Here is a 57,671-nt window from a genome sequence, read left to right as displayed (position 1 = left end):
GGTTATCTGCAGAATGATTAAAATGGCCGGGCATCAGTCCGGCCGTTTTGCCATCCAGACCTGATTGGCGGCATATTTCGGTGAATTTCCGGCAAAGTCTGAAAATTCCGATATCGAAACAAACCCGCAAACCTCAAACATCAACCGCATTTCGCTACGATATACCCACCGCATATGATGCCAGCAATCTTCGCACCGGATCACCGAACCGGCCGGATTGAGTTCCTCGAACCGCCAATGTTCGTCAAACCGCTGGGTTAACGGATCGCTGGTGCGTTCCATCGCGGTAATGCGCAAACGGCTTTGTGGCTCCCCAATCCCGTCAGGCATCGGAAACAGGGGTAATTCAACAATTTCAGGATCGCCTTCCGGCAGGCAATACCGCAAATCGGGATCAATCAGGTCTAGCACCAGCATCCCGCCCGGCTCAAGATGGGTAAAAGCCGCCGCAAGACACCGCCGCTGATCATTGCCGTCTGTAATTTCCTGAAACCCGCGAAACGGAATGATGATCAGGGGGAATTGCCGCCCCAAATCAAAATCGCACATATCGCCTTTGTGCCAGACCATTTTTGGGTATTTTGCCCGCGCCTGATCCAACATCGCCTCGGAAAGATCAAGCCCCTCGATCCTAACACCGGCATCGCGAATGGCCGCCGCAATCCGGCCCGTTCCACAACCAAGTTCAAGAACGGGACCACCGGATTTAACTGCAAGATTGCGATAAAACGGGATCGGGTCTTCGAAAAGTTTACGATCGAGTTCGGCACGAAGGTCATAGCTGGCAGCGTTCAGGCCACCTTTGGGATAGAAGCTATCGACCTTCGACGAACCACTCATTCAAAATCCAGATCGGCATAATGCGGGGATGGCGGGAAGCTTGCCTGACGATCGGCCAGAACATCGCGCATCGCAGGACGGCTTTTGATCCGCATATACCAATCCTTGGCACGCGGATGTTTCGACCAATTGATATCACCCATGTAATCGATAACCGAAATCTGTGCTGCGGCGGCAACATCGGCCATGGTCAGGTGATCCCCCGCCAACCAATTGCGCCGCTCAAACAACCAGCCGATATATTCCAGGTGATAGGCCGCATTGGTTCGCCCAGCGCGCAAAATTTTGGTATCGGGGGTGCCGGTTCCAAAGAACCGTTTCATAAGCTTCTCACCTAAAAGGTGGTCGGTAACCTCGCGATTGAACTTGCCGTCAAACCACGCCACAAGGCGGCGGATTTCGGCCCGTTCCTTGGCATTCGATCCCAAAAGCGGCGTCTCGGTATAAACTTCGTCCAGATATTCGCAAATCACCGCGGAATCACACAGAACAGTGCCATCTTCTTCTTCAAGAACCGGAACTTCGCCTGCGGGATTAAGCGATAAAAACGCGTCACGGCGCTCCCAGACGGGTTCCGCCTTAAGTTCGAATTCAAGCTTCTTTTCGGCCAGAACCAAACGCACTTTGCGCGAAAATGGTGATAGCCAGAAATGGTACAATTGACGCATGGAATTGAAGATACCCAACCAAGGATGAAAGTTTTACAAACCAGCCCGTTTTGGCAATTACTTACCATATGGCATCTGCGTGCCATTCATTACAGGACCGGAATTTTAAATTCTCTCAAACCACGCAAATGTGCCGATGTAAAGGCTTTGTCGTGCCAATTCACACCATTCATGCGCTTTTTATCATCCTGTCACGCCACTGTTAAACGGTCCTGCTTATGAACGGCTTTGTGCCAATGCCCAAAGGCCATCCAGATCAAGGCAGTTTTCAACGTGATCCGCCAATTCATCAAGTGCGGCATCGATACCCGCCTCAAAATCAGCACCACCATCACGCGCCTGTCCCCTAAGTTCCGCCAGATAGGCCGCACGAAATGCATCGCTGCCAAACAGGCCATGTAAATAACACCCCATCACCCGGCCATCGATACTTTGTGCCCCATCCACGATCCCCTGGCCCAGCACAAGCCAACTGCGTTGACGATCCGGGCCCGTCGTTTCGCCCATATGAATTTCGTAACCGTTTACCGCAATATCGACCCCCATCGCACCAACAGATGTGGTTGCCGATCCGGTGGTTTGGCGCAATGTTTTATCCCCGCCCATGGTAGTTTCAACATCGAGCAACGCCAACCCCGGTTCCGATCCAGCGGCGCCTTCGACCCCGTTCGGGTCATGCACCGCCCGACCCAGCATCTGATATCCACCGCATATCCCGATCACATGGCCCCCACGCCGGTGATGGGCCAAAATATCAATGTCCCACCCCTGTTCTTTCAAGAACCGAAGATCGGCCAGCGTTGATTTACTGCCGGGCAACAACACCAGATCAATATCAGCCGGAAAAATTTCACCCGGTTTGATAATCAGCAATTCAACATCCGGCTCGGCAGCCAGCGGATCCAAATCATCAAAATTGGCGATACGCGGCAAATGCGGCACGGCAATTCGGATCGGATCTTCGACCGTATCAGCCCGCACATAGCGCCCGGCTTTTTCAAGCGCAACACCGTCTTCGGCTGGCAGTCGATGGGCACAGGGCCAATAAGTTACGATACCGTAACTTTCAAGCCCGGTATGATCCCGAATGATCTGCAAGGCAGGCTCAAACAACGATACATCACCGCGAAACTTGTTGATGATATAACCGCGTAACCAGTTTCGATCAGATTCCGATAACAAGACATGCGTTCCGACAATCGATGCAATCACCCCGCCACGATCAATATCACCGACCAAGATGACCGGTATTTCGGCGGCTTCGGCAAACCCCATATTGGCAATATCCGCCGCACGCAAATTAACCTCGGCTGGGGAACCGGCACCCTCAACCAGTACCAGATCGGCATCCGCCGCAATCTGATCAAAACTTTCAATCACACGCGGCAAAAGATCCCGTTTCAACCGATAATAATCCCGCGCCATGGCACTGGTCAGGACCTTGCCCTGAACCACCACCTGCGCCCCGATATCGCTTTGGGGTTTTAGTAAAACCGGGTTCATATGCACCGATGTCGGAACCCCACAGGCCCGTGCCTGCAACGCCTGTGCGCGGCCAATTTCGCCGCCATCATCGGTTACAGCGGCATTATTAGACATATTTTGCGGTTTGAACGGCCGAACACGCAACCCGCGCCGGGCAAAAGCACGGCACAATCCCGCCACCAACAAGGATTTTCCAACATCCGATCCGGTGCCTTGCACCATCAGGGCAGGGGTTGCGCGCGAACTCATTCCGGTTTCAAAACCTTCTTTAAAACAGCGGGATCAATGATCGATAATGACCGGCCTGATAACCCGTCATTAGAACCATTTTTCGACGAAAATCACCGGACGAGATTAAAACTCAACGCCGATTTGCGCCTTGATGCCCTGTTCACGGAACGGATGTTTAATCATCGTCATTTCGGTCACCAGATCGGCGGCTTCGATCAGGGTGTCGGGCGCGTTACGACCAGTCAACACGACATGCTGATCCGGCAGTTTATCGGCCAATGCCGAAAGAACATCATCAAGCGGCAGGAAGTCATAGCGCAGCACAATATTGATCTCGTCAAGGATCACCATGGCAAAGCTTGGATCGCGCATCATCTCAAGCGCCTTGTTCCAGGCTTCACGGGCCAGCTCAATATCCTTGGCCCGGTTCTGGGTTTCCCAGGTAAAGCCCGCCCCCATGGCGTGAAATTCGCAAAGATCCGGGAATTTCTTCAAAAGCTTGGCCTCGCCGGTTTCCCAGCCACCTTTGATAAACTGCACCACGCCGACCTTCATATCGTGGCCAACACAGCGCATCGCCATGCCAAATGCCGATGACGACTTGCCTTTACCCTTGCCGGTATGAACGATGATCAGACCTTTTTTGTCGATCTTTTGCGCCATCATCTTGTCGCGCGCGGCCTTGATTTTCTTCATTTTTCCATCATGGCGCGCATTCTGTTCGGCATCGTCTGTCATCTTGTCGGTCATGGTTTCATCCCTTTGCATTTCTGCCCGAACAATGCGGCGAAGAAGCCTTCGGATCAAGGGCAGTTTTCGGGTTTTCCATCCAGCTCCAAACCCGCAACGACACCCTGAAAACCATATTCCCCGGCTTTGGGGCAGAACTGCTTGGGATCGGCACCTTCTTCGATGTATTCAACCGCGAAAACCGGCTTCTTTACGTCGCGATAGGGTGAAAATTCATCCATAAAGCCCAAATGATACGCGGATTCAAGCAAGGCAAAATCCATCCGGCCGACCAGTTCCGGCACAAGTTCAGCAGCATTCTTTTGCCCGATGGCAAGACCACGGGCATGTGCCTGATCGATCAGCCAGCTGACATAGCGAATTTGGTCTTCGCGTGTCAGATTAAACCCGGTTTCCTTGTTCGAATAATCGGCTTCATAGGCATCTATATTATCTGGCTCAATCCCAAGGAAACCCTTATCCCGGCACAGATCGAACCGGGCCAAAATGACATCGGAAAACCGTTCAAACCGGCCGATATCAAGCCAGTTTTCACCGTCCCATCCCCAATAGGGATTCCCGATCACCTCCGACGGGAATTGCGCATAATCTTCGCGCCAGTCTTCGACAGCACCGACATTGATATAACAAATCGGGAAAATGCCCGCATCGCGCCATTCACGCACCTGTCTCGCAGGTGTTTCAAACAGGTCACTATCCACGACCCGAATTTTGGCACCAACATCTATGTCGCCCTGCAATTGCCAATGCAATGGCGCGTTCGGGACTTTTGGCCAGACGGATATATCCGATGCCATCGCACGACTACTGCCGACCACGGCAAGGCACAAAACAAAACCGGCGAATAACAAAAAAACACGCATGAACCCACCCCGAAATATCGCTTGCGCGACTTTGCCTTTCATCATTGCAATAGGCAACTCTGCAAAAGAAAACGCGGCCGTTTCCAGCCGCGCTCTTGCACCTCTATGGGTACGATCCTCCGAAACCCGCCGGGATCGGTCAATCAATCTGTATTTCCCGATGCTTAACCCGATGACAATCCAAGATCACCGGTCACCAGATCGGCCCATTTATCGGGTTCACGCATATCAGTATTGCGAAGTTCCGGGCGGCGCATCCGCGCCTTATTAAACAACTGCAACCGATCACCCGGCGACATATGCCGCAAACGAAGAAGCGCCTTGCGAACCGCATCATTTGGCGTATATGCCGGTTTCTGGAAACTTGTTTCGATCACTTCCAAACGGCGTTCAAGCCAGTTGCGCGTTGAAACCACACTGGCAATCAGCGATTTCAATTCGCGAACCACCGGGAAATGATCAAGGGCGACATGGGCACTGGAAATCGTCGCCCGCCAAATCTGGCGTTCGACACCTTGCAAATAGCGCCAATAAATCCGAACCTTTGCATCGATATCGATGGGACTTTGGTCCGGCCCGGGCAGATGGCGCGCCAATTCGATCAGGCCATTGCGGAATTCTTCGATACTGACCGGTAAATGAATCCCGTTAAACCGTTCACGTAAATCAAGAACGGAACGGATTGCACCGCGTGCAGGGCGATATTGCCTCTGGCCATGCAAATCAGCACGCAACCAATCGGGAATATCGGCATCAATCAATAGAAAATCGACAATTTCTGCATGTCCGGTATGGACCGGCAAAGGGGTCTGCAAATAGTCAGGCAAGCGAACGTGTTTCGTTCTGTCCATAATAGTGGCCTCCTAACTCAACGACCGATCCGTCTTATGCGGTTTCAGCCCGATAGGTTTGCCCCGTCCCTTAACCAACTTATTAACGGTTGGTTAAACAAGATATGGTACGAAAACGAAACGTTTCAACTCTCCGGTTTATTCCAGCGATAAAATTCTTGTGATTCAAAGGTGATACGCAGGTTATCACCCTTGGGGATTTGCCGCCAAATCGACCGAAACAGAGTTGCGGCGCGGCTGCCATAATCCCCGATCAATTGCCTCTCGCAGTCGATTTTTGATATCGTTCAAGGCGTCAGGATTATGGTTGTTGATAAAGTCCCGCACCTCGGCATCGCCCAGATAGGCATCATAGACCAGATCAAAATGATGATCGGCAACGCACCGCGCCGTCGCAGCAAAGGCAAACAGATAATCAACCGTTGCCGCCATTTCAAACGCCCCCTTATAGCCATGGCGCATCACACCCGCGATCCATTTTGGATTGACGACACGCGCACGTACCACACGGGCAATTTCTTCTTCCAATGTGCGGATTCTGGGGCTTTCCGGGCGGGAATGATCGCTGTGATAAACCGTGGGCTGTTTGCCTGACAAATGCCGGACGGCCGATGTCATTCCACCTTCGAACTGATAATAATCATCGGAATCCAGCAAATCATGTTCCCGGTTATCCTGATTATGGACAATCGCATCAACCCGCGAAAGTCGGGTTTCAAACAGATCGCGCGCGGCCTCGCCTTCGGCACCATTGCCATAGGCATAACTGCCCCACGCAAGATAGGCATCCGCCAGATCGGCTTCGTCTTCCCACAATTCTTCATCAATCATCGCCTGTAAACCGGCACCATAGGCACCGGGTTTGGCACCAAACACGCGAAATGCCGCTTGTCGCTTTGCTTGATCGGGCGTCGCCCCGGCATCGCACAGTTTTACAGTTTCAGCCGCGACCCGAACCGCAATCGGGTTCATATCTGCGGGTTCGTCGGTTTGTTCGGCAACCGCGCGCACCGCACTGTCAAACATATCGATCAAACCAGGAAACGCATCACGGAAGAAACCTGAAATCCGCAATGTCACATCGACACGCGGCCGCCCCAGCACGGATACTGGCATGATTTCAAACCCGGTTACCCGGCGCGATGCGCTATCCCATGTCGGGCGCACCCCCATAAGCGCAAGTGCCTGGGCAATATCATCGCCGCCCGTCCGCATATTGCTTGTCCCCCAAGCCGAAAGACCAAGGGCGGCGGGCCATTCACCATGATCCTGAACGTGGCGTTCCAACAGCAATTCGGCCGATTTCCAGCCCAACTGCCACGCCGCCGGCGTCGGGATTGTGCGGGTATCCACCGAATAAAAATTCCGCCCGGTCGGCAAAACATCCGGTCGGCCCCGTGTGGGTGCCCCGGATGGTCCCGGCTCAACAAACTTGCCCGAAAGACCGCGCAAAAGCCCTGAAATCTCGGCCGTACCACACGCCGTAACCGCCGGGCGAATTGATGTTTCGATGTCGGAAAGAACATCACAAACCCGGCGCCATGCCGGATCGGGCAGGGCATCCCCCCGCACCAAATCGCGCGCCAAAAGTTCGATCCGTTCAACCGTATCGCCCGTCGTGCGCCACGGGCCAGCGTCATAATTGGCAAGGCTTTTCGGCTTTACCCCGGGCCAAAATTCGGCAAAGGCACAATCAAGCGGATCAAAATCGGGATCATCAAGGATATCGGTCGCAATTGCGCGATGAAGCGATGCTTTGGGTCCATCGGCGGAACCCCGTGGTAACCGCACCAAGGCCACCAAAAGGTCGGTCAAAAGATCCCCTTCGGGGGATTTGCCAAAAATATGCAGCCCATCGCGAATTTGAAGTTCTTTTAATTCACACAGATAGTTATCCAGCTTGGCAAGCGCGCTTTCCTCGGCCTCGTCCGGTTCAATCCCGCAATCGCGATCTAGACCAATCCGAATGGCCAGCTCCAAAATATCGCGTTTCAAAATCACCAACCGCCGTGGATCGACTGCCGCCGCATCATAATATTCATCGACCAGCGCCTCCATATCCCGAAGCGGGCCATAGCTTTCCGCCCGCGTCAAAGGCGGCGTCAAATGGTCAAGGATCACCGCCTGCGCACGGCGTTTCGCCTGCGTGCCTTCGCCCGGATCATTGACGATAAAGGGATAAAAATGCGGTGTCGGGCCAAATACGGCTTCGGGAAAGCAATCCTCAGACAGGGCAAGCGATTTTCCCGGCAACCATTCCATATTGCCATGCTTGCCAAAATGAATGATCGCATGAACCCCAAAATGACGGCGCAACCAGATATAGAACGCGAAATAATTGTGCGGCGGCACCAGATCCGGCGAATGATAGCTTTCAAGCGGATCAATATTATATCCCCGCGCCGGCTGCAGCCCGACCACCACATTTCCCATCGGCAGGATCGCAAGGGCAATTGCGCCCTGATCGGCCAGATAAAACGGATCGCTTTCCGGCGCCCCCCAAGCATCCGTCACCTGTGTTTGAATGGTGGCGGGCAAGTCTTCAAATGCATTGCGATAATCCGCAATCGGAATCGTCACCCGAATAGTCCGCGCCGCAAGCGATTTGAAATCATTGGTCGGTCCGTCCTTAACCGCTGCAATCAGGGCATCACCATTTTCTGGCACTTCGTCAATGACGTAACCCGCATCTTTCATCGCCCGCAGGGTTTCAATCATCCCGGCCGGCGTATCAAGCCCAACCCCATTGCCAAGTCGGGCGTCCTTATTGGGATAATTAGCCATGACCATCGCAATTTTGCGCATTGAAACATCTGTCTTGCGCAATTTCACCCAATTGGCTGCCAAATCCGCGACGAAAGAAACACGATCCCGCACCGGGATATATTTGACCAAATCAATCTGGGTCAGGGCGTCCTTACCGGCCGATCCTTTGAACGAAATCGCACGTGAAATGATACGGCCATCGACCTCGGGCAAAGCGACATTCATTGCAATATCGCGCGCGGCAAGCCCGTTAACACCTTCGCGCCAGCCAACTTCCCCGCCACCGGATAAAACCACCTGAAAGACCGGTGCATCCACCACATCAAACGGCCCGTTCTGACGATCTCCGCCAGGAACAGACAATGCAAAACCGGTCGTATTCAGGATCAAATCAGCATTGGTTGCACCAAGCCAATCCTCGACAAGTGCTGCCGCGACAGGGTCCTTAAGGCTGGCAACAAAAATCGGCAATGGGTTAAGGTGCTTGGCGCATAATTCCTCAACCATCACATCAATAACATCAAGATTACCGGCCTGCATTAACGCGCGGTAGAAGACTATTGGCACAACAGGCTGATTTTGTTTCCATACCCCCCCGATTTCATCAAGGTCGATACTGGCTTTTCCCGGCCAATACAGGCCTGCCTTGACCAACGGAGCCGCCGGTTTCCAGTTCCAGCTAACAGATGGATTTAACTTTTCGTATATAAGGCGAAGTAAATGTTCTGAATTTTCCGGGCCACCTTCGATCAAATACCGCCAGATTTGCTGATAAATTCCCCCCTTGATGGTCGAAAGGGACAGCAATTCGGCATCGGGCTGATCATCGCCAGGCAATAGAACAAGGGGAACATCATTTCGGCGCGCCAGATCGACCAATTGTTCGATCCCGTAATCCCAATATCCCCGCCCGCCAAGAATGCGCACTATGATGAATTTTGCATCCGTCAAAACGCCATCGACATAAAGATCGACCGACATGTTGTGGCCCAATTGCAGAAGGCTTGCCAATCGCAGGGACGGCACATCGTCACCATAGGCCGCATTAAGGCGCGCTTGCGCCCCGGCCAGACAGGCCAGTTCCGACTCTGCGGCTGACAGAATGATGACATCACCCGGACTTTGGCCCAGATCGACGGCCTCGCTTCCATCGGTAACAAGCCCCGGCTGGGCAGCAAGCAAATGCATCGGGAATTTCCGTCTTTTCTATGGGTATCAGGGACTTTGGATCACCCGATCAGCAAAACTGCGACCGGATGATCCCTGTTTTAATTCACTGCTTTGGCTTCAACCATCGCCTTGCGACAACAACGCCGGAGCAATGTTTCACGTGACCCGAAACATGAACAAATGATCTTACGATACCTTGATCGCAGCCTCGATCGCAGCGCGATCCAAACCATGCAAGCCAATCACCACCAATTCCGACCGGCGGGTTTCAGTTTCAGCCCAAGGACGATCGAAATAGCATTGGAACCGTTCACCAACACCTTGCACAACCTGGCGCATCGGTTTGCCCGGAACATCCAGAAACCCTTTGATACGCAGGACGTCAAACTGACGCACCACATCAATCAGGCGCTTTTCAAGTGCCGCCGCATCGGAAATGGCATCCAGCGACACCACAAAGCTTTCAAAATCATCATGATCATGTGCATGACCGTCATCATGATGCGACGGACGGCTGTCAAGATCATCCTCGGCGGCGGCACCAAGGCCGAGCAACACGGCATTTTCAACTTTTGAATGCGCGGTCGCGATAATTTTGACGGACGGGCGTTTAAGTTCGGCCCGAATATCGGCTTCGACCTTGGCACGTTCTGCCTCACTCAAAAGGTCGATCTTGTTTAAAACAACCATATCTGCACAATGAAGCTGTTCTTCAAACAGCTCTTCAAGCGGGCTTTCATGATCCAGATTTTCATCGGCTTCGCGCTGGGCCTGAACCGCATGATGGTCATGGGCAAACAATCCATCGCGCAACGCCGCACCATCGAGAACCGCAACCACGCCATCGACCGTGACACGTGATCTGATTTCCGGCCAGTTAAATGCCTTTACCAATGGTTTTGGCAGCGCAAGACCCGATGTTTCGATAACGATATGGTCCGGGGGCGTGTCGCGATCAATCAAGCCTTGAATGGTCGGCAGAAAATCATCCGCCACCGTGCAACAAATGCAGCCATTCGACAGTTCAACCACATCATCCTCTGCACAGCCGGAAATGCCGCAGCCATTGATGACTTCACGGTCGACACCCAGATCACCAAACTCGTTGATGATAAGGGCGATACGCTTGCCACCGGCATTTTCTAGCATGTTGCGGATCATCGTGGTTTTGCCTGCACCGAGAAATCCGGTGATCACTGTTGCCGGAATTTTTCCGATCTGCGCCATATTCAATTATCCTTAAAACGATGAATTTTAATCTATTTTACCGACATCGGTATCCCGGCAACCACAAGCGTTACCTGATCGGCAAGCGCAGCAATCCGTTGGTGCAATCGTCCGGCATGATCGCGAAAGACACGCGCCATGGCATTTTCCGGAACAATCCCAAAACCAACCTCGTTGGATACCAGCAAAACCGGCACATCCAATGCGGGCAGAAAATCGCACAACCGACCAAATTCGGCATCAATATCCCGATCTTCAAGCATCAGGTTTGTCAGCCAAAGCGTCAAACAATCAACCATAATCGGCTTTGCCCCATCACGGTTGTTGCAGGACGATAATGCCGCACAAAGATCAAGCGGTTCCTCGATCGTTTGCCATATCTTGCCACGTGTTGATTTGTGAAGTTCGATACGGTTTGCCATTTCCGTGTCCCATGCACGGCCGGTCGCGATATAGGTTCCGCCACCTGCATGGTTAATGCGATCTTCGGCAAACCTGCTTTTGCCTGATCTGGCACCACCAAGGATCAAATGGATCCCGGTAAGCTGGCCATTTTGGGCCGTATTCTGGGTCATACCCGCTTTCCTCGCCTTGGCCTCCCACCGAGGCCCGATTGCGTTATCCATATTCCTTGCGAATAGGATGCCGGTGGCTGGTTTCCTGGCTTCGGGCATGAAAGCAATCCGCCTTCCCGGTTTGTCTGCTGTCGACATTTCCGGTGGCTGGCAAGGTCAATTCACCTAGATCACCCAACCCGTTACAGTTGCGGGGGCAGCATCGGCATCACACCGATTTCCCATCACCAAACGGCAAAACCGAACCTATCAGTTTTGCCTGCATGACCAAAGCCTAAACTCCAGCCTAACCATAAGGTCAGTATTTGTAAGAATTGACTGCTTGTGAGTAGCTATTGTTTAGGTGAACATAATCTAATCGCGTTGAAATTAGAGCATCAAAGCCATACAGCGCTATCTTCGGGCAATTCAAAACAAACAAAGTCCGGATGCCGAGACCGCAATAGGTGTCGGAACAACTCTTGGGGTAACTGGGAATTTGCTAACAAATGGCAATTCATGAACAAATTCAACGAATTCAGAACATGAAATCCTTGGCCTGGCAAACGGCTTCACGCGAAGATATGTGGCGCGGTCTGCTGGCTCGATTAAATTTCGACGATCAATCGTTTCCTGAATTCCTGGAACAACATTCCGTAAACGGCGAGATTTCGCTGGCACGGCATGATGTTCGAAACATATATGCTGAACGACCAACCTGTGGTGTTGTTGCGACCATTATCTGGTCGCATGCGCGTGGCATTCGCGTTAATGCGCTGTCTCTTCTGGTTCGCGACCTGCCGAACCTTGTTAATCTGTTTGATCATGACGATCTGGACGAGAGCCAGTTGTCGCAACTGCTTAGTCAGCCCGGTATTTCCATCCCGACAGCAAGCAAAATGCTGTCTGGCTGCGGCAAGAAATATCGTGGCAAACCCGCAGCAATCATCGACGACACCATCATCCAGACAATTGAAAGCCCGCAATTCCACGCAGACTTCCCTGCGATACTTAATCTTCGTGGAAAATCGCGTAGCCGACCTATGCCTTATTACGAAGCCTATCTCGAAGATGTTACCGCAATCTGTGCAAAACACGATGTTACTGCCGACATGATAGATCGGTATTTATCGGAATATGCATTGGTCAGCGAACTTGAAACCGAACAACGAAAATCAGCCTGACGGCTTGTACCCTGCGTGATGTTTTCATGCAGGGTACAAGCCGTATTTTTGCCCCCGGCAACCGACCAAAGAAATCCGTTTTTAAAATCGTAAGTTCACACCGGTTACCCGCCATCCCGGTTGATCAACACCGCTAATATGCTCAATCCTGGTCAATCCAAGGGTATCGACGTGAAAGGCAAGTGCGGCTTCCAACGACAGGCCAAGCGCATTGGCCAATGTCGCCCTTACCGTTCCGCCATGAATAACAGCAACAATATCCCGACCGGCCCAGTACCGCGTCAAACGGTCAAATATCGGTCCAACGCGCTCAACCACATCCCCAAAACTTTCACCATTGGGCGGTTGCTGGCGGGCGAAATCCGTCCAAAAGCGCGTGGTCTCGCCTTTGGGTAAATCATTCCAGTGCTTTTTTTCCCATGCCCCGAAATGCTGTTCGGCAAAACCTGTTTCACGCGTTGGCAAAACATTTTCATCCATCAGCTCAAGAAGTTTAAGCGCCGTCTCAAGTGTGCGGGACAGATGGCTTGTCACCCAAACAGCTTCGCGTGGCAATTGGCGCGACAATGCACGCAGTGCCTTTTCATCAGACAAATCAACAGGCATATCGCTACGCCCATAGACAAGCCGTTCCGGATTAGTCACTGGTGCATGGCGGACAAGCCACCACCGCGTTGTCACTGCTTTGTTCATTCTTCCCCCAAGGAAAAATGCGACCCTTGATTTGCCGCTTTGTTTGAACGGTCATTATTTATGACCTTATCATCAAGTACCCTGAATTACCGCGACAAATGCAATGCCAACAAACAGTTCCGACGCAATCTGCGTCATCCCAAGCACATCACCGGTATGGCCACCGATTTGGCTTTTTGCAATCCATCCAACCAACACTACCGCCACCATCATGGCCATTACAGACGTGATAACGGCCATGGGTCCGGCAACAACAAGAACAAGCAACAATGCAACCCCGATCCCGCCCACCACCATCAGCAATTCAGGGCGCCCGGCACCTTTGCCAAGTCCGTCCATCCGCGCCGGATCAAGAAAATGCATGACAACGGGTATTGCTGCACGCGACGTCACCGCCATCACAATCAAGATTGCGGCCATGCTGCCACTATCACTTGCCAAACTTAGTAAAACAATGCGCAAGGCAAGACACAGAACCAGCGCAATAACGCCGTAAGTCCCAATCCGGCTGTCGCGCATGATTTCAAGCTTGCGCTGCCGATCCTGCCCGCCGCCAAACCCGTCTGCACAATCGGCAATCCCATCCTCATGCATTGCACCGGTCAGAAGAACCAAAACAAGCGTTGCCATGATTGCCGTGACCGCACTATTCCCGATCAGGATGTCGGTTAAAAAGGCCGGGATAATCGCAACCCCCGCAATGAAAAGGCCAACGAAGGGCCAACACCAAACGGATCGGGCAATCGCCTCGGGGCGGAAATCACATCGCATGGATACCGGAATTCGGCTCAGCAGCGCCAAGGCCCGCCAAAAATCATCCAGCAATCCATTGACTGGAATTTTACCATCATCAATCGGTGGCCTTTGATCACAGGCAGAAGCATCAGGGCTTTGTGATTTCGTTGCGGATTGTTTATGATTATTGTTCACGGGCAATATCCGATATTCGAACTGGCATTATGGCCGCAATCAGATTAATCATGACCGCGACAGAAGCCAAGCAGAAGCCGCTATGCATCCGCGTCCGCCAGCCGGAGAATTTCCATGTTCGACCCCAAACACCCCCCCCAAAGCCTTGATGAAATCCGCGCTCTTATGGCCAAAATGCCCGCGGTTGATCACGATGCCCAAGCCGCGGTTACTGCCCGCGAGCCCCAGCTGACCAAACCGGCAGGCGCCCTTGGCCGTATGGAAGAAATCAGCCTTTGGCTGGCAGGATGGCAAGGAAGTTCGCGGCCGCGCATGTCGCGGCCACGCGTCACCGTCTTTGCCGGAAGCCACGGCGTCTGCGCACAGGGCGTTTCGGCCTTCCCGGCCGAGGTCAACCAGCAAATGGTGGAAAACTTCATCAATGGTGGTGCGGCCATCAATCAGATTTGCAAAACCGTCGATGCTGAATTGCGCGTGATGGAAGTTGCGCTGGAAATCCCGACCAATGATTTCTCGCAAGAGCCCGCCATGGACGACGAAGGCTGTGCCGAGGCCATGGCCTTTGGCATGAGCGCCATCGAAAAAGGCCTTGATCTGTTTGTGCCCGGTGAAATGGGCATCGGAAACACGACAGCGGCGGCCGCAATTGCCTATGGTTTGTTCGGCGGTGAAGCTTCCGATTGGACCGGGCGCGGGACGGGTATCGACGATGAAACCCTGATGCGCAAAACACGTGTCGTCAGTGATGCCATCATTTTGCATAAAAACCAGATGCATGACGCCTTTGATGTTCTGCGTTGCGTTGGGGGCCGTGAAATTGCGGCAATGGCAGGTGCCATTGTTGCCGCCCGTTTCCAGCGCGTACCAGTTCTTCTGGATGGATATGTATCCTGTGCCGCGGCAGCGGTTCTTGCTGCCATTCATCCCAGCACCCTGGATCATTGCCTGGTCGGGCATGTATCGGCCGAGCCGGGGCATAAACGATTGATCGAAAAGCTTGGCAAACAGGCCTTGATCGATTTTGGCATGCGTCTTGGCGAAGGGTCCGGTGCGGCGCTTGCCATTCCACTTTTGCGCGCTTCTGCGGAATGCCACAATGGCATGGCAACCTTTGCCAAAGCAGGCGTCGCCACTTGCGATGAATAATCTTCGCTGATCGGAAAATCAGAAATAACGCCGCGAAAATAACGGCGTTATTTTTTGGTGCGTTCGCTTAAAAGATGCTCGACATGTCGGCCCTGGAACATCGTGATATTGACCGAATGACCGAAATTGATGGCGCGTTCATCATCGCAACGGCACATGATGACACGCGTCTCGCCCGATAGGGCCACGGCATCGCGAATGGCAGTGCTATGTTCTTCGTCGAGATTTTCCATTTCCGGGTCCCAGATCATCTTGATCATATCAACGCCAAGCTTATTGCGGTTGATATAGGGCAGCGAAAGATGGCTGATGCCATCAATGCAAATCCGGTAACCGCGGTCCCGGCAAAAATCACGGGCAAAGAAGAAAGCCCCAAGATCGGCAAAAATATCGATTTTTTGCAGTTCCAAAACAATGGTTCCGCGCTGCCCGGCTTTCACATTGCTGTCAAAAGTCAGGAAATCAGGCGACAGCAAGGTTGAAACATTCAAATTGATACTGACTGAACCGGTAACCGATGCATCATTGCTGCGTGTCAGCAACGACAGCATGCGCCGATCCAGAATCTCGGTCAGATGCTGAAACAGCCAGCGATTGGACAGGACATTGACATCCGGCATCAACGTTTGTTGCAAATCTTTAATTGAAATAAACAACTCGTGAAAGACCGGGGTCGGATTGGCATCACCGATCACCGCACAAATCGCCTGACGTCGCATCAGGTTTGAAAGATCTGCCCGGCGCAGGGATTCATCAATACGGCCCAAAATCTTTGGTGTCAGTGGCGCCCGGCCATCCTCCAGATCAGGACTGTCATTGTGACGTTCGGCGGCCTTGCTGACCTGTTTCGGGCGATTGGCGTTCGAGCGTACAAGCGTCTGCGTCAGATGCAGGAAGTCCTTGTATTGCTGCGCAACGTCGAAATAATCGGTAAATGTCGCGGGTGCGCCACTTTCATCCTTGCTTTCACCGATCAACGGATCATCGTTGAACAGGAATTTCAACCGGAAAATAACCGCGTTGACCTCGTCAACCTCGGCCGCATCGAAAATAAAAATCATATCCTGATTGGACAGAGTAAAAATACGCCCGGTGACATCAGGAACAATTTCTTCGAATGCGGCAATTGCCGTGCGGATATGATGATCGCGGCGGTTAAACGCCTGCAACTTGGAAAAATGCACATGGATCGCCCCCACGCCATCCTTGCGACGTTCAAGACGACGCACATAATCAACCAAAAAGGCTTCGGGTGAGGGTAAACTGTTTTCAGACATACAAGGTGACCAGATTTTCCAACATGCAGCGTTCGATAAAAGTCCCGATTGAAATACAATAGTTCGCAGGCCGTTAACAGCTTATGTATTAGCATTATGACAAATTGAAACCAAACGCGAAAATCGGATATTTCCTGACCTTCGCAAATTCCCTTCCGCCATCTGTTGCATTCCGATAAGTCATGGCATTACATCATCCAAGCTGCTAGTTTCAGCCCGATTTCATCCGCCTAGAACATTCCAGAGATCAAAAAATGGATATCAACGCCTTCTTCGATGCCGAGTTTGACGAACATCTTGATCTGGTCAACAAAACCCGCGAAGCAACACGTGCGCCTTTTGCCGAATTGGTTGCCATCTGCACCAATGCGTTTAACGCAGGCAACAAGTTGCTGTTCTTTGGCAATGGCGGATCAGCGGCCGATGCACAGCATATCGCGACCGAATTCACCGTCCGTTACATCAATGACCGTCGCGCATTGCCAGCCATCGCATTGACCACCGACAGTTCAGCCCTGACCGCGATTGGCAACGATTTCGGTTTTGATTACCTGTTTTCACGTCAGATCGAGGCGCTTGGCCGACCGGGCGATATTGCGATTGGCATTTCGACGTCCGGCAACAGCAAGAATGTCAACCTTGGTCTTGAAAAAGCCCGTGAGATGGGGCTGATTGCCACAGGCTGGACCGGAAAAACCGGTGGCGCCATGGCCAGTCTTTGCGATCCATTGATGATTGTGCCAAGCAATACCACCGCCCGTATTCAGGAAATGCATATCCAGATCGGTCAGATGTTGGTCGGCGCGTTGGAACAAACGCTTGGCCTGACCAAATCCTGATCGATTGAAATCCTGCAAACCATCCCGCTTTCACGAAAAAAAGACGATACGAACATGACCGATCTAAGCCATCTGGCCAACCTGGTTGAACAGCTTCCCGACGCAAAAGTTCTGTGTATTGGGGATGTGATGCTGGATCGGTTTGTCTATGGATCAGTCACCCGCATATCGCCCGAGGCCCCGATCCCGATCATCCGTGTCGAACGTGAAAGTGCAATGCTGGGCGGGGCGGGGAACGTTACGCGCAATGCCACAGCGCTTGGCGCAGCGGTTCGTTTTCTGTCGCTGGTCGGTGATGATCTTCCGGGCCGCGAGGTCATGGAATATGTCGCCGGTGACAAGGGTGTTGAGCCTTATATCCAGATCGAGCGCAATCGCCCGACCACGATCAAAACCCGCTATATCGCTGGCGGACAGCAATTATTACGGTCTGACAACGAAACTACCGCCCCGCTTGCCAAGGCCACAATCAGCAACCTTTCGGCACTGGCCGGGCAATTGGCCCCCGATGTCAACGCGATTATCCTGTCCGATTACGGCAAAGGCGTTTTGCATAGCGACGTCGTCATCGCCACAATCACCGCGGCGCGCAAGGCTGGAAAACCGGTCATCGTCGACCCCAAGGGTACTGATTACAGTATCTATCGCGGTGCAACGGTTGTTACCCCGAACCGTGCCGAAGCGCAGGCTGCCACCGGCATCACCATTCATAGCGACGAAGACGCGATTGCGGCGGCGACCAAAATCATCACCGAATGCGGTATTGAAAACGTCCTTCTGACCCGAAGCCAGGACGGTATGACCCTTGTCACCAATAAGGGCGAAGCCATTCACCTGCCAACCGAAGCCCGCGAAGTTTTTGACGTTTCAGGTGCGGGTGACACGGTTGTGGCCTGTCTTGCATCGGCGATTGCGGCGGGTGCAGCGCTTTCCGATGCGGCACGCATTGCCAATGTTGCCGCCGGTATTGTGGTTGGCAAAATTGGCACCGCTGTTGTTTATCCGGACGAACTGATATCCGCCCTGCATCATCATGATCTGATGATCGGCGAAGCCAAATTGATGCCCCTTGACCGGATGGTCGATCGTGTCGAACGTTGGCGCCGCAAGGGATACAAGGTCGGCTTTACCAATGGCTGTTTCGATCTTTTGCATCCAGGCCATCTTAGCCTGCTGCAACAGGCGCGTTCGAACTGTGATCGCCTGATTGTTGGCTTAAATTCAGATGCCTCTGTCAAACGACTTAAGGGCGAAACCCGCCCGGTTCAATCCGAAGCCGCCCGTGCCGCTGTTCTTGGGTCCCTTGAAACTGTCAGCGGTGTCGTTATTTTTGGCGACGATACCCCGATCAACCTGATCAAGGCCCTGAAACCGGAAATCCTCGTCAAAGGGGCCGATTACACCATCGACAAAGTAGTTGGTGCCGATATCGTTCAGGGGTATGGCGGCAAGATCGTTCTGGCCAATCTGGCAGACGGGTTTTCAACCACATCGACCATCGCCCGTATCAATCTTGGCAAAGACTAAACACCCCAGGATCAGACCTAGATCAGCCCGATCCACAAGACCTTCAGGACGATCGGCCATGCCGCGTTAAGGATGCAGGACGTTGTGTAAAGCGTAAGTGCCCGATCAATATCGCTGGCATTTGCATCGCGCCTCCCATCACCGATATAGGGATCATCCACCAGTTCAGCACCATAGCAGCGCGGCCCGGCAAGTGACAGGCCAAGCGCACCGGCAAAGGCGGCTTCCTGCCACCCGGCATTTGGCGATTTATGTTTTACGCCATCGCGCAACATAACCGTCCAGGCGCGTTCGCCGGAACTTTTACGCCCGATCACCGCGGCAAGGCAAATTACAGCACCTGCAATCCGCGCTGGAACAAAATTAACCACATCGTCAAGACGCGCGGCAAACCGCCCGAAATAAAGATATCGGGCGCTGCGATGACCAATCATCGAATCAAGGGTATTGATCGCCTTATAAGCACAAAGCCCGATTGGCCCGCCCAGCACATACCAAAACAGCGGCGCAACCACCCCATCGGAAAAGTTTTCAGCACAGCTTTCAATTGCCGCCCGGCTAACCCCGGCCGTGTCCAATGTGTTTGGGTCGCGTCCGACAATCATCGATACCGCAATCCGCCCGCCCGAAAGCCCGTCTCGTTTCAGGGCAACCGATACCGCCCTGACGTGCTGATAAAGCCCTTTTTGGGCGATCAACACCGCAAGAAGCAAGATATCGGCGATGACAAAAATACCGCCAAACGAGGATATAAGCTGAACCAAACCGCCAAAACCCGCAGCACAACCGATAACCGCAACACTGGTTAGCAAGCCGCGCATCAAAAGATCACGATTACCATAACGCGGTTTATTTAATCGCCGTTCAAACCAGCCAATCAGATTGCCAACCCAAACCACCGGATGCGGCATGCGGCGAAATAACCACGGAAAATCACCGCACAGGGCATCAAGCACCAGTGCCAGTACCAGCACAGTGAAAAGCGGCCCCATAAAGCCCGCCTGCGGGATCAGAAATTCGGTGATCACGGTTTCCATCGTGGCAATGTGCGGCGGGGAACCATGCACGTCAACAATCATGGGGGCCCTGCTAACAAATGAATGAAATATCATGACGATTTGCCAATTTGATCCGGCTTTGATAAAACGACTTCATACTTTTTATATTTTCTTCATACCTCCCTTTGACGTACCCAAAAACAAGGAGGCGATCATAACGCCCGAACTTTTCGCAACTTCCAACGCCCCACGGCATCCCCACAACATCTGCAAATATCCATAGAACAAACCACAACAACTGGTATTTTCATATCCGCACCCCTTAGCGACCAATGTTCAATCAGCTGCAGCTTGCATTCCGCAAGCCAATCGGTGAAAACGGGGGTGGCAACGGGTACCGTAGCGGTCAACAACCGCCGCGCATAAAAACACGAGAGAGACAAAGGAGCAGCCTTTTATGTCCCCCAAAGGCGCCGTAATGATATGCGGACACGGTTCGCGTGATGAGCGCGCTGTTTCACAGTTCAACGCCATGGTTGAAACGATGAAACAGACCCATCTGGCAGATTATGATGTCGAAAGCGGCTTTCTCGAATTTGCCCAACCGATTCTACGCGATGGCTTTGAAAAGCTTAAAGCCATGGGCCACAAAAAGATCTATGCCCTTCCGGGTATGCTGTTTGCCGCGGGTCACGTCAAAAATGACCTGCCGAGCGAAGTAAACAATTTCGCCCATACAAACCCTGATATCGATGTCAAATTCGGGCGTGACCTTGCCATCGATCCCAAGCTTCTGCGGGCAAGTGCTGATCGCATCGAAGAAGCCCTTGCAAAGGTCGATGACAGCGTCCCCCTTAAAGAAACTCTTCTGATGGTTGTCGGGCGCGGCACCAATGACCCGGACGCCAATTCGAATGTCTACAAGGTTGCACGCATGCTGCAAGAAGGCCTTGGCTTTGGCCGGACCGAAATCAGCTATTCCGGGGTTGCCCATCCACGGGTCAATGCGGGCTTGCGCGAAGCCATGAAGCTTGGTTACAAACGGGTTGTCGTGTTTCCCTATTTCCTGTTTGCCGGCATTCTGATCGACCGAATTTATAGCCATACCGACGAAGTTGCCGCAGAATTCCCCGATATCGAATTTATCAAAGCCGAATATCTGCGCGACCATCCGCTGGTGCTTGAAAGCTTTGCCGAACGTCTGGCGGAAATCGATACCGGCGACAACAATATGAACTGCCAGCTGTGCAAATACCGCGAACAGATCATCGGATTTGAAGGCGATGTGGGCACCCCGCAGGTCGGTCATCATCATCATGTGATGGGGATTGGCACGGATGGGCATAACCATGGACATGACCACGGTCACCACCATCATGACCATTCACATGATCACGGGCATTCGCACAGCCATGCCCCCGATACCAAAGCTGACTCCAAGAAAGCGACCGGTTCATAACCGGTCGTCCTTCGTTACCTGCAAAAGGTGCCGCGATGTTCGACTATCTGCAAAACCCGCAGGAAATCTATCGACAAAGCTTTGCAACCATCGAAGCCGAAGCCGATCTTGACCGCTTTCCCGAAGCCTTGCGGCCCGTTGCCGTGCGGATCATTCATGCCTGTGGCATGATCGAGATTGCCGACAAAATTGCATATGGCAGTGACGTCACAAACGCCGCCATCAAAGCCCTGCAAAACGGTAAACCGATCCTGTGTGACGCAGAAATGGTCCGTCACGGCATCATTTCGCGCCTTTTGCCTGCCAATAATCCGATCCTTTGCACCCTGAATGCGAATGGTAACGCCACACGTGCCAGCCACCTTGGCACCACGCGATCCGCCGCGGCAATCGACGATTGGGACAATCATATCGAAGGCGCAATAATTGCCATCGGCAATGCGCCAACCGCTCTTTTTCATTTGCTGGAAGCCCTTTCGGTAAACCGATTGGCCAAACCGGCCCTGATCATCGGCATGCCGGTTGGTTTTGTTGGCGCGCTTGAAAGCAAGGAAGCCCTGATCACACATGCCGGGGATATTCCCTATATCACCCTGCGCGGCCGGTTTGGTGGCAGCGCTGTGACGGCGGCAACCGTTAATGCACTGGCACGGCTTGCCCATCCGGGGCAAACACCCGATGGCACCATTGACCAATCCCGGCCCCCGGCAAAGGGGATGCAAAATGAATGAACAATCGCCCATAAATGGCAAGATCACAGTGATTGGCATTGGCGAGGATGGCTATGACGGGCTGGGGAACATTGCCCGGCAAATCCTTGAATCCGCCAGCATTATTTTTGGCGGAAAACGCCATATCGCCATGTTACCCGGATCAAACATTGCCACACAAAATAGCTGGATCACACCGTTCGACGCCAATATGCCCCTGATCGAAGAATGTCTGGATCAAAACCCGGTCATTCTGGCCAGCGGTGATCCGATGTTTTTTGGCATCGGCAATACGCTGGTCAATTATTTTGGCGCCAAATCAATCACCGTCATCCCGCACCCATCAAGCATAAGTCTGGCGGCGGCACGGTTGGGATGGGCATTGGCCGATTGTGATATCATTACATTGCATGGCCGTGCTCCTGAAATCCTGCGATCGCACTTGCGCCCGCGCGGCAAGCTGATTGCGCTAAGTTCTGATGCCAGTACCCCCGCATTGGTCGCGGTCATGTTATGCGAAGCCGGTTTTGATCAAAGCCGCATGACGATTTGCGAACGGTTGGGCGGCACACAGGAACGCATCACGACCCAAACGGCAAAAACCTGGCAAGGTACCGCAACCTCGATGCCAGACGTGAAACCCATTGATCCCTTAAACCTGATCATGATCGATCTGATCGCAGGCCCCAAAGCCACGATTTTGGGTAATGGGCCTGGATTGCCCGATAATGCATTTATCCATGACGGCATGATTACCAAATCGGAAATCCGCGCCCAAACCATTGCGTCACTTACGCCTTGGCGCGATGCGATGCTTTGGGATCTGGGTGCTGGTTGCGGATCGATTTCGATTGAATGGATGCGGGCCGGTGGCCGGGCCATTGCCATTGAACGCGACGTAAAACGCTGCGATATAATCCGAAAAAATGCCATTCGTCTTGGCACCCCCGATCTGATCATTCGCCATCAGGGGATCGAAGATATCCTTGCCGAAACCCTGCCTACCGCCACATCAGAACAAGACCCCGACGCGATTTTTATCGGCGGCGGCATTACCACGCCCGGCCTTCTGGATCACTGTTGGGTGCTGCTACCACCCCATGGGCGTTTGGTAGCCAATACCGTGACGCTTGAGGGTGAAGAAGAATTATTACGGTTTTACAATAAAAACGGTGGCACGCTGTCGCGCCTGTCGGTTTCCCGGCTGGTGCCGCGCGGTAATTTTAAGGGCTGGAGCAACCTTGCCCCCGTCACCCACTATGTCGGAGTGAAAGTATGAGCAACACGGCCAATATCCCTGCCCCCGCCCTTCCGGGCCAATTGCCTGTGGCAGGAACGGCCTATGGCCTTGGCATCGGCCCGGGCGAACCCGATCTTATTACCCTAAAAGCCTATAACATATTGCAAAAGGCCGATGTTATTGCCTATCCAGCACTTGAAGACGGTGCCAGTCTGGCGCGCCAGATCATTGCCCCGCATCTTGCCGGAAACAGCCAGAACGACCGTATCGAGATCGCCATTCGCATCACCATGGGTGAACCGGCCGATCCGATTTACGACCAAGCCGCCCTTGAAATCGGTGAACATCTAAAAGCCGGCAAAAGCGTTGCCGTGCTGTGCGAAGGCGATCCGTTCTTCTATGGCAGCTTTATGTATCTGTTTGGCCGCCTTGCCGAGGCCGGGCACCCGGTACAAACCGTTCCGGGGGTTAGTTCAATGATGGCCTGTGCCGCCCAGCTTGGCGCACCGCTTGCCGCCAAAAACGACGTCTTGCAGGTTATTCCCGGCCCGCTTTCCGAAGATCGTCTGAGGGCACAGCTTGGCAACACCGACGCCGCCGCCATCATCAAGCTTGGCCGCCATTTTCCCAAGGTCCGCAAGGTGATCGAAGAACTTGGCCTGACCGACCGGGCGCGCTACATCGAACGCGCGACGCTTGAAACCCAGAAAATGATCCCGCTGGGGGATCTGCCGATTGATGCCACGGCCCCTTATTTTTCGATGATCCTGATCCACCGTCGCGGAGACGCATGGCGATGACCACCCAAGATATTCCTGCTTCCGAAAACACCAACCCGATCCTGCCAACCGGCCCGATTGCCCCGATTGCGGTCATCTGCCTGACCCAACGCGCCCTTCCAACCGCCAAACGCATTGCCGCAAGCCTGCAAGGTGCATCCGTTCATGGATTGCGTACACGCGTTTCCACAAGCGATGTCGATGTGGCCTTCGACAACACCATTACGCATTTGCAACAAACATTTTCCGCCGATCATGTGATTATCGGCGTTTGTGCATCGGGCATTTTAATCCGGGCGCTTGCCCCGCTTTTGGCCGGAAAATGGCAAGACGCGGCTGTGATCGCCGTGGACGAAGCAGGCAGCATGTTTATCCCGCTTTTGGGCGGCCATCATGGTGGCAACCGATTGGTCCGTGATTTGGCCGAACGGCTGGGCGGGCAGGCCGCAATCACCACGCCGGGCGATGCCATGCTGGGTCTGGCGTTTGATGAACCGCCAGTCGGCTGGCATCTTGCCAATCCGGATGCGGTCAAACCGGCCACCGCCGCCCTTTTGGCCGGTGAAATCGCAAGATTTGAAATCGAGGCCGGATCAGCCGCCTGGTTGACCAACAGCAATATCGAGCGCAGTGACAATGGCAAGGTGCGCATATGCGCAACGCCAAAAGCAATTGTCAAAAATACCGCCGAAACCGGCATCCCTGAAATTATCTATCATCCGCCGGTCATCAGCCTTGGCGTCGGATGCGAACGCCATTGCGAACCCGACGAATTGATCAAACTGGCAACCGATACCCTTGCGGCAAATGATCTAAGCCCGCACAGCGTTTCCTGTGTAGTGTCGATTGACCTTAAATCCGACGAGGCCGCCGTTCATGCCTTGGCAAGCCACCTTGGCGTTCCGGCCCGGTTTTATGACGCCGCAACGCTGGAGGCCGAGGCACCTCGTCTTGCCAATCCGTCCGATATTGTGTTTGCCGAAACCGGCTGTCACGGCGTCGCAGAAGGTGCGGCATTGGCTGCGGCGGGCCCGAATGGCACCTTGGTCGTTTCGAAAAAGAAATCAAAACGGGCGACTTGCGCCATCGGGCTTTCAACGGACGATATTAAACCATCCAATATCGGCTGTTCCCAAGGGCGTCTGTCGATTGTCGGTATTGGCCCGGGTCAGCCCGGCTGGCGCAGCCCCGAGGCCAGCAGCCTGATTTCGCGCGCGACCGATATTGTCGGCTATCAAATGTATCTGGATCTTCTCGGCCCGCTGATCGATGGCAAATCTTGCCATCATTCTGATCTTGGTGCCGAGGAAGCCCGCGCGCGACACGCGCTGGAACTTGCCGCAACCGGCAAGGATGTCGCCCTGATCGGATCGGGTGATGCCGGAATTTATGCCTTGGCAACTTTGGTCTTTGAATTGCTGGACCGCGAAGATCGTTCGGATTGGAACCGGGTTGCCATTCAGGTATCACCGGGCATTTCAGCGCTTCAGGCAGCGGCATCGCGGATTGGCGCGCCATTGGGCCATGATTTTTGTGCGATTTCACTATCTGATCTTTTGACCCCGCGCGACGATATCCTGCGTCGCCTGAAAGCCGCGGCTGAAGGCGATTTTGTCATTGCTTTCTATAATCCGGTTTCCAAACGCCGCCGCGACCTTTTGGCGCAAGCCCGCGACATATTGCTTGATCATCGCGGACCGGAAACGCCCGTGGTGCTTGGCCGTCAACTTGGCCGCCCGGACGAGAAAATAACAATCGTTCCGCTTTCGAAACTTGAAGTTGATATGGTCGACATGCTGACCACTGTTCTGGTCGGATCAAGCAATAGCCGCCATATCACACGCGGCGAAAACAATTGGGTTTATACCCCGCGCGGCTATGAAAAAAAGGGCCCGGATGCGGCCAATGCACCGGTCCACAGCAGTGGATCTGATGCAAATGCATCCTATGCCCCCAAAAACGATAAGGCAAACTGATGACCGTTCATTTTATTGGTGCCGGTCCCGGCGCCCCGGACCTGATTACCGTTCGTGGCCTTAAACTGATCGAAAAATGCCCGGTCTGCCTGTATGCCGGGTCACTGGTACCCGAAGAAATCGTCAAATCCGCGCCAAAAGATGCGCGTGTTATCGACACTGCATCAATGAATTTGGATGAAATCCTGGCCGAGATCGAAACCGCGCACGCCAAGGGCCAAGACGTTGCACGCGTTCATTCCGGTGATCCGTCGATTTATGGCGCAATCGCCGAACAAATCCGCCGACTGGATGATCTTGGCATCCCCTTCAATATCACGCCGGGTGTTTCGGCCTATGCCGCCACTGCGGCAGAACTGGGTGCGGAACTGACGCTGCCCGATATTTCCCAAACCGTGATCCTGACCCGGACGACCATGCGATCATCCGCCATGCCCGACGGCGAAAGTCTGGCCGAACTTGGCCGGGCGCGTGCAACCCTTGCTGTGCATCTGTCGGTGAATAATCTGGTTAATGTGGTTCGTGATCTTGTGCCCCATTACGGCGAAGATTGCCCGGTTGTCGTCGCCTATCGCGTGACCTGGCCCGACCAGCAATTCATTCATGGGACCCTTGGGGATATCCGCGCCAAGGTAAAAGGCAGCGGCATTACCCGTACCGCCCTGATCATGGTCGGCGAGGTCTTTGGACGTAAGGATTTCACCGATTCCCGGCTTTATGCCGCCGATCATCACCATGTTTTGCGGCCCAAGAAGCCCGCCGAATTGTAAAACGCCCGTTTTTTGCACAATCGGCCAAACAGCCAAGTTCATTTTTTCGGCAAAGGTCAATTTTGCCGAAAAAAGAACCATTTCAACCGTGAACACCCTTGACCGCACCCCTGACACTCGCCTTAATCAAAGGACAAACAAGGGGAGTGTGCATGTTCAACGAAATGATGATGAACGATGAAGTACGCGAACCTTATCGCGCATTGGTTGATTGGATGGAGGCCAGCGGGCCGGAAGTCCTTCAGCAAAAGCGACTGGAAGCAGAAACACTCTTTCGCAAAATCGGTATCACCTTCTCGGTCTATGGCGAAGGTGGCGATCCAGAGCGACTGATCCCGTTCGACCTTATTCCACGTATTTTCACAGCCAACGAATGGCGAAAGATAGAGCGCGGCGTCAAACAACGCGCCCGTGCGCTAAATACGTTCCTGTACGACGTCTATCACAATGCAGAAATCATCAAGGCCGGGATCGTTCCAGCCGATCTGGTGTTCAGGAATGCCGCCTTTGAACCGGCCATGATTGGCATTGACCCACCGCGCAAGGTTTATAGCCATATCGTTGGTGTTGATGTCGTGCGCGTTGGTCCCGATGATTTCTATGTCCTGGAAGACAACTGCCGCACGCCATCGGGGGTTTCCTATATGCTGGAAAACCGCGAAATCATGATGCGGATGTTCCCGGAACTGTTTTCGAAATTACGGATCGAACCGGTCGAAAGCTATCCGGATATGCTGCACAAGACGCTTAAAAGCATCGCACCCCGAAAATGCGACCGCGAACCTAATATCGTGGTTCTGACACCCGGTGCGATGAACAGTGCCTATTACGAACATTCCTTCCTTGCCGACCAGATGGGTGTCGAACTTGTCGAAGGTCAGGATCTGTTTGTATCCGAAGGCCGCGTCTTTATGCGCACAACACAGGGCCCGGCACGGGTTGATGTGATTTATCGCCGCATCGATGATGCCTATATTGATCCGCTATGTTTCCGACCAGACTCGGTTTTGGGCGTTCCCGGCCTGATGAATGTCTATCGTTCTGGCGGGGTTGCGATCTGTTCGGCACCGGGTGCCGGGGTTGCCGATGACAAGGCGATCTACACCTATGTGCCTGACATGATCCGGTTCTATCTGGGTCAGGAACCGATCCTGAACAATGTGCCAACCTGGAAATGCGCCAACCCGGATGACCTGAAATATGTTCTGGAAAACCTTGGTGATCTTGTAGTCAAGGAAGTCCACGGTTCGGGTGGCTATGGCATGTTGGTCGGCCCGGCATCAACCAAGGAAGAACAGGCAACCTATGCCGAACGCATCAAGGCCGATCCGAATGATTTTATTGCCCAGCCAACGCTGGCACTTTCGGCCTGCCCGACCTTTGTCGAAAGCGGCGTTGCCCCGCGTCATGTCGATTTCAGGCCATTCTGCCTTGTCGGCGACGATATTCGCCTGACACCCGGTGGCCTAACCCGCGTTGCGATGCGCGAAGGGTCGCTGGTTGTGAACTCGTCGCAGGGCGGCGGAGTCAAGGATACCTGGATCATGGCGGATTAGGAAAAGGGAGGTCACAACATGCTTAGTCGTACCGCTGACAACCTTTTCTGGTTGTCCCGTTATGTAGAACGGGCCGAAAACATGGCCCGATTGATGGAAATGGGCTATCGCATGGCCCTGATGCCGTCCGCCGGTGATGGTAACCGGTCAGAATGGGCGTCTGTATTATCGGCTTCTGGCTGTGCACAAGGGTATGATCCCGAAATGCCCCTGCGTCAGGCCGAAGTGACGGATTACCTGATATTTAACCGCGACAATTCGTCATCAATTCTGAATTGCTTTGAAAACGCGCGCGCAAATGCGCGTGCAATGCGTACCGCCATCACCGCTGAGATGTGGGAAGCATTGAACAATGCACTGATGGAACTGCGTCGTACCCCGATGCATAATCTGGCGAAAACCGATTTGCCGGAATTCATTGATTGGGTCAAACGTCAGGGTGCCTTGTTCCGCGGGGCAACCGATTCAACAATCCTGCGCGATGACGGATATGATTTCATTCGTCTGGGCACCTTTATCGAACGCGCTGATAATACGGCCCGTCTGCTGGATGTGAAATATTACGTCCTTTTGCCGGAAACCAGCATGGTTGGCGATGGGGTCGATAACTATCAATGGACAACCGTGTTGCGCGCCGCATCTTCGCTGCGGGCCTTTCATTGGGTCTATCGCGATGATTATTCCCCCTATCGCATCGCACATTTCCTGATCCTGAACCCCTTCAGTCCACGATCATTGGCCCATTGCGTCGAACAGATCACTAATCATCTGGAACACTTAGCCCGTCATTATGGCAAACGCGGAGCAGTGCACAGTCAGGCGGTTGAAATCTATTCGCTTCTGACGCAAAGCCAGATGGAGGAAATCTTTGCTCAAGGGTTGCATGAATTCCTGTCCGACTTCCTGATGCGAAGTCAGAGCCTGTCATCGGCAATTGCCGAAACCTATTATTTCGGGGGACAATAATATGCGCCTTGTTGTCGAACACCGAACTCATTATCGCTTTGCGCCCGCTGCACGCTATATCGTGCAAAGCCTGAAACTGACCCCGTCGCAATTTGACGGCCAAAAAGTCATCAACTGGTCGATCACGGCCGAGGGCTGTGTGATCAATTCCGAATTTATCGATGGCAATGGCGACACCATCAGCACATTAACCGCCACAGGCCCGGTTGATTCCGTTGATGTTGTCGTAACCGGCGAGATCGAAACCAGCGATACCACTGGCGTTTTGCGCGGGCACAAAGAACGGGCGTTTCCGGCTGTTTTCCTGCGATCCACACCGGTCACAAAATCAAGTGCCGCCATTCGCAAACTCGCCGCCAAGATCGAAAAGAAAACCAGCCCGGATAACCTTTTGGAACGGGCGCATGAAATTTCAACTGCCGTTTCAAAGGCCATTGAATACGCACCCGGTGCCACGCATGTCCACACCACGGCTGCCGATGCGCTGGCCGATGGCAAGGGTGTCTGTCAGGACCATACGCATGTGATGCTTTCGATCGCACGCCATCTGGGCATTCCGGCACGTTATGTTTCCGGTTATCTATTTGCCGATTCAGATGGCCTGGCACACGAGGCATCCCACGCTTGGGCCGAGCTTTATTTGCCCGAACTTGGCTGGGTCGGCTTTGATCCGGCAAACAATTGTTGCCCGACAGAATATTATATCCGGCTGGGGTCTGGACTTGACGCCCAGATCGCCACACCTATACGGGGCGTACATACTGGTGGTGCAAACGAAGATTTGAATGTAACAGTCATCGTTGCGCAATCCCAACAATAGCCGGATTCGAGAATCGAAGATGACATACTGCGTAGGCTTAATGCTTGATGAAGGGATGGTATTCCTTTCAGACACCCGAACCAATGCCGGGCTCGATAACATTTCGCGCTATCGCAAGATGTTTACCTGGGACGTCCCCGGGGAACGCGCCATTGTCGCTTTGAGCGCAGGGAACCTTGCCATCACCCAGGCCGTGATGAGCACCCTGCAAGAAGCGATTGACGACCCGGAAACAAAGCCGGGCGACTGTGTGCTTAGCGCACCAAGCATGTTCCGTGTTGCGGAACTGATGGGCGAAGCCATGCAAAGAGTGCAGCACAAATATCATGACACGCTTGAACAGCGCAAAGAAAGCAGCTCAGCGTCAATCATGGTCGGCGGGCAACGCAAGGGCGGGGCACAGCGCCTGTTTTTAATTTATGCGGCGGGCAACTTTATAGAAGCGACCGAAGACACGCCTTATTTGCAGATCGGCGAACACAAATACGGAAAACCGATCCTCGATCGTGTGATCACGCCAGAAACCCCGATTGCCGATGGCGTAAAGGCAGCCTTGCTATCGATGGATTCGACCCTGCGTTCGAACCTGTCAGTGGGCATGCCACTTGATCTTGCGGTTCTGCCCGAAGGATCATGCAACTTTTCCGAACATCGCCGGATTGAAGCCGAAGATCCCGCTTTTCGCGCACTTTCAGAAGCCTGGTCACAGGCACTGCGCGAAGCATTCGCCGACATGCCCGACGAAAAGAACGCTTAGAGTCAGAACCTAAGACCAACCAAGACACAAACCCTAAGATGACAAGAACGGGGCAGCATCACATGCTGCCCCGTTTCATTGTTATTTCCGCAACCGGTTCCCGCGAAGCCGACGGCGATGCAACCATCCCTCGACACGGGCCAGATGCCCGGCCTGCGTGGGATGATCATGGGTCAAAAGCCTGTAAACCCAGACCTTGATGCACCCCGCAACAAAGAACCACCCCAACGCATAACCCCACACAATCAATGCATGGTACCAGCCAATTGGTGGCACAAACCAACCATAAACGGCCGCAAGCGTCCCGATCACCTGTGTTGTCTCTGTCGCGACAAACAGCTTCCAGCTTGGATAGGGTTTCTGCCAGAAATATCCTTTGTGACGGGTCAGATAAATCGTCAGATGCCCGGCCACCAAAAGCTTAAGAAACACCAACGCCTGAACTTCATGAGGCGGCAAATGCAGCCAGACATCAGCCACCCATAACACACCAAAAGACGACACCACCCCGATACCACCCAGCAAGCAGGCCATCGTCAGGGTATTGGCCATATTCCAGCGCACCGGGCGCGGCGCAACATCGGCATTATCATAGGCGATCATCATGATCGGAAAATCATTCAGCAACGCCAGCAACACGATCATCACCGCCGTCACGGGATAGAAATTGAACACCAGGATCGAGATCGTCATAAACAGCAAAACCCGGATCGTTTCCGAAATACGGAACGTCGCATAGCTGTTCATGCGCCCGAAAATACGCCGCGATTCTTCGATGGCCGACGTAATCACCGAAATACCGGGTGCTGTCAGGACAAGATCCGCTGCTGCACGTGCAGCATCCGTCGCATTCGACACGGCGATACCGATATCAGCCTGCTTTAACGCCGGGGCATCGTTCACACCATCACCGGTCATGCCAACGATATGGCCACGGTCCTGTAATTCACGCACAATCGCATATTTATGCTGGGGAAAAACGCGGGCAAACCCATCAGCCTGCTCAATCGCCTGCGAATTGCGCGGACGATCATCTTCATCGAAAACCTCGTCAGCGGGTAAAATATTTTGACCCAAGCCAAGCTGCCCGGCGATTTCACGGCCAATGGCCTCGTGATCCCCGGTAATCATGCGGACATCGACACCTTTGGCGCGCAATTCGGCAATTGTCGCGGCTGCGTCCTCGCGCGGGGGGTCAAACAAGGACAGCAAACCAATGAATTGCCATTTACCTGCTTGATCTGTTTGCGCAACAGCAAGCGCGCGAAAGCCACGCTTTGCCATTTCGTCAATTGCCTTCATCACCGATGCATATTCGGTCAGGCTGGTAATGTCCTTGCCTTCGCCGTTTAGCAGCAATGAAAGGATCGCCTGCGGCGCGCCCTTGGCCACCTGAAACTTTAATCCGTCATGAGCAATGATTGCCTCTGCCCGTTTACGAACCGGGTCAAATTGCCGAAATGAAACAACGTCATACCCCACAAGGGCATCCGTGTTGCCAAGGGATGCATAAATCGCTAAATCAATAGGGTCATGGCTGTCGGCTTCGGAAGCCAGTGCTGCCATCCGCAAAATATCGTCTTGCGAGGCCCCGCCGATAAGAACAGGTGCCCCCACGGTCAAACGATTTTGGGTCAGCGTTCCGGTCTTGTCCGAACACAGAATGTCCATACCGGCCATTTCTTCGATCGAGACAAGGCGCGATACGATTGCCTTCATTTTGGCCAGTTTTTCGGCGCCCACGGCCATCGTCACCGACAAAACCGTTGGCAGCGCAACCGGAATGGCCGCGACCGCAAGAATCAATGCAAAAAGAAGCGATTCCGTGATCGGATCACCACGATACAGTGCAACCGTCATGATCAGTGCGATCAATCCAATCGTCACCAAAATCAGGAAATTACCAATGCGCAGCACGGCACGCTGGAAATGCGATGCCTTGCCCGCCGTCTGCACCAAGCGCGCTGTCTTGCCAAGATAGGTCGCCATACCGGTTGCGGTCACGATCGCATCCATCTGCCCCTGACGGGCAATTGAACCGGAATAGGCAATGTCTCCGACCTTTTTATCAAGCGCAAGCGACTCGCCTGTCAGGGCAGATTGATCAACACGCAAATATTCCCCGGAAATCAGCCGCACATCCGCAGGAATAATATCGCCAAGTTTCAAACGGATAATATCCCCCGGCACCAGACCGGATGCCGGAATATCCCCCCATGTGGCATCACGGCGAACACGTGCTTCGGGTGCCAACCGCTGTCTTAGCGCTGCAATCGCATTGCCGGCCTTGTATTCCTGCCAAAATCCAACCGCGACATTCAAAAACAACATGACCAAAATGATCGCAAAATCCGACCAATGCTGCACCGCAGCGGATAATATGGCCGCAATCTCGATCATCCAGGGGATCGGCCCCCAGAAAAAACCCGCAAGTTTCCGCCATACGCTGGTTTCATTTTCCGGCAATCGGTTTTCGCCAAATTCAACAATCCGCTTTTCGGCTTCTTGTGCTGACAAACCTTGCTGCGGATCTGTTTGCAAACGATCTGGATTAACCGGCACGTCATCCACAGCAGTCTTTTGATCAAACATTGGCGTCGCTCACTTTGGGAAGGATAAAAAAGTTCTAATACCTACCGCACTGCACAACATTGAGACGCATCAATGTTTATCGACAATTCCGCGTTTGCTAATTATCTATAAAATCATGAAAACCGGCAAAGGCAACGGTCACCGCCAAGGCCAATTCGTACTTTACGGGGAAAAGTGCCTGACCACGCCAAACCCCGAACAAGATAGCGACACAACCCTGTTCGCAGCACTTGGCCCCATCACGGCCACCTGACAAAATCTTTGGAAATCTAGTGCTGCCAAATAGTGCGTTTTGTCTGCATAGACAAATTGACGAAGGCCGCCAACTTGCGTGCCTTCACCAGGTTTTCATGGAAACAATATCGGGAAATTCAGTTGGCTTCGGCCGTTTCGCGGGGCTGATAGATAAAGCCATGCGCAGGGTAAACCCGGCCAAACGTCCCAATGGTGTTCATCATCCGGACTTGGGACCAGTCATTGTTTGGCGATACATCGACAACTGGCTGGCGGTAATGCACCTTACCACGTGTCCGTGAATTGCTGCCCCAATTGGCATGATTGACCATGATCCGGCGACTGTCGAGGATGGCCGATACCACGGCGACATGGCCATATTTCAAACGCGATGTTTTCTTAAGCGTCAAAACCGCCCCAACTTCTGGCTGCTTGCCACGTTGATAAGCGTTTTTCGCCTGCCCCCACCATGTCCATGCATCACCATAAATCGCGATCCCGGAAACGGCACGGGCATAAGGGACACATTGCAGAAATTCGTCTGTCGGGGCGAAGGGAATTAACCGCGATGATGGCAGGCTAATATTCGTAACCGTCGAAACTTGATCATTTCCAAGGCTGGCATTGGGTTTTGGGGTACTTGCCGATGCAAAACATCCAGACAAAAGCACACAAAGTCCGATGACGAAAGCCAACCGCATGCGAAGTTCCCCCAAAAGGCATGATCAGGCACCCTAACCCGACGAGTTTTAAACAAGCGTTTACAAAGCGCCCTGAAAAACACGATCAATTAGACGTTTCTGTGGCAGGCTTCACATCCATTGCACCAATTCGACGTAATCGCCAAAGTCCGGTAATCGCCGCACACAGGATCAAAACCCCCGATCCACATGCGGTATATTGAATTTTCCCGACCTCGGATATTGCGCCCAACATGGTCCCGCCCAATGCAATTCCGCCAAAGGTTGTCGCACTCCAAAAACTCATGACGCGCCCGCGCAACTTATTATCCACAGTCAATTGCAAGGCCGTCTGCGACCCGACCCCGACTGCGGTCAGGCCAAAACCCGTCACCGCAACCAGAACCACCGCCAGTTCGTACCAAGGGGCAAAGCCAAGCCCCACCATGCCACATCCCGCAGCAAAGGCGCCGATGATCGATATCCGTTGAAAATGGGCCGGATCGGATTTGACACGCGATAACATAAAGGCCGAGGCCACCGCACCAACACCACTTGCCGATGCCAACATGCCAAGCCCGGTGACACCGCGATCATAGACCGCCTCGGCAAACACCGGCAGCAGTTCGACCATGCCCGTACCGACCAATGCCACAAAACATGACAGAGCCAGAACCGAGCGGATCACCCGATGGTGAATGGCATAATTTGCACCATCGACAAGAGCTGCGAAAACCCGCCTGCTTTTGGCATCTGGTGCCCGTTCAACATGAATGCGCACCGTCGCCAAGACAAAAATCATCGGAATATAGGTTAGCGCATTGATCATAAAAGCCGCACCCGTGCCCCATGTGGCAATGACAACACTGCCCACCGCCGGGCCGACCAAACGGGAAATATTGAAATTCATCGCGGCATAGGTCAATGCGCGGCTCATGAATTCGCGCGGGACAATAACCGGCACCAGCGAAAGCCGTATTGGCGTCATCGCACTGCCCAGTACCCCATTGACCCCGGCCAGAACCAACATCCAAAACAAATTGATTTGCCCGGCAATCGACAACCCCATCAACAAGAACGCTGTTGCTGTCATCATCAGGTTAAGCACCACCGCCGTTCGACGCAGATCAACCCGATCCGCCATAACACCAAATATCGGCCCCAATAAAAAAGCAGGGGCAAAATTAAGGGCTGCAATCAACCCGGTCCAAAATGCCGACCCGGTCAATGTCCACGCCAACCAGGACATCGCAATTTTTTGAATCCACAGCCCTTGGGTGGTGATGCATTGCCCAATCAGAAACAGAACAAAATTGCGATCCCGAAAAATGGATTTGGATATATCGGACGTATCCGGCATTGCAGATGGCGTACTTTCAGGCGAGTTATTACGGTCTTCTGGCGTTTCGGGGACCGGTGGGCACACAGGATTTCCAATTCTCATGATGGGGCGGGATCATGTTGTTCCGGGGGGCCATGCATGGGCGGATGGACCACTGATTTGCAAACAGCCGTAATTTGAAAGGCACAGCCGATTATAGAGATACACAAAAAGACGTGCCACAGATTGTTCGCCACAAACGTGCAACCGGCCTTCCAAAATCCAGTCTAGCACCACATATTTATCAACAACGAAACAACCGCATTCAATCATAACGCCAACTAATACGGCACATATGCCTTTGAGGCACCGTCACCCATGCATCAGAATTTTCGAGAAATCGAACGCGAAAAATTTGCGATCCGAACTCAGACCTGCGAATGGACGATAAGGGCCATGAGCGCATTACGCGCCAAAGTCCATATCAACATCAAGATGCATGGCGACCGTGATCATCTGTCCCAGGGCGACATTTTCATGTTCAACCATTTCGCCCGGTTTGAAACCTTTATTCCGCAATATCTGATTGCGCTTGAAACCGGGGTGTTTTGCCGGTCCATCGCGTCGGGCGAATTCTTTGCCGAGGACAGCACCTTTTCGCGCTATCTTCGTGCGCTTGGCGGTGTGCCCAACGATTATGAACGCCTGTTGCCATTTCTGGCCGAGGAAATTTTACGGGGCGGCAAAGTCGTCGTTTTCCCCGAAGGCGGCATGGTCAAAGACCGTCGCGTTCTTGAAGCCGAACGTCCCCATCCCAAACGCCCCGATTACAGTATCTATTCCCGAAGTGCGGATCAACGTCGCGCCCATCACACCGGTGCCGCCCTGTTGGGGTTATGCATTGACGGCTTTAAGGTTGGGCTTTCGATGTTGCTTGATAAAGGCCACCACGACGAACTTGATCGTTGGGCCACGGCCATCGATACCACACCTGAAAAACTCAAGATCGCCATTGCAAAACCAACCCTGATGTTCCCGGCCAATATTACCTTCCACCCCTTACGCGTTGATCAAAACCTTTTGGCACGCGGGGCGGATCTGTTTGCCGGCGGGCTTAGCCCCAAGGTTGCCGAAGAACTGATTGTTGAAAGCAATTTGCTGTTTCGTCAGACCGATATGGATATCCGCCTTGGCAAGCCGGTTGACCCACGCCGACAATATAACTGGATTGATCGGCGCATGCTGGCCCATCGCATACAAACGGCGACCTGTATCGATGACCTGTTCCGTCCGACCAAAACACTGAAAAGAATTCCAGATCGCATCACACAATATGCCATCAACCGTCATATTCGTCCGCTTCGTGATCATTGCATGTCGGTGATGTATTCCAATCTGACCCTAAACGTCAGCCATTTGGCATCCAGACTGATCATGATGTGGCTTGCCGATGGTGTCACCGAAGTCGACATCGCCCATTTTGACCGGACCCTTTATCTGGCCATCAAAAACGTCCAGCAGGCCGAAGAAATCCATCTACATCGTGGCATGCGTAACCCGGCCGATTACGTCGGCATCTTTGATCTGAAATGCCCGCAAATTCGCGAATATATTGATGCTGCGGTACGGCTTGGACTGATTGCGCGGTCCGAAGGCAAATATTGTTTCCTGCCAAAACTGCAACAAGAAGCCACCTTTGACCAAATTCGCATGGATAACCCGATCATGGTCTATGCCAATGAAATGGCTCCGATCCATACGGCATGGACCGCATTGGAAAAGGCGCGTGGCGACATCGATCACCTGACCCCGCGCGATTTCGCCAAACGCCGGTTTGACGATGAAATCCGGGCATGGCAATGGAACCGCGCGAAATATCAAAAACCGAAATATGCCGCGATCAACCAACAAGAAACCGCCACCGCCGACAGCCGCCCTTATTTGCTGCTGCCCAATGGAAGCGACCATTTCACCACTGGTGTTCTCGTCGTTCATGGTTTCTTGGCATCCCCGGCTGAACTTCGCACCCTTGGTGATCGTCTTGCCGCAAAAAATTACGCCGTTCTGGGGGTTCGCCTTGCCGGGCATGGTACATCCCCCCATGAATTACAAAAGCGCCCATGGACAGACTGGCTTGCATCGGTACGACACAGTTATGAAATCCTGTCGGCGTTTTGCGACAATGTCATTATTGTCGGCTTTTCAACCGGCGGGGCGTTATCGGCCATTCTGGCCGCCGATCAGCCCGAAAAGCTTGCCGGGCTTGTGATGGCATCGACGCCGCTTAAATTCCGCAACCGCAACCTTATGTTTGTGCCGTTGCTTTATGGCGCCAACAAATTGATGGGGTGGGTGCCCTCGGCACAGGAACGGCTTAGCTTCCGGCTAAATGAATCGGAACATCCCGAAATCAATTACCGCAACATTCCAATTGGCGGTCTTCATAACCTGCGTCAGGCGGTTTCCGAAATGCGCGACCGCCTGCCTGATATTGCCTGTCCAACCCTGATCTTGCAGGGTGATAACGATCAGGTTGTCGACCCGGCCAGCGCCACCCTGATCAAACGCCATGCCACCAATTGCAGCGATATCGACATCCAAATCCTGAATTCTGATCGCCACGGCATATTAAACGAAGATATCGATGGTGCCATTGACCGGGTGATCGATTTTGTTATCAAAACCGCCCCCACCAATGCCGCCCTGATACAGACCATTCCCGCCGAATAAACGAAACAAACCAGCCAAGATCAAACCCGATACCTGCCATCACCAGCCCCCCAAAACTTGGCCATAGAAGGTCATCGGTATGAACACACATCATGGATGCCCCCAAAACCAATCCTGAACCAATACAGAACGAAACCATATCGCCGCGTTGTCACACCCTGTCTTTGCTTGACTCCTAGCTGCTTTTTCCTAACTTTGGATCCATGGATACAAATAAAATTACTAAAATCCTTCAGGATGAAATCGAAACTGGCATCCTTGGCCCCGGCATAGTCCTTAAACAGGAAATGCTGGCCGAACGATTTGGTGTTAGCCGCCAACCCATACGCCAGGTATTGGAACGACTTCTGACCCATGGACTTCTGACCAAACGATCTGATCGCAGTTTGGCGGTTAATGGCCTAAGTGCCAAGGAAGTCCGAAATTTATCGCAGATTCGGATCTCGCTAGAAGCAATGGCGCTTAGCCTTGCGATCCCGCATTTGGTCCCGCGCGATTTGCGCAAGGCGCGCCGCCTGAACGAAGACCTGCAAGAAGAAGATAGCCCGTCAACCATCGAAGAACTTGATATTGCGTTTCACCAAACCCTGTATGCGCCGTGCAACAATCCCCGTCTGGTGCAGATGATTATGGATTTGCGCCGCGAAGCCCGGCGGTCCTACTACCGTCAGCCCAAAGGTTCCTGGTCGCGCGCCGCATTTTACAAAGAACACGAAGCCCTTTTGAACGCCTGTGCCGATGGTAATGTCGAACACGCAGTTTCGATCCTTATGACCCATATCGGAATCACATCAGGCAACCTTGTCCAAGCCAACGACATGGGAGAACCGTAATGAGCCGTTTTAGCGCAGAAGTCACATGGAAGCGCGACGGTGCCACCTTTACCGATCGCCGTTACAGCCGCGGTCACATCTGGCGTTTTGATGGTGGTGCCGAAGTCCCCGCCTCCGCATCGCCCCATGTCGTACCGCTGCCCTATTCGATTGAAGAAAATGTCGATCCTGAAGAAGCCTATGTCGCCGCACTTTCAAGCTGCCATATGCTGTTCTTTCTTGATTTTGCATCCCGCAAGAAATTTGTCGTCGACAGCTATGTTGATAGCGCAAATGGTGTGATGGAAAAGCAAGATGGCAAAACCCTCGTCACCCGGGTCGAACTATGCCCAAAGGTCACATATACCGGCACAGCGCCTTCGCCCAAGGTCGAAGCCGAGTTACACCACGCAGCACATGACGCCTGCTTTCTTGCCAATTCGGTCAAAACCGACATCAGTATCAAGCTCGCCCAGATATAAATAAATGGCCGATCACGATACCGGTCTTCAGATCCCGTTGATTTGGTGATTTACCGCCAGTTTATGGCTTGATCGCACAGATGGCATAACGATGCTGTGCCCCGCGTTCCAACCCCTTGGCAAGGCCAAGATGCTTTGACTGGGCACGATGAATTTGCCGCATGTTAAAATCAGTCGTTACCGGATCAAACCCGGCGGATTTCAACATTTCACAAACCGCATCGGCCCGGGCACCCTGGGAAAAATGCACGCGCGCCAGAATATCCCGATGGGTTTTAATCTGCGGCGTTTCATCAATCACACGCTTTAATCCGATGGCGTGTAAAAGGTTGGCCATCGTCTTGTTCAGCGTACTCATCCAGGTCGGTGAAACGAAATCCCCATCAACAATCAAAAGCTTGCCACCGGGTTTTAGAACCCGCAACCATTCGGCAAAGGCCATGGCGGGATCAACCAGCGTCCAAACCAGATGGCGGGTCACAATCACGTCGTAACTATCATCATCTTCAAACGTATTTTCGGCATCCCCTAAAAGAAACCGAATATTTGACTGGCGTAATTTCGACTTGTCCCGCGCCTTGGCCAGCATCGCTTCCGACCAATCAAGGCCGGTTACGTCAAAGCCCAGATCATGCAGCAAATGGCTGATAACGCCGGTTCCGCTGGCAAGATCAAGCGCGCGTCTAACCGTTCCATCACCAAGCACCCCATCGCCCAGATGACGGCGAAACAAATCGTGCCAAGCCAAACGTTCCTGATCGGAAAAAATTTCGTGCCCTGGTTGATCATCAAAGGTCACGGCCCGCATCGACCAATATTCCCTGATCTCGTCGCGCAGATTGAAATTGCCTGATTGCGTCATTTTGGTCCAGTCACCCCTGATATCCCGACACGGTCACTATGAATTACATATTAAGGTGCAAACCCGCCCAACCCAACCGATACCGGCACGGATATCCATCAACCTGAAAATTATGCAATAAATGCAAAAAAGATTGATTTGCATTCTCAATAAATGATAATGCCGCCGTCAGGCAATCCTAAAAAAGGTACGGGGATGAAAATTTTTGGCGCTATTGCTGCCGTTGCATTCATGGTCGCGGGGACCGTTCATGCCGCAGAAACCATCAAAATCACGGATGTTACGGGCCGTCAGATCAACGTCAAAGTTCCAGCTGAAAAACTTATCCTTGGCGAAGGCCGCCTGATTTATGGTCTTGCGACGCTTGATAGCGCAGATCCGTTCAAACGAGTCGTTGGTTGGCGCGATGACCTGAAAAAGGCCGACCCACAGGGTTATGGCCTTTACGCCGCCAAATATCCGGCGATTGACAGCCTGCCGACCTTTGGCGGTATCAAGGACGGCACATTTGATATCGAACAGGCAATATCGCTTAACCCCGATGTCGTTGTGATGAACCTTGAATCCAAGGGTGCTACCGAAGACGCCAGCCTTGATAAAAAACTCGCCGCGGTTGGCATTCCGCTGATCTATATCGACTTCCGCGAATCACCGATGAAGAATACCGAAACCAGCATGCGTATTCTGGGTCAGTTAACCGGTCTGCAAGCACGCGCCGAAGAATTCATCAAATTCCGTGCCGACCATATCAAGCTGATTACCGATCGCCTGGCCAAGGCAGACCCGAAAAAACCTGATGTCTTTATCGAACGTGCTGCGGGTTATTCCGATGAATGCTGCATGTCGTTTGGCAACGAAAATTTCGGGAAAATGGTTGAATTTGCCGGTGGCAAAAACATTGCCGCCGATATCATTCCGGGCACCTTTGGCACAATCAATCCGGAACAGGTTGTTGCAAGCGATCCAGACCAGTTTGTTGGCACCGGCGGTGATTGGGAAGCATATGCACCCGGTATGGGCTGGGTGCCTGTTGGCCCGGGTGCCGATATGAAAGAAGCCAAACGCAAATTGATCGGCCTAACGGAACGCCCAGCATTTCAGGATATCAAAGCCACCAAAAACCACAATATCCACGTGGTTTGGCATCAGTTCTATAACAGCCCCTATCAGTTCGTCGTGATCGAACAGATGGCCAAATGGTTCCACCCGGACCTGTTTGCCGATATCGATCCGGAAAGCTCGTTCCGCGAACTGCATGAACGTTTCCTGCCGATTGATTATCAGCCGGGCTACTTCATTTCCATCGACGATCAGAACTGATTTCCATGACCGTTGAACAAACCAAAAACCTGACCGGGAGCGCGCATTACAAAGCGCGCTCCTTGCGTCGTATCCTGATCCTAAGCGGCATGACAATTGCCCTGTTCCTGTCCTTTGCCGTCGATCTGGCAACCGGGCCGGCCAATTATCCGCTTCGTGATGTGATCTTTGCCCTGTTGAACCCATCCGATGTTAGCGACCAATTGCGCGTTGTGATTTGGGAAATCCGCATGCCGGTTGCCCTGATGGCACTGACCGTTGGTGCAGCCCTTTCAACGGCGGGCGCACAGATGCAGACCATTCTTGCCAATCCGCTGGCCAGCCCGTTTACACTGGGCATTTCCGCCGCAGCAGGGTTTGGCGCGGCAATGGCGCTGGTTCTTGGGGTTGCGATCCTGCCAGCTTTTGTTGAATTCATCATTCCGATCAATGCATTTATCATGGCGATGGCAACCGCCCTGATCATTCATTTTTTCAGCCGCATGCGCGGTGTAACGGTTGAAACCATTGTTCTGCTTGGCATTGCGCTGGTGTTTACCTTCAATGCGCTGCTGGCTTTGCTGCAATATCTTGCCAGCGAACAGGCACTGGCCGCTGTTGTCTTCTGGACAATGGGCAGTCTGGTCAAAGCGACCTGGTCAAAAGTCGCCATTACCGCCATTGCCGTCGCCATTGCCCTACCACTTTTCACCCGACAGGCATGGGCACTGACCGCCCTTCGTCTTGGCGATGCCAAGGCCGAAAGCTTTGGAGTAAATGTCCAGTCACTGCGCCTTAAGACCATGTTGCTCGTCAGTCTTCTGGCGGCAATTCCGGTATCGTTTGTCGGCACCATCGGCTTTATTGGTCTGGTCGGGCCGCATATTGCGCGTATGCTGGTCGGCGAAGATCAACGTTTCTTCCTGCCGGCCTCGGTGCTGTGTGGAGCTTTGATCCTGTCGGCAACATCCGTGCTGAGCAAACTGATCATTCCCGGTGCGATCCTTCCGATTGGTGTGATTACCGCACTTGTCGGTGTGCCGTTCTTTTTCTCGCTGATTTTCGCAAGCAGGAGGAAATCTTGGTAACACTTCGGCTTGAAGACCTTGGGACGCGCTATGGCCGTACCTATGTGGTTTCCGGTGTCACCACCCCTGTTCTGACCGGTGGCGGGTTAACCGCTGTGATCGGCCCGAATGCGGCCGGTAAATCAAGCCTGTTCAAGCGCATCGCCGGTCTTGCCAAGGGCACAGGCCAGGTCCATGTCGAAACACAGGATTATAACCGCAATACGATCTGCTATATGCCACAGGATACAGGGTCAAATGCGGTTCTGTCGGTTTATGAATCGGTAATTTTGGCGGCCAAACAAGGATCGTCGCTTCGCGTTCGGGCCGATGAACTGACCCGGATCGATGATATTCTGGCGGCCCTTCGCATATCCGACCTTGCGGCGCGTAATCTTGGCGAGCTTAGCGGCGGTCAACGCCAATTGGTTGCAATCGCCCAAACACTAATTCGCGATCCAAAAATTCTTCTGATGGATGAACCGACCTCGGCCCTTGATCTGCATCGCCAGATGGAGGTCCTGACCTTCATGCGCAATATTGCCCAAAACCGAAAGATGATCGTCCTGATTGCCATTCACGATCTCAACCATGCCCTGCATTATTGTGATCATGCCTTGGCAATTGCCAACGGCAAAATGGTGACATTCGGACGCAGCGAAGACGTCATCAATCGTGATCTTTTACGCGATGTTTATCAGGTCGATGGCGAGGTTGAACACAACTCGCTCGGGCAACGTCATATCGTGCTGCGCGGCACGGTCACCGGCAGCAAAGATACAAACCTGATGGCTGCCCAGTAAAGCTGACCATCCGGCCCGGAAATATAGATATCTTTTCCGGATTCTGTTTGGTTTGACGGCCAATCTGGAACCTTGGGCTTTAACCCCAGATTTTGGCCTATATCCCGGCCATACGTTCAAAGCCGTTTGCTGTCATGCTCGGTTCGAATTCTGTGATGACATAATCGGCAAGATCATGACGATGGAAAGGATCGCCTTTCAAGGTTTCTTGCAATCGATCACGATCACCACCAGCCATGATAATCCCGCCGTCGCGCGGTATCTTGCGCCCTGACACAATAAAGACACCACTGGCATATCCGGCCTTTAACCATTCAACATGTTCGGCCAAATGAGCATCGATCTGATCAAGCGGCACCTTGTAGGTCAGTGAAACAATAAACATGCACTTTTCCTGTATCGGGAATGTGGCAAAGACACCGCCAAAACACCAGGACCGCAAAATGCGGATGCATTATCGGGAATTGCCAAATTCGTTAAGCGCACGTTCCATCCGGCTTGCATGTGCCGCTTCGACGCGTGCAAGGCTTTCAAACCAATCAGCGATGTCGTCAAAACCTTCTTCACGTGCCGCGCGCGCCATTTCTGGATACCGGTTTTCGGCCTCGTTTTTTTCATCGATCAATGCTGCTTCAAGATTAAGGCGCGTGGTTCCGATGGATTGGCCTGTCGCCGGATCCCCAACCTGTTCAAGAAATTCAAGATGCCCGAAAGCATGACCTGTTTCGGCTTCGGCGGCCGCCCGGAACATTTCGGCGACCTCTGTGTAACCTTCAATATCCGCCTGCTGTGCGAAATAAAGATAACGGCGATTGGTCTGCGCCTCGGCCGCGAATGCCGCGCGAAGATGTTGCTCGGTACGTGTTCCCTTAAGCACCATTATGGGCTTCCTTTTTTTCATTCTGGTCTAAGAAGGCATTGTCGGTCCGCTAGGGGATACCAACAAAAATGCGGCGGTCCCTATTGGCACCACCGCTTCTGTATTTGTCTTTGAAACCACACCCGTCAAGCACTGAAGGGACGTTTTCCACCTTTCAGGGTGGTTTTCATCAGTCCGTCATTTCCCTGTTACCGTGTGGCTATATTCACGCCATATCACGGTCGAAAAACACCGGTTACGTTCAATCAAGCAGCAACAGTACGTGCCGACTGGCGCCGCAGGCGGAACACCAGATCAACAGATTCCAGCTCAGTCCCGCGCGGCATATTCGGAATACGCGCCAGTTGGACCGCATCGGCGGGAATATCGCACAACATACCATCTTCCTCGCAATAGAAATGATAATGCGGGCTGGTATTGGTATCGAAATACGACCGACCGGAATCAATGACGATTTCATTCAAAAGATCGGCATCCGTAAACTGGTGCAACGTGTTGTAAACCGTTGCCAGCGAAACCTTTATATTCTGGGTCATCGCCTCGGAATGAAGCTGTTCAGCTGTGATATGGCGATGGCCATTGTCAAACAGCAAACGGGCCAATGCCAAACGTTGACGGGTCGGACGCAATCCGGCCTCTTTCAAACGGTTCAGAGCATGGGTATATGGACGCGGGTTGGTCGTCATGAAATTGTCCCTTCATACGCATTCCGGGCCCGGTTACGTTCCGGTTCCCGATTAAATCCAAGCGTATATTAGGGAACCTCTACGCGTCTTTCTTTGATTTTGATCAACTCCAATCATACCATCCCAAAGCGTTAACTGACCCGCTGCCCATTAAAAAAGGGCCGGAAATACCGGCCCTTTTGAAATCTGCGTCTAATTTATTGGCCTAGTCGCCAGTCGCAATCCGATCAACCAGCTGTTTGACCGTCGGGACGAAACCGTTGGCATAGAACGGATCCTGACCAAATTTATAGGCGTTGTGACCGGCAAACATCAGTTCATGATCAACCGCGGCACCATGTGCAATGTTCTGCAAGGTTTTCTGGATGCAGAATGAACGCGGATCGGCGCGCTTGCCTGTGGTGCCTTCGTTCTGTTCCCAATTCGAAAACGCACATTGCGACAAACAACCCATGCAGTCGATCTGATCTTTCTTGATGCCAAGCGCACTTTCAGGTGTGACAAAGACCATGGTCTCGTCCGGGGTCGCCATGCCTTCGGTATAACCCGCGGCAAGCCATGCCCGAACCTTGTCAGCATCGTCTTCACGAACATAGATCGGACGACCACGACGGCCCAACGGAATGCCAACATGCAGATCGGCTTCTGCGGCACGTGAATAACGGACCTGACGGTCGGAACGCTGATGCAAATCTTCGAGAAAATCGTTGCGAACGGCCGAGCTATAGAAACCGGTCGGGCTGAATTTATGCAGCGAAACATCACCGTCTTGCAACGACAGAAGACGATTTTTCCATTCTTCGGAAATCTCGCTTTCCTTGGTCAGAAGCGGACGGGTCCCGTACTGGAATGCAACAGGTGCGACTTCCGGATTGTCGAGCCAGTCTTCGTAATCACGCAGGAACCAAACCCCACCGGCCATGATGATCGGAACATCATGCAAACCGACCGAATTCATATAGGTCCGAAGTTCTGCGACACGCGGGAACGGGTCTTCAGCAACCAAAGGATCTTCGGAATTTGATAGCCCATTATGGCCACCGGCAAGCCATGGATCTTCATAGACCACACCGCCCAGCCATTCCGGAGTTTTCTTATACGCACGCAGCCACAATGCGCGGAAAGCACGTGACGACGAAACGATCGGGTAATAATACACGCTATACTGGGCGGCGATCTGCGCCACTTTATAGGGCATGCCAGCCCCACAGGTCACGCCATGAACAAGACCCTTGGTCCCTTCAAGCACGCCGCGCAGAATTTCTTCGGCGCCACCCATTTCCCACAGAACGTTCATATGCAGGCGGCCTTCGCCGCCGCGAACTTCATGCGCAATCTGTGCCTGAGCAATACCGCCACGAATACCATAGGCGATCAGTTCCTGATGGCGTTCACCACGGGTTTTTCCGATGTAATCAACCGGAACCATATTGCCATTTTTGTCATAGGAGTCGGCATTGACGGCGGAAAACGTCCCGATGCCACCAGCAGCTGCCCATGCGCCGGAACTTTTACCCGTTGTAACAGCGATGCCCTTGCCACCTTCAACCAGCGGCAAGACCTCTTTTCCCGACATGACGAGCGGTTTAAGGGCTTTCAAATTCGTCTCTCCCGTTCGGCTTTTCATCGCCAGCGATGCCCCAAGCATCGCATTTGGAACCCGGACGGCGTGTTATTATTATCGCCGTCCGGTATATCAGATCAGATTATTCAGCGTCGCCGGCTTCAAGATCGGCACCGGTTTCCTGGTCAACGCGTTTCATCGACAATTTGATCTTGCCGCGATCATCAAAACCGATGACCTTAACCTTGACCGCATCGCCGTCTTTGACGACATCAGAAACCTGTTTGACGCGTTCCTGAGCCAGTTCAGAGATATGAACCAGACCATCGCGTGCACCGAAGAAGTTGACGAAGGCGCCAAAATCAACAGCTTTAACAACCTTACCATCATAGATATGGTTCAATTCAGGTTCTGCAACGATCGATTTGATCCAATCAACAGCCTGCTTGCCTTTGGCACCATCGGTATGTGCCACAGTGATCGAGCCATCGTCTTCGATATCGACTTTCGCACCGGTTTCTTCGCAGATTTCACGAATGACCTTGCCGCCTGAACCGATAACGTCACGGATCTTGTCGCGCGGGATCGAGAACTGGGTGATGGTCGGCGCATTGTCCGAAACTTCACCACGTGCTTCTGGCAGTGCTTTGGACATTTCACCAAGAATATGCAGACGACCATCACGGGCCTGGCCCAAAGCGATCTTCATGATTTCCTGGGTAACCGACGTAATTTTGATGTCCATCTGAAGCGAGGTAATACCGTTTTCGGTACCTGCAACCTTGAAGTCCATGTCGCCAAGGTGATCTTCGTCACCCATGATGTCGGAAAGAACGGCGAAATCGTCGTCTTCCTTGATCAGGCCCATGGCAATACCGGCAACCGGGGTTGCCAGCGGAACACCGGCATCCATCATTGCAAGCGAGGTTGCGCAAACAGTCGCCATCGAGGACGAACCGTTTGATTCGGTAACTTCCGAAACGATACGAACCGTATAAGGGAACTGATCCTTGGTCGGCATCAACGGATGAATGGCGCGCCATGCCAGTTTACCATGGCCGATTTCACGACGTCCCGGCGAACCCATGCGACCAGCTTCACCAACCGAGTAGGGCGGGAAGTTGTAATGCAGCATAAAGTTTTCACGGTATTCACCGTCAAGTGCATCAACGATCTGTTCATCCTGGCCGGTACCAAGGGTCGCAACTGCAAGCGCCTGGGTCTCGCCACGGGTGAAGATCGCCGAACCGTGCGAACGCGGCAGGACCGAAACTTCGCCAATGATCGGGCGAACGTCCGAACCCGAACGACCGTCAATACGTTTGCCGGTTTTCAGGATTGCACCGCGAACGATGTCTTTTTCCAGGTTTTTGATAACCGTGGAAATCTTGCCTTTAAGATCGTCAGCAATTTCTTCGCTGGCCAGTTTGGCAACGATTTCAGCCTTGGCTTCGGCAATAGCAGCAGAACGCTCCTGTTTGACAACATGGCCATAAGCCTTGGTCAGAGCATCGGTGCCGATAGAAGCAACTTTTGCGGCCAGCGCATCATAGCCATCCGGAAGTTCAGCAATGGCACGCGGCTCTTTGGCAGCGTCTTCGGCCAGATCAATGATCAGGTCAAGAACCGACTGGAACTGTTCATGGCCAAATTTAACAGCACCAAGCATGATTTCTTCCGAAAGCTCGCTGGCTTCAGATTCAACCATCATCACGCCATCACGAGTACCGGCAACAATCAGATCAAGATCGCTTTCTTTAACCGATTCCGGTGACGGGTTCAGAGTGTATTCGCCGTCTTTGTAACCAACACGTGCCGCAGCAATCGGGCCAAGGAACGGAAGGCCGGAAATGGTCAACGCCGCCGAGGCACCAATCATGGCAACCACGTCCGGATCGTTTTCCATGTCATGGGACAGAACGGTACAAACGATCTGGGTTTCGTTACGGTACTGCGGGTGGAAAAGCGGGCGGATCGGACGGTCAATCAGACGCGAAACCAGGGTTTCTTTTTCTGAAGGACGACCTTCGCGCTTAAAGAAGCCACCCGGGATTTTACCGGCTGCAAAGGCTTTTTCCTGATAGTTCACGGTCATCGGGAAAAAATCGATATCCGGACGCGGAGACTTGGCACCAACAGCGGTACACAGAACAACAGTTTCGCCATAGGTAACCATAACGGCACCGTCAGCCTGACGCGCGACCTTACCGGTTTCCAGAACCAGTTTGGCGTTGCCCCACTGCATTTCCTTGCGGACGATATTAAACATTATTTTCTCTTCCTCTTCCAAACCTTCAGCGGACCCGGATAGTCATACACGAGTTCCGAACACATTAATTATGAGGCTTTCATAAAAGCTGCATAATTAATGGGTCCGGACCAAGCAAAACAGATCGGCCCATCCGACCCTGCTTTCCCGTGTTGCCCGATCCGCTCGGGACAATAAAAAAAACGACGGCGGAGAGGATAAACCACTCCGCCGCAATTTAAAATTAGCGACGAAGACCGAGGCGCTCGATAACAGTTTCGTAGCGCGACTGGTCTTTACGCTGCAGATATTTCAGCAAGCGACGACGCTGGCCAACCATCATGAGAAGACCACGACGACTATGGAAGTCGTGTTTGTGTTCTTTCATGTGTTCGGTCAGGTTCTTGATCCGTTCGGTCAGGATTGAAACCTGAACTTCAGGGGAACCGGTGTCACCGTCTTTCTGAGCATATTCTTTGATCAGCTCGGCTTTGCGTTCAGCAGTAATCGACATCGGGCATCCTTTCGCCTTTAGAGATTAAAAACACGTACAGGCCGAATTTCGCTGCCACAGATCTCGACCAACGCAACCGCGCGGTTATCAAGCATGGCACAGACGATTTCGTCCTGCACGACGGGCGTTTCGAGGCAACTGCGCTTTGCCACCGCCAACAACCCAACGGGTTGGCCAGAAGCAAGCCGCTGCGCTTCGACTTCGGTCAGGGCCAGCGCCGGGATGTCGTCCAGCGCGGTCTCGACCGGAAGCAATTTCTCCAACACCGCATCCGGTTCCATGGCAAGCAATTCCTCAAGCGGAATAGAGCTTGTTTCAGGAAACGGTCCCGCCGACGTCCGGCGAAGAGCGGATATATAGCCGACACTACCAAGGCGCAGCGCAATATCGCGCGCCAAAGACCGCATATATGCCCCTTTTCCCGAAATAACTTCGAAAACGGCATGATCGCGATCCGGCATATCGACCAGTCGAAGATCCTTGATCAGAATCGGACGCGGTTTAAGCACCACGTCTTCATCGCGACGCGCAAGATCATAGGCACGTTTGCCATTGACCTTGATCGCCGAAAACTTTGGCGGCACCTGCTGGATTTCGCCCGTAAACTCTCCCAGCACAGCCTTGATTTCTTCTGCGTCCGGACGATGATCCGATGTGGCGATAACGTCGCCTTCGGCATCGTCCGTGCTACGTGCTTCGCCGAATTTCAGCGTTACACGATAACTTTTGCTGCCATCCATGACATAGGCAACAGTTTTTGTTGCTTCGCCAAAGGCAATCGGCAGTACACCTGTCGCCAGCGGGTCAAGTGTCCCGCCGTGACCGGCTTTTGCTGCATCAAGCAAACGACGCACCTTGTTGACCACCGTCGAAGACGTGATCTCAAGCGGTTTGTCGACAGCCAGCCAGCCGTTAATGCTTCTACCGCGACGCCGACGCGCCATCAGTCTTCCTCATTCTCAGGGTCGCCCGACGGATCGGCGGCAAGATCCTGTGCGACATGTGGGTCACGCAGGAGGGCACCAATATGGTCGGCGACATCGAAACTTTTGTCTTCAATAAATCGCAATGCCGGTACGTATTTCATATGAACTGTATGCGCCACATGATTACGCAGATGGCCCTTCTGGCGCGTCAGCGCCTTAAGCGAGGTTTCCACCTCGCCCCCGCCAAGTGGCGTAAAGGATACCATAGCATTACGCATGTCCGGACTCAGACTGACGCCGGTAATGGTTACCGGGCGCCGGGTCAGTTCCGGGTCATAAATGTCTCCACGCTCAAGCGCTCGCGACAGGGCCTGGCGGATTTCCTCCGCCACGCGCAACTGTCGCTGGCTTGGTGCTTTGGCCGGTTGCTTCGCCATATTGTCAATCCACCGTCTTAAAGTTCGACGGCGATCTCCTCTTGCTCGAAGCACTCGATCATATCGCCGACCTGCAGATCATTATACTTGGCAAACGACATGCCACATTCATAGCCCTCGCGGACGTCTTTTACTTCATCCTTGAAGCGGCGCAATGTCGACAGATCGCCCGTATGGATCACGATATTGTCGCGAAGCAGGCGAACACCCGCACCACGTTTGACCGTACCTTCGGTAACCATACAACCAGCAATTTTGTTGCCCGAAATTGTAAAGACGTCGCGGATTTCTGCGTAACCCAGGAATTTCTCGCGAACTTCCGGTGACAGCATGCCCGACAGCATCTTTTTAATATCGTCTGCAACATCATAGATGATCGAATAATAGCGAATATCCACGTTATCACGACGGGACTGTTCACGAGCCTGCTGGTTGGCACGAACGTTAAAACCAATGATCAGCGCGTTCGATGCACGGGCAAGCGTGACATCCGATTCGTTAATCCCGCCAACGCCACTATGCAGAACACGGACGCTGACTTCCTCGTTACCCAATTTTTGCAGGGTACCGATAAGAGCTTCGACAGAACCCTGCACGTCACCCTTGATAACGATCGGCAGTTCTTTGACTTCGCCCGACGTTGCAAACATGTTTTCAAGCGCGGATTTCTTCATTGCCGCAGCCTGGGTTTCACGAATGCGACGCTGACGGTAATCAGAAACTTCACGCGCCTTGGCTTCGTTTTCGACAACCACAAAGTCATCACCAGCAGACGGAACCCCGTTCAGGCCGGTTACTTCAACCGGCATCCCCGGAATGGCTTCTTCGATGCGAACACCATGATCATTGACCAATGCACGCACACGGCCCCACTCAGGACCGGTAACAAAGATATCACCGTTTTTAAGCGTACCGCGCTGAACCAAAACAGTAGCAACCGGGCCACGGCCTTTTTCCATGCGGGCTTCAACGACAACACCGTCGGCAACACGTCCCGGGTTGGCTTTAAGGTCAAGAACCTCTGCCTGCAACAGAATAGCTTCTTCAAGTTCGGTCAGGCCAAGGCCCTGTTTGGCCGAAACTTCAAGACACTGAACCTCACCGCCCATTTCCTCGACGACGACTTCATGCTGCAGCAGTTCGGTTTTCACCTTGGACGGGTTCGCACCCGGCTTGTCGATCTTGTTGATCGCGATGATCATCGGAACGCCAGCAGCCTTTGCATGGTTGATGGCTTCGATGGTCTGTGGCATGACCGAGTCGTCGGCTGCAACAACCAGAACAACAATATCGGTAACCTTGGCACCGCGTGACCGCATTTCGGTAAATGCAGCGTGCCCCGGGGTATCAATAAAGGTGATTTTCGAACCAGCTGCCATCGTCACCTGATAGGCACCGATATGCTGGGTAATGCCACCGGCTTCACCGCTGACAACGTCGGTTTTACGCAACGCATCAAGCAACGAGGTTTTACCATGGTCAACGTGGCCCATAACGGTCACGACCGGCGGACGACCAATCAGCTGATCGTCGTTGTCATCTGCACTGACCAGTGCTTCTTCAACGTCGGCATCCGAAACGCGCTTCATCTTGTGGCCGAATTCTTCGACAACCAGTTGTGCGGTATCTGGATCCAGGCTCTGATTGATGGTTGCCATGATGCCAAGTCCCATAAGGGCCTTGATCACATCAGTTGCACGTTCCGCCATACGGTTTGCAAGGTCCTGAACGGTAATCACGTCCGGAACAATCACATCACGTACAACTTTTTCTTTCGGCTTCTGCTGACCCTGCATACGGGCTTTGGTTTTAGCCTGCTGGCGTTTGATCGACGCCATCGAACGACGACGACCGCCTTCATCATTGGACATCGCATTGTTGATCGAAAGCTTGCCACGACGGCGACCTTCGTCACCTTTGGTACGTGCAGCACGGCCAAGGGCTTCTTCCTCGGCGCGCTTGCGTGCGGCAACCGTGCGGGCTTCTTCCTCGTCCAGTTCCTTGCGGCTTTTCGGCTTCACAGTGGACGGATCAACACGGCGACGCTCTTCGGGAACCATCGGTTCACCCGGCTCACCGGGCATAATGTTTTCTTGTTTTTTCGCAACAGCAGTCGGTTTTGGCTTGGATTTTCCTTTGGTCGTTGACGCTGCAATTGTCTTTTCAACATCTTCAACCGAAACCGGGGCATCCTTGCCCTGCGCAACAGCATCAGCCGCAGCTTTGGCAGCTACAGCTTCTTCCTGCTTAAGGCGCTCTGCTTCTTCAGCCTTGCGCTTGCTTTCCTGAACAGCAAGTTCAGCGGCAGCAGCTTCTTCCTGCTTGCGGCGCACTTCAGATGCTTTAAGCGCTGCCATACGTACGGCACGCTCGCCATCGGTCAGCTTGCTCTGATCTTCAACCTGACGCGGCTTTCTGGCCGGGCGCGATTGTTTAGCCGGAGCAGGCTTGGCTACCGGCTTGGCTGCTGGCTTAGCTACCGGTGCAGGCGCTGGTGCCGAAGCATCAGGCTGTTGCTGCTGTACCGGTTGCTCCTCGGCAAGCGCATCCTTCTTCACTTCACGGAAGCGACCGGATTCGTTCTTTTCGAAAGTCCGCTTCTTGCGCACTTCGACAGTCACAGATTTGGACCGTCCATGCGAGAAGCTTTGCCGCACCTGCCCAGCCTCGACCGTCTTGCTCAGTTCAAGTTTCGATCTGTTGAGGCTCAGCGGTTTCTTCTCCTGATCGCGATCACTCATAATCCGTCCAACTTCCTCATTTCCTGCGGGACTGGCATCGTTTGCCTGTCCTGTCCTGTCCGTTCTGCGCAAGCCTGCATTCAGACCGCGCGAAATCCTTTTAGCCGCCTAAGCGAGCGGCCCAGCTGTTTTGCCAGTCCGCCCGGCGCAACAGCCACATGTACTGCTTTATCGCGGCCAAAGGCCGCGCCAATCTCGGCAGCATCCAGAACGGTATAAATCGGCAGATCCCGGGCCTTCGCCTCGATCTTGGATTTTCCGTCCGCAGCACCATCTCGGGCTGCCAATATCATTGCCGCACCCTCGTTAATCTGGGAGCGGACTTTTTCGTATCCGGCAACGGCCTGACCAGCACGCCGCGCGAGCGACAGCAGATCGAGACTTTTCTGAAGCAAAAGCTTCTCGATCCGGTCAGCCAGCGCAGGGTCAACCACAACTTTCTGCCGTGCCGCCTTGGCAAAAGCATTCTTTGCACAGGCGGTATTTATCACATCCCGCGACGGGCACAACCATAATCCCCGTCCCGGCAACCGTTCCTCAAGATCGGGAACGACCGTATTATCCGGTCCTATCACAATCCTGAGAAGATCTTCCTTGGGCCGGACGTCGCCGGTGACAATGCACCGGCGTTCCGGAACCTCGGCTACCTTGCCGCCTTTACGATGCGACATGGCGTCCTCCGATCGGCCTTAAGCCTCTTCACTTTCAACTTCTGCTTCCTCGGCGGCTTCTTCTTCAAGCCCTTCGAACCAGCCAAGTTGACGACGTGCGTTCATGATCAGGTCATTCGCCTGATCCATGGTGATATTATCCGCATCACCAACATATTCGATCAACTCATCGCTTGCGAGATCGGCGAAGTTTTCAAGATTTTTAACATCGTTTTCGCCAAGACGCACGACAACTGCCAGCGACAGATCACCAAATTCGACAAGGTCATCGGCAACTTTAAGTTCCTCGCGACGCTTCTGAAGACGATCCGCTTCTTCGGCAAGGTAGCTTCGTGCACGATTGCGCAGTTCCTCGGCGATTTCTTCTTCGAAACCTTCGATTTCTGCCAGCTCGGCCAACGGCACGTAACCAACTTCCTCGATCGAGGTAAAGCCTTCGGCGACCAAAAGATGTGCAACAACTTCGTCAACATCAAGGGCGGTAATGAACATTTCCGCACGCTTGAGTGATTCTTCCTGACGACGTTGGCTTTCGTCTTCCTCGGTCAGAATATCGATATCCCAGCCGGTCAACTGCGAAGCCAAGCGCACATTCTGACCACGACGGCCAATGGCAAGGCTTAGCTGATCGTCCGGAACGACAACGGCGATACGGTTGGTTTCTTCATCGATAACAACCTTGGTCACCTCAGCCGGGGCCAAAGCATTAACCACGAAAGTTGCCGGATCTTCCGACCACTGGATGATATCGATTTTCTCGCCTTGAAGTTCGGCAACCACGGCCTGTACACGCGAACCGCGCATACCGACACAGGCACCGACCGGATCAATCGAATGATCAGACGACTGAACCGAAATCTTGGCGCGCGAACCCGGATCACGGGCAACCGATTTGATCTCGATGATATTGTCGTAAATTTCCGGCACTTCCTGGGCAAACAATTTTGCCATAAAGGTCGGATGGGTACGCGACAGGAAGATCTGCGGGCCACGCTGTTCGCGGCGCACATCAAGGATCAGCGCACGAACGCGATCACCCTGACGTACAGTTTCACGCGGAATCAGTTCTTCGCGGCGCAAAATGGCTTCTGCACGACCCAGATCGATCAGGATATTGCCAAATTCAACACGCTTGACGAGACCGTTGATAACTTCACCAGCACGATCTTTGTATTCTTCAAACTGACGTTCGCGTTCTGCGTCACGTACTTTTTGAACAATAACCTGCTTGGCGGTCTGTGCGGCGATACGACCGAAATCAATCGGCGGCAACGGATCAATCAGGAATTCACCAAGCTGAATATTCTCGTTCCGAATACGCGCCTGTTCCAGCGACATCTGAGTGAAGTCATTTTCGATGTCATCCGTGACCTCGACAAAACGCGCCAGCTTGATTTCACCGGTTTTGCGGTCGATATGAGCACGGATATCATGCTCATGGCCATATCTGGAACGACCGGCCTTTTGAATGGCCTGTTCCATTGCACCAAGAACTTCTTCACGATCAATGCCTTTTTCACGGGCAACGGCATCTGCAACTTGCAGAAGCTCCGGCCGCGGCATTCCCGAAGTTGCTTCCATATCCAACCTCTATTCTGCGTTGTCGTCAGACCGGCTCTTGCCGGTGACATGCGCGATCAATTCATCCGTCAACACCAATTTCGACTTGGCGATATCGGCCAACGGCAACAATTCACGTTCGCCATCGACAATCAGGGCGACCGCATCATTTTCGATTCCATCCAGCAATCCGCTGAAACGGCGACGACCATTCTGGGCCATCACCAATTCGACCTTTGCCTCAAACCCGCGCCAGACGTCAAAGTCCTTTGCACGGGTCAGCGGGCGGTCAATACCCGGCGAACTAACTTCAAGGTGATAAGCACCTGAAATCGGATCTTCAACTTCCATCAGGGCAGACACGGTGCGGCTGATCTCGGCGCAATCCGAAACATTGATACTGCCAGAGGCATCAATACGATCTGCCATGATCTGCAAGACATTTCTGTCTTTGCCCATCATGGTGACACGCACCAGTTCAAAACCCAGCGCGTTGATCGACGGCTCGATAATCTCCGTGATCCGCATCATCAACGGGTCTTTCAACTGTTGTCCGATTACCTCAGCCATATAGCGATGCCATACCCCAAAATGCACAAAAGAGCGGGCGCAGGGCCCACTCTTTGTCAGTGTTTACAAAAAGCTTGGCGGCTTTATACAGCCGCTTTTGCCAGAAATCAAGTCACGATCCTGACCCTGCAAGCCTTTCAACCAAGGGCTTTGGCCCTATGCGGCATTCTTTTGATCTTCGATCAAAAGAATGCGGAAAAAGTCAAAGGCCGCAATCGCCCCGTTAATGACTTCCTGCTCTTGCTGTTCGCCAAGCGCCAAACCATTGACCTGATCGACAAATTCGCGCCAATGCTTGCCCCGCCCATCCTCGTGTCCGGCCAGGTGGCGGGCACCAAAACTGGCATCAAGCCCGATATTTGTTGCAGCCTTTAGCAAAAATGCCGCGCCTAGCGATGAACCTTCACAAACATATAACCATCCAAGACGTTCCATACCGGCATCGGGAACGGCAACCGGGGTTTGAATTTCAGGTACGGCGCATTGCAGATCTGCAATATCCGCACAGACGCTTGTAAAACGGCTTCGCTCTGAAAGTCCCGGTATCAGGACATTCAGGTCATCGGCGGTATAAAACGGCTTTACCAATCGATGAAACACGTATTGCAGCCCCAAAAACCGGGCATAATTCCCGCGACTATCAAACGGCGCCATGGCCATCACCATATCATCGATATGCTGGTGATCGCTTGTCGTCATCCGTTTAAGTTTCTGAAGCCGAGTCTCTGCCCGACTGACCTCTGTTAAATCCCCGTCCAAATTCATTCCGACCTGCCTTTCATTGCTATCCGCAAGTGCCGCGCAAACTGACGACCCGTTAAAGACAAGAACGATCCGGGACGAACGATATCTGAAACAGACAACAATTTATTCTTCCCGAAAAGCACGCGCGAACTGATCGGAAAACGGTTTGGCAAGATAGCTCAGTGCCGTGCGCTCGCCGGTGGCAATAAAAGCTTC

The 57,671-nt window shown here is 53.1% G+C and carries 51 protein-coding genes and 1 riboswitch (1 of these 52 only partly in view); of the genes, 20 read left to right on the top strand and 31 right to left on the bottom strand.

Features of this window, described 5'->3' with window-relative positions; genetic code table 11:
• Nucleotides 1-33: 33 nt before the first annotated feature.
• The 9 genes from TALK_RS02115 to cobU form a co-directional block, all read right to left on the bottom strand.
• On the bottom strand, nt 34-840 hold the full coding sequence (locus tag TALK_RS02115) for a class I SAM-dependent DNA methyltransferase (protein WP_085615337.1): 807 nt from the start codon (nt 838-840) through the stop codon (nt 34-36).
• The gene (fzlA, locus tag TALK_RS02110) at nt 837-1,508 is read right to left on the bottom strand and encodes an FtsZ-binding protein FzlA (RefSeq protein WP_085615335.1); all 672 of its coding nucleotides are present in this window, start codon (nt 1,506-1,508) and stop codon (nt 837-839) included. The genes TALK_RS02115 and fzlA overlap by 4 nt, the downstream gene beginning before the upstream one ends.
• A gap of 216 nt (nt 1,509-1,724) precedes the next feature.
• Nucleotides 1,725-3,242, bottom strand: coding sequence for a cobyric acid synthase (locus TALK_RS02105; protein ID WP_085615333.1), 1,518 nt, complete (start codon nt 3,240-3,242; stop codon nt 1,725-1,727).
• Between the two features lie 105 nt (nt 3,243-3,347).
• Complete coding sequence (gene cobO / locus TALK_RS02100; protein ID WP_211274752.1) at nt 3,348-3,974, bottom strand: cob(I)yrinic acid a,c-diamide adenosyltransferase; 627 nt, start codon at nt 3,972-3,974, stop codon at nt 3,348-3,350.
• 53 nt (nt 3,975-4,027) lie between these two features.
• On the bottom strand, nt 4,028-4,837 hold the full coding sequence (locus TALK_RS02095) for an endo alpha-1,4 polygalactosaminidase (protein ID WP_245829633.1): 810 nt from the start codon (nt 4,835-4,837) through the stop codon (nt 4,028-4,030).
• A gap of 164 nt (nt 4,838-5,001) precedes the next feature.
• Complete coding sequence (locus tag TALK_RS02090; protein WP_085615329.1) at nt 5,002-5,688, bottom strand: hypothetical protein; 687 nt, start codon at nt 5,686-5,688, stop codon at nt 5,002-5,004.
• Nucleotides 5,689-5,874: 186 nt separating this feature from the next.
• On the bottom strand, nt 5,875-9,642 hold the full coding sequence (gene cobN, locus TALK_RS02085) for a cobaltochelatase subunit CobN (RefSeq protein ID WP_085615327.1): 3,768 nt from the start codon (nt 9,640-9,642) through the stop codon (nt 5,875-5,877).
• Between the two features lie 168 nt (nt 9,643-9,810).
• On the bottom strand, nt 9,811-10,851 hold the full coding sequence (gene cobW, locus TALK_RS02080) for a cobalamin biosynthesis protein CobW (RefSeq protein ID WP_085615325.1): 1,041 nt from the start codon (nt 10,849-10,851) through the stop codon (nt 9,811-9,813).
• A 32-nt stretch (nt 10,852-10,883) separates the two neighbouring features.
• Nucleotides 10,884-11,426, bottom strand: coding sequence for a bifunctional adenosylcobinamide kinase/adenosylcobinamide-phosphate guanylyltransferase (gene cobU, locus TALK_RS02075; RefSeq protein WP_085615323.1), 543 nt, complete (start codon nt 11,424-11,426; stop codon nt 10,884-10,886).
• A 58-nt stretch (nt 11,427-11,484) separates the two neighbouring features.
• A riboswitch (cobalamin riboswitch) is annotated at nt 11,485-11,692 on the bottom strand.
• 258 nt (nt 11,693-11,950) lie between these two features.
• Here cobU and TALK_RS02070 point away from each other — a divergent pair.
• Nucleotides 11,951-12,589 carry a hypothetical protein gene (locus TALK_RS02070; RefSeq protein ID WP_085615728.1) on the top strand — a complete coding sequence of 213 codons (639 nt, stop codon included), beginning with the start codon at nt 11,951-11,953 and terminating at the stop codon, nt 12,587-12,589.
• 81 nt (nt 12,590-12,670) lie between these two features.
• On the opposite strand, the gene TALK_RS02065 is transcribed toward TALK_RS02070, so the two are convergent.
• Nucleotides 12,671-13,282, bottom strand: a complete 612-nt coding sequence (locus TALK_RS02065; protein WP_085615322.1) for a histidine phosphatase family protein — start codon at nt 13,280-13,282, stop codon at nt 12,671-12,673.
• Between the two features lie 72 nt (nt 13,283-13,354).
• Nucleotides 13,355-14,212: an adenosylcobinamide-GDP ribazoletransferase gene (cobS, locus tag TALK_RS02060; protein WP_245829632.1), complete on the bottom strand. Its 858-nt coding sequence runs from the start codon at nt 14,210-14,212 to the stop codon at nt 13,355-13,357.
• 114 nt (nt 14,213-14,326) lie between these two features.
• On the opposite strand from cobS, the gene cobT reads away from it, so the two are divergent.
• Nucleotides 14,327-15,358, top strand: coding sequence for a nicotinate-nucleotide--dimethylbenzimidazole phosphoribosyltransferase (gene cobT, locus TALK_RS02055; protein WP_085615318.1), 1,032 nt, complete (start codon nt 14,327-14,329; stop codon nt 15,356-15,358).
• 47 nt (nt 15,359-15,405) lie between these two features.
• Here the strand turns inward: cobT and TALK_RS02050 are convergent, their stop codons facing one another.
• A complete protein-coding gene (locus TALK_RS02050) occupies nt 15,406-16,635 on the bottom strand; it encodes an EAL domain-containing protein (protein WP_085615316.1) in 1,230 nt (409 codons plus the stop codon).
• Between the two features lie 254 nt (nt 16,636-16,889).
• On the opposite strand from TALK_RS02050, the gene TALK_RS02045 reads away from it, so the two are divergent.
• Both TALK_RS02045 and rfaE1 read left to right on the top strand, forming a co-directional pair.
• Entirely contained in the window at nt 16,890-17,474 is a 585-nt protein-coding gene (locus TALK_RS02045; protein ID WP_085615314.1) for a D-sedoheptulose 7-phosphate isomerase, read from the top strand.
• Nucleotides 17,475-17,528: 54 nt separating this feature from the next.
• On the top strand, nt 17,529-19,001 hold the full coding sequence (gene rfaE1, locus TALK_RS02040; protein ID WP_085615312.1) for a D-glycero-beta-D-manno-heptose-7-phosphate kinase: 1,473 nt from the start codon (nt 17,529-17,531) through the stop codon (nt 18,999-19,001).
• 17 nt (nt 19,002-19,018) lie between these two features.
• Here the strand turns inward: rfaE1 and cbiB are convergent, their stop codons facing one another.
• Nucleotides 19,019-20,080: an adenosylcobinamide-phosphate synthase CbiB gene (cbiB, locus tag TALK_RS02035; RefSeq protein ID WP_085615310.1), complete on the bottom strand. Its 1,062-nt coding sequence runs from the start codon at nt 20,078-20,080 to the stop codon at nt 19,019-19,021.
• A 376-nt stretch (nt 20,081-20,456) separates the two neighbouring features.
• Here cbiB and TALK_RS02030 point away from each other — a divergent pair, with 376 nt between their 5' ends.
• The 10 genes from TALK_RS02030 to TALK_RS01985 all read left to right on the top strand — a co-directional run bounded on the left by TALK_RS02030 (nt 20,457) and on the right by TALK_RS01985 (nt 31,032).
• Nucleotides 20,457-21,458: a sirohydrochlorin chelatase gene (locus TALK_RS02030; protein WP_085615307.1), complete on the top strand. Its 1,002-nt coding sequence runs from the start codon at nt 20,457-20,459 to the stop codon at nt 21,456-21,458.
• A gap of 35 nt (nt 21,459-21,493) precedes the next feature.
• Nucleotides 21,494-22,189 (top strand): precorrin-8X methylmutase, encoded by a 696-nt coding sequence (locus TALK_RS02025; RefSeq protein WP_085615305.1) that lies wholly within the window; start codon nt 21,494-21,496, stop codon nt 22,187-22,189.
• Nucleotides 22,182-23,447 (top strand): precorrin-6y C5,15-methyltransferase (decarboxylating) subunit CbiE, encoded by a 1,266-nt coding sequence (gene cbiE / locus TALK_RS02020; RefSeq protein WP_085615303.1) that lies wholly within the window; start codon nt 22,182-22,184, stop codon nt 23,445-23,447. Before TALK_RS02025 ends, cbiE begins: the two co-directional genes overlap by 8 nt.
• A complete protein-coding gene (gene cobI, locus TALK_RS02015) occupies nt 23,444-24,208 on the top strand; it encodes a precorrin-2 C(20)-methyltransferase (protein WP_085615301.1) in 765 nt (254 codons plus the stop codon). Before cbiE ends, cobI begins: the two co-directional genes overlap by 4 nt.
• Nucleotides 24,205-26,163, top strand: coding sequence for a precorrin-3B C(17)-methyltransferase (cobJ, locus tag TALK_RS02010; protein WP_342746129.1), 1,959 nt, complete (start codon nt 24,205-24,207; stop codon nt 26,161-26,163). The genes cobI and cobJ overlap by 4 nt, the downstream gene beginning before the upstream one ends.
• Nucleotides 26,163-26,933 (top strand): precorrin-4 C(11)-methyltransferase, encoded by a 771-nt coding sequence (gene cobM, locus TALK_RS02005; RefSeq protein WP_085615297.1) that lies wholly within the window; start codon nt 26,163-26,165, stop codon nt 26,931-26,933. Before cobJ ends, cobM begins: the two co-directional genes overlap by 1 nt.
• A 152-nt stretch (nt 26,934-27,085) precedes the next feature.
• Nucleotides 27,086-28,489, top strand: coding sequence for a circularly permuted type 2 ATP-grasp protein (locus tag TALK_RS02000; RefSeq protein WP_085615295.1), 1,404 nt, complete (start codon nt 27,086-27,088; stop codon nt 28,487-28,489).
• An 18-nt stretch (nt 28,490-28,507) separates the two neighbouring features.
• On the top strand, nt 28,508-29,455 hold the full coding sequence (locus TALK_RS01995) for an alpha-E domain-containing protein (RefSeq protein WP_085615293.1): 948 nt from the start codon (nt 28,508-28,510) through the stop codon (nt 29,453-29,455).
• A gap of 1 nt (nt 29,456) precedes the next feature.
• Nucleotides 29,457-30,275: a transglutaminase family protein gene (locus TALK_RS01990; protein WP_085615291.1), complete on the top strand. Its 819-nt coding sequence runs from the start codon at nt 29,457-29,459 to the stop codon at nt 30,273-30,275.
• Between the two features lie 19 nt (nt 30,276-30,294).
• The gene (locus tag TALK_RS01985) at nt 30,295-31,032 is read left to right on the top strand and encodes a proteasome-type protease (protein WP_085615289.1); all 738 of its coding nucleotides are present in this window, start codon (nt 30,295-30,297) and stop codon (nt 31,030-31,032) included.
• An 81-nt stretch (nt 31,033-31,113) separates the two neighbouring features.
• Here TALK_RS01985 and TALK_RS01980 read toward each other — a convergent pair whose 3' ends face one another.
• The 3 genes from TALK_RS01980 to TALK_RS01970 all read right to left on the bottom strand — a co-directional run bounded on the left by TALK_RS01980 (nt 31,114) and on the right by TALK_RS01970 (nt 35,982).
• Entirely contained in the window at nt 31,114-33,624 is a 2,511-nt protein-coding gene (locus TALK_RS01980) for a plasma-membrane proton-efflux P-type ATPase (RefSeq protein ID WP_085615287.1), read from the bottom strand.
• A gap of 371 nt (nt 33,625-33,995) precedes the next feature.
• A complete protein-coding gene (locus TALK_RS01975) occupies nt 33,996-34,559 on the bottom strand; it encodes a CHAP domain-containing protein (RefSeq protein ID WP_085615285.1) in 564 nt (187 codons plus the stop codon).
• Between the two features lie 85 nt (nt 34,560-34,644).
• Nucleotides 34,645-35,982: an MFS transporter gene (locus TALK_RS01970; RefSeq protein ID WP_085615283.1), complete on the bottom strand. Its 1,338-nt coding sequence runs from the start codon at nt 35,980-35,982 to the stop codon at nt 34,645-34,647.
• Nucleotides 35,983-36,315: 333 nt separating this feature from the next.
• Here TALK_RS01970 and TALK_RS01965 point away from each other — a divergent pair, with 333 nt between their 5' ends.
• The 3 genes from TALK_RS01965 (at nt 36,316) to TALK_RS01955 (ending at nt 39,883) form a co-directional block, all read left to right on the top strand.
• A complete protein-coding gene (locus tag TALK_RS01965; RefSeq protein WP_245829631.1) occupies nt 36,316-38,589 on the top strand; it encodes an alpha/beta fold hydrolase in 2,274 nt (757 codons plus the stop codon).
• A gap of 203 nt (nt 38,590-38,792) precedes the next feature.
• Nucleotides 38,793-39,422 carry a GntR family transcriptional regulator gene (locus TALK_RS01960; protein WP_085615279.1) on the top strand — a complete coding sequence of 210 codons (630 nt, stop codon included), beginning with the start codon at nt 38,793-38,795 and terminating at the stop codon, nt 39,420-39,422.
• Nucleotides 39,422-39,883, top strand: coding sequence for an OsmC family protein (locus TALK_RS01955; protein ID WP_085615277.1), 462 nt, complete (start codon nt 39,422-39,424; stop codon nt 39,881-39,883). Before TALK_RS01960 ends, TALK_RS01955 begins: the two co-directional genes overlap by 1 nt.
• Nucleotides 39,884-39,944: 61 nt before the next feature.
• On the opposite strand, the gene TALK_RS01950 is transcribed toward TALK_RS01955, so the two are convergent.
• Complete coding sequence (locus TALK_RS01950; protein WP_085615275.1) at nt 39,945-40,745, bottom strand: class I SAM-dependent methyltransferase; 801 nt, start codon at nt 40,743-40,745, stop codon at nt 39,945-39,947.
• A gap of 195 nt (nt 40,746-40,940) precedes the next feature.
• On the opposite strand from TALK_RS01950, the gene TALK_RS01945 reads away from it, so the two are divergent.
• The 3 genes from TALK_RS01945 to TALK_RS01935 are packed head-to-tail and all read left to right on the top strand — an operon-like array spanning nt 40,941 to nt 43,914.
• On the top strand, nt 40,941-42,065 hold the full coding sequence (locus tag TALK_RS01945; RefSeq protein ID WP_085615273.1) for an ABC transporter substrate-binding protein: 1,125 nt from the start codon (nt 40,941-40,943) through the stop codon (nt 42,063-42,065).
• A gap of 5 nt (nt 42,066-42,070) precedes the next feature.
• Nucleotides 42,071-43,132: a FecCD family ABC transporter permease gene (locus TALK_RS01940; protein ID WP_085615271.1), complete on the top strand. Its 1,062-nt coding sequence runs from the start codon at nt 42,071-42,073 to the stop codon at nt 43,130-43,132.
• A complete protein-coding gene (locus TALK_RS01935) occupies nt 43,126-43,914 on the top strand; it encodes an ABC transporter ATP-binding protein (protein ID WP_085615269.1) in 789 nt (262 codons plus the stop codon). The genes TALK_RS01940 and TALK_RS01935 overlap by 7 nt, the downstream gene beginning before the upstream one ends.
• Before the next feature lie 97 nt (nt 43,915-44,011).
• Here TALK_RS01935 and TALK_RS01930 read toward each other — a convergent pair whose 3' ends face one another.
• The 14 genes from TALK_RS01930 to TALK_RS01865 form a co-directional block, all read right to left on the bottom strand.
• The gene (locus tag TALK_RS01930) at nt 44,012-44,299 is read right to left on the bottom strand and encodes a YciI family protein (protein WP_085615267.1); all 288 of its coding nucleotides are present in this window, start codon (nt 44,297-44,299) and stop codon (nt 44,012-44,014) included.
• Between the two features lie 69 nt (nt 44,300-44,368).
• Nucleotides 44,369-44,794 (bottom strand): rubrerythrin family protein, encoded by a 426-nt coding sequence (locus TALK_RS01925; RefSeq protein ID WP_085615265.1) that lies wholly within the window; start codon nt 44,792-44,794, stop codon nt 44,369-44,371.
• 245 nt (nt 44,795-45,039) lie between these two features.
• The gene (gene irrA / locus TALK_RS01920) at nt 45,040-45,480 is read right to left on the bottom strand and encodes an iron response transcriptional regulator IrrA (protein WP_085615263.1); all 441 of its coding nucleotides are present in this window, start codon (nt 45,478-45,480) and stop codon (nt 45,040-45,042) included.
• A gap of 205 nt (nt 45,481-45,685) precedes the next feature.
• Complete coding sequence (locus TALK_RS01915; RefSeq protein ID WP_085615727.1) at nt 45,686-47,080, bottom strand: NAD(P)H-dependent flavin oxidoreductase; 1,395 nt, start codon at nt 47,078-47,080, stop codon at nt 45,686-45,688.
• A 106-nt stretch (nt 47,081-47,186) separates the two neighbouring features.
• Nucleotides 47,187-49,313 carry a polyribonucleotide nucleotidyltransferase gene (gene pnp / locus TALK_RS01910; protein WP_085615261.1) on the bottom strand — a complete coding sequence of 709 codons (2,127 nt, stop codon included), beginning with the start codon at nt 49,311-49,313 and terminating at the stop codon, nt 47,187-47,189.
• A gap of 223 nt (nt 49,314-49,536) precedes the next feature.
• Nucleotides 49,537-49,806: a 30S ribosomal protein S15 gene (gene rpsO / locus TALK_RS01905; RefSeq protein ID WP_085615259.1), complete on the bottom strand. Its 270-nt coding sequence runs from the start codon at nt 49,804-49,806 to the stop codon at nt 49,537-49,539.
• Nucleotides 49,807-49,823: 17 nt separating this feature from the next.
• Nucleotides 49,824-50,750: a tRNA pseudouridine(55) synthase TruB gene (gene truB / locus TALK_RS01900; RefSeq protein WP_085615257.1), complete on the bottom strand. Its 927-nt coding sequence runs from the start codon at nt 50,748-50,750 to the stop codon at nt 49,824-49,826.
• Nucleotides 50,750-51,169, bottom strand: coding sequence for a 30S ribosome-binding factor RbfA (gene rbfA / locus TALK_RS01895; RefSeq protein WP_085615255.1), 420 nt, complete (start codon nt 51,167-51,169; stop codon nt 50,750-50,752). Before rbfA ends, truB begins: the two co-directional genes overlap by 1 nt.
• A 17-nt stretch (nt 51,170-51,186) precedes the next feature.
• Nucleotides 51,187-53,910 carry a translation initiation factor IF-2 gene (infB, locus tag TALK_RS01890; RefSeq protein WP_085615253.1) on the bottom strand — a complete coding sequence of 908 codons (2,724 nt, stop codon included), beginning with the start codon at nt 53,908-53,910 and terminating at the stop codon, nt 51,187-51,189.
• 80 nt (nt 53,911-53,990) lie between these two features.
• Nucleotides 53,991-54,581: an RNA-binding protein gene (locus TALK_RS01885; RefSeq protein WP_085615251.1), complete on the bottom strand. Its 591-nt coding sequence runs from the start codon at nt 54,579-54,581 to the stop codon at nt 53,991-53,993.
• Nucleotides 54,582-54,599: 18 nt separating this feature from the next.
• Nucleotides 54,600-56,162 (bottom strand): transcription termination factor NusA, encoded by a 1,563-nt coding sequence (nusA, locus tag TALK_RS01880; protein WP_085615249.1) that lies wholly within the window; start codon nt 56,160-56,162, stop codon nt 54,600-54,602.
• Between the two features lie 9 nt (nt 56,163-56,171).
• A complete protein-coding gene (gene rimP, locus TALK_RS01875) occupies nt 56,172-56,711 on the bottom strand; it encodes a ribosome maturation factor RimP (protein WP_085615247.1) in 540 nt (179 codons plus the stop codon).
• 156 nt (nt 56,712-56,867) lie between these two features.
• Nucleotides 56,868-57,476: a biliverdin-producing heme oxygenase gene (locus tag TALK_RS01870; protein ID WP_085615245.1), complete on the bottom strand. Its 609-nt coding sequence runs from the start codon at nt 57,474-57,476 to the stop codon at nt 56,868-56,870.
• A gap of 102 nt (nt 57,477-57,578) precedes the next feature.
• On the bottom strand, nt 57,579-57,671 hold the final stretch of the coding sequence (locus TALK_RS01865) for an HlyD family type I secretion periplasmic adaptor subunit (RefSeq protein WP_139833691.1). It continues 1,254 nt past the right edge of the window; only the last 93 of its 1,347 coding nucleotides appear in the window; its start codon lies beyond the right edge, outside the window — the gene reads right to left on this strand; it ends in the stop codon at nt 57,579-57,581.

It is taken from the genome of Thalassospira alkalitolerans (genome assembly GCF_002115745.1).
Classification (GTDB): Bacteria; Pseudomonadota; Alphaproteobacteria; order Rhodospirillales; family Thalassospiraceae; genus Thalassospira; species Thalassospira alkalitolerans.
This window is presented reverse-complemented; position numbering and strand designations above follow the sequence as displayed.

Coding starts and splice junctions, on each gene's coding strand:
- TALK_RS01930 (WP_085615267.1), bottom strand. CDS start 44,299: ATGTTTATTGTTTCACTGACCTACAAGGTGCCGCTTGATCAGATCGAT.
- TALK_RS02025 (WP_085615305.1), top strand. CDS start 21,494: ATGTTCGACTATCTGCAAAACCCGCAGGAAATCTATCGACAAAGCTTT.
- TALK_RS01950 (WP_085615275.1), bottom strand. CDS start 40,745: ATGACGCAATCAGGCAATTTCAATCTGCGCGACGAGATCAGGGAATAT.
- TALK_RS01975 (WP_085615285.1), bottom strand. CDS start 34,559: ATGCGGTTGGCTTTCGTCATCGGACTTTGTGTGCTTTTGTCTGGATGT.
- rfaE1 (WP_085615312.1), top strand. CDS start 17,529: ATGACCGATCTAAGCCATCTGGCCAACCTGGTTGAACAGCTTCCCGAC.
- TALK_RS01985 (WP_085615289.1), top strand. CDS start 30,295: ATGACATACTGCGTAGGCTTAATGCTTGATGAAGGGATGGTATTCCTT.
- cobJ (WP_342746129.1), top strand. CDS start 24,205: ATGACCACCCAAGATATTCCTGCTTCCGAAAACACCAACCCGATCCTG.
- TALK_RS02030 (WP_085615307.1), top strand. CDS start 20,457: ATGTCCCCCAAAGGCGCCGTAATGATATGCGGACACGGTTCGCGTGAT.
- TALK_RS01965 (WP_245829631.1), top strand. CDS start 36,316: ATGAGCGCATTACGCGCCAAAGTCCATATCAACATCAAGATGCATGGC.
- cobW (WP_085615325.1), bottom strand. CDS start 10,851: ATGGCGCAGATCGGAAAAATTCCGGCAACAGTGATCACCGGATTTCTC.
- TALK_RS01990 (WP_085615291.1), top strand. CDS start 29,457: ATGCGCCTTGTTGTCGAACACCGAACTCATTATCGCTTTGCGCCCGCT.
- rbfA (WP_085615255.1), bottom strand. CDS start 51,169: ATGGCGAAGCAACCGGCCAAAGCACCAAGCCAGCGACAGTTGCGCGTG.
- TALK_RS01960 (WP_085615279.1), top strand. CDS start 38,793: ATGGATACAAATAAAATTACTAAAATCCTTCAGGATGAAATCGAAACT.
- pnp (WP_085615261.1), bottom strand. CDS start 49,313: ATGTTTAATATCGTCCGCAAGGAAATGCAGTGGGGCAACGCCAAACTG.
- TALK_RS01885 (WP_085615251.1), bottom strand. CDS start 54,581: ATGTCGCATCGTAAAGGCGGCAAGGTAGCCGAGGTTCCGGAACGCCGG.
- TALK_RS02090 (WP_085615329.1), bottom strand. CDS start 5,688: ATGGACAGAACGAAACACGTTCGCTTGCCTGACTATTTGCAGACCCCT.
- TALK_RS01870 (WP_085615245.1), bottom strand. CDS start 57,476: ATGAATTTGGACGGGGATTTAACAGAGGTCAGTCGGGCAGAGACTCGG.
- TALK_RS01970 (WP_085615283.1), bottom strand. CDS start 35,982: ATGAGAATTGGAAATCCTGTGTGCCCACCGGTCCCCGAAACGCCAGAA.
- cobO (WP_211274752.1), bottom strand. CDS start 3,974: ATGACCGACAAGATGACAGACGATGCCGAACAGAATGCGCGCCATGAT.
- irrA (WP_085615263.1), bottom strand. CDS start 45,480: ATGACGACCAACCCGCGTCCATATACCCATGCTCTGAACCGTTTGAAA.
- infB (WP_085615253.1), bottom strand. CDS start 53,910: ATGAGTGATCGCGATCAGGAGAAGAAACCGCTGAGCCTCAACAGATCG.
- TALK_RS02050 (WP_085615316.1), bottom strand. CDS start 16,635: ATGTCTGAAAACAGTTTACCCTCACCCGAAGCCTTTTTGGTTGATTAT.
- TALK_RS02115 (WP_085615337.1), bottom strand. CDS start 840: ATGAGTGGTTCGTCGAAGGTCGATAGCTTCTATCCCAAAGGTGGCCTG.
- cobU (WP_085615323.1), bottom strand. CDS start 11,426: ATGACCCAGAATACGGCCCAAAATGGCCAGCTTACCGGGATCCATTTG.
- TALK_RS02095 (WP_245829633.1), bottom strand. CDS start 4,837: ATGCGTGTTTTTTTGTTATTCGCCGGTTTTGTTTTGTGCCTTGCCGTG.
- TALK_RS02105 (WP_085615333.1), bottom strand. CDS start 3,242: ATGAGTTCGCGCGCAACCCCTGCCCTGATGGTGCAAGGCACCGGATCG.
- TALK_RS02000 (WP_085615295.1), top strand. CDS start 27,086: ATGTTCAACGAAATGATGATGAACGATGAAGTACGCGAACCTTATCGC.
- TALK_RS02065 (WP_085615322.1), bottom strand. CDS start 13,282: ATGAACAAAGCAGTGACAACGCGGTGGTGGCTTGTCCGCCATGCACCA.
- cobI (WP_085615301.1), top strand. CDS start 23,444: ATGAGCAACACGGCCAATATCCCTGCCCCCGCCCTTCCGGGCCAATTG.
- TALK_RS01945 (WP_085615273.1), top strand. CDS start 40,941: ATGAAAATTTTTGGCGCTATTGCTGCCGTTGCATTCATGGTCGCGGGG.
- cbiB (WP_085615310.1), bottom strand. CDS start 20,080: ATGATTGTTGACGTGCATGGTTCCCCGCCGCACATTGCCACGATGGAA.
- TALK_RS02045 (WP_085615314.1), top strand. CDS start 16,890: ATGGATATCAACGCCTTCTTCGATGCCGAGTTTGACGAACATCTTGAT.
- rpsO (WP_085615259.1), bottom strand. CDS start 49,806: ATGTCGATTACTGCTGAACGCAAAGCCGAGCTGATCAAAGAATATGCT.
- cobT (WP_085615318.1), top strand. CDS start 14,327: ATGTTCGACCCCAAACACCCCCCCCAAAGCCTTGATGAAATCCGCGCT.
- nusA (WP_085615249.1), bottom strand. CDS start 56,162: ATGGAAGCAACTTCGGGAATGCCGCGGCCGGAGCTTCTGCAAGTTGCA.
- cbiE (WP_085615303.1), top strand. CDS start 22,182: ATGAATGAACAATCGCCCATAAATGGCAAGATCACAGTGATTGGCATT.
- TALK_RS02070 (WP_085615728.1), top strand. CDS start 11,951: ATGAAATCCTTGGCCTGGCAAACGGCTTCACGCGAAGATATGTGGCGC.
- TALK_RS01940 (WP_085615271.1), top strand. CDS start 42,071: ATGACCGTTGAACAAACCAAAAACCTGACCGGGAGCGCGCATTACAAA.
- cobM (WP_085615297.1), top strand. CDS start 26,163: ATGACCGTTCATTTTATTGGTGCCGGTCCCGGCGCCCCGGACCTGATT.
- fzlA (WP_085615335.1), bottom strand. CDS start 1,508: ATGCGTCAATTGTACCATTTCTGGCTATCACCATTTTCGCGCAAAGTG.
- truB (WP_085615257.1), bottom strand. CDS start 50,750: ATGGCGCGTCGGCGTCGCGGTAGAAGCATTAACGGCTGGCTGGCTGTC.
- TALK_RS01925 (WP_085615265.1), bottom strand. CDS start 44,794: ATGGTGCTTAAGGGAACACGTACCGAGCAACATCTTCGCGCGGCATTC.
- rimP (WP_085615247.1), bottom strand. CDS start 56,711: ATGGCTGAGGTAATCGGACAACAGTTGAAAGACCCGTTGATGATGCGG.
- cobN (WP_085615327.1), bottom strand. CDS start 9,642: ATGCATTTGCTTGCTGCCCAGCCGGGGCTTGTTACCGATGGAAGCGAG.
- TALK_RS01955 (WP_085615277.1), top strand. CDS start 39,422: ATGAGCCGTTTTAGCGCAGAAGTCACATGGAAGCGCGACGGTGCCACC.
- TALK_RS01980 (WP_085615287.1), bottom strand. CDS start 33,624: ATGTTTGATCAAAAGACTGCTGTGGATGACGTGCCGGTTAATCCAGAT.
- TALK_RS01995 (WP_085615293.1), top strand. CDS start 28,508: ATGCTTAGTCGTACCGCTGACAACCTTTTCTGGTTGTCCCGTTATGTA.